Source organism: Streptomyces sp. NPDC054813 (assembly GCF_053611365.1).
Genome location: NZ_JBSHAF010000003.1, coordinates 1 through 48,838, shown reverse-complemented (window position 1 = coordinate 48,838; position 48,838 = coordinate 1). Strand labels below are relative to the sequence as shown.

49 protein-coding genes and 1 rRNA gene are annotated in these 48,838 nt (G+C 71.0%); 19 read left to right on the top strand and 31 right to left on the bottom strand.

What is annotated here, in order from left to right; genetic code table 11:
• Positions 1-59: 59 nt before the first annotated feature.
• From ACWGJB_RS06235 to ACWGJB_RS06220, 4 genes are all read left to right on the top strand, one after another.
• On the top strand, positions 60-974 hold the full coding sequence (locus tag ACWGJB_RS06235) for a sortase (protein WP_453379086.1): 915 nt from the start codon (positions 60-62) through the stop codon (positions 972-974).
• Between the two features lie 14 nt (positions 975-988).
• Positions 989-1,861, top strand: coding sequence for a phosphate ABC transporter ATP-binding protein PstB (pstB, locus tag ACWGJB_RS06230; RefSeq protein WP_453379085.1), 873 nt, complete (start codon positions 989-991; stop codon positions 1,859-1,861).
• 295 nt (positions 1,862-2,156) lie between these two features.
• Complete coding sequence (locus ACWGJB_RS06225) at positions 2,157-2,420, top strand: hypothetical protein (RefSeq protein WP_453379084.1); 264 nt, start codon at positions 2,157-2,159, stop codon at positions 2,418-2,420.
• 184 nt (positions 2,421-2,604) lie between these two features.
• Positions 2,605-4,404 (top strand): phosphatidylglycerol lysyltransferase domain-containing protein, encoded by a 1,800-nt coding sequence (locus ACWGJB_RS06220; RefSeq protein WP_453379083.1) that lies wholly within the window; start codon positions 2,605-2,607, stop codon positions 4,402-4,404.
• A gap of 139 nt (positions 4,405-4,543) precedes the next feature.
• Here ACWGJB_RS06220 and ACWGJB_RS06215 read toward each other — a convergent pair whose 3' ends face one another.
• The 7 genes from ACWGJB_RS06215 to ACWGJB_RS06185 form a co-directional block, all read right to left on the bottom strand.
• A complete protein-coding gene (locus ACWGJB_RS06215; RefSeq protein ID WP_453379082.1) occupies positions 4,544-5,995 on the bottom strand; it encodes a HAMP domain-containing sensor histidine kinase in 1,452 nt (483 codons plus the stop codon).
• The gene (locus ACWGJB_RS06210; RefSeq protein ID WP_453379081.1) at positions 5,996-6,730 is read right to left on the bottom strand and encodes a response regulator transcription factor; all 735 of its coding nucleotides are present in this window, start codon (positions 6,728-6,730) and stop codon (positions 5,996-5,998) included.
• A 270-nt stretch (positions 6,731-7,000) separates the two neighbouring features.
• A complete protein-coding gene (locus ACWGJB_RS06205) occupies positions 7,001-7,597 on the bottom strand; it encodes an FMN reductase (RefSeq protein ID WP_453379080.1) in 597 nt (198 codons plus the stop codon).
• Positions 7,594-8,715: an LLM class flavin-dependent oxidoreductase gene (locus ACWGJB_RS06200; protein ID WP_453379079.1), complete on the bottom strand. Its 1,122-nt coding sequence runs from the start codon at positions 8,713-8,715 to the stop codon at positions 7,594-7,596. Before ACWGJB_RS06200 ends, ACWGJB_RS06205 begins: the two co-directional genes overlap by 4 nt.
• A gap of 97 nt (positions 8,716-8,812) precedes the next feature.
• Positions 8,813-8,962 carry a hypothetical protein gene (locus ACWGJB_RS06195; RefSeq protein ID WP_453379078.1) on the bottom strand — a complete coding sequence of 50 codons (150 nt, stop codon included), beginning with the start codon at positions 8,960-8,962 and terminating at the stop codon, positions 8,813-8,815.
• A gap of 222 nt (positions 8,963-9,184) precedes the next feature.
• The gene (locus tag ACWGJB_RS06190; protein ID WP_453379077.1) at positions 9,185-10,717 is read right to left on the bottom strand and encodes a sigma-70 family RNA polymerase sigma factor; all 1,533 of its coding nucleotides are present in this window, start codon (positions 10,715-10,717) and stop codon (positions 9,185-9,187) included.
• A gap of 355 nt (positions 10,718-11,072) precedes the next feature.
• The gene (locus ACWGJB_RS06185) at positions 11,073-11,264 is read right to left on the bottom strand and encodes a hypothetical protein (RefSeq protein ID WP_453379076.1); all 192 of its coding nucleotides are present in this window, start codon (positions 11,262-11,264) and stop codon (positions 11,073-11,075) included.
• A 43-nt stretch (positions 11,265-11,307) separates the two neighbouring features.
• Between ACWGJB_RS06185 and ACWGJB_RS06180 the strand changes: the two genes are divergently transcribed.
• Complete coding sequence (locus tag ACWGJB_RS06180; protein ID WP_453379075.1) at positions 11,308-11,988, top strand: thaumatin family protein; 681 nt, start codon at positions 11,308-11,310, stop codon at positions 11,986-11,988.
• A gap of 34 nt (positions 11,989-12,022) precedes the next feature.
• On the opposite strand, the gene ACWGJB_RS06175 is transcribed toward ACWGJB_RS06180, so the two are convergent.
• A complete protein-coding gene (locus ACWGJB_RS06175) occupies positions 12,023-12,493 on the bottom strand; it encodes a hypothetical protein (protein ID WP_453379074.1) in 471 nt (156 codons plus the stop codon).
• A 126-nt stretch (positions 12,494-12,619) separates the two neighbouring features.
• Here ACWGJB_RS06175 and ACWGJB_RS06170 point away from each other — a divergent pair, with 126 nt between their 5' ends.
• Genes ACWGJB_RS06170 through ACWGJB_RS06160 form a run of 3 tightly spaced genes read left to right on the top strand, consistent with a single transcriptional unit; the run spans position 12,620 to position 13,961 of the window.
• Entirely contained in the window at positions 12,620-12,958 is a 339-nt protein-coding gene (locus tag ACWGJB_RS06170) for a YnfA family protein (RefSeq protein WP_403433500.1), read from the top strand.
• Between the two features lie 53 nt (positions 12,959-13,011).
• Positions 13,012-13,785, top strand: a complete 774-nt coding sequence (locus tag ACWGJB_RS06165; RefSeq protein WP_453379073.1) for an SDR family NAD(P)-dependent oxidoreductase — start codon at positions 13,012-13,014, stop codon at positions 13,783-13,785.
• Positions 13,785-13,961: a hypothetical protein gene (locus tag ACWGJB_RS06160; protein WP_453379072.1), complete on the top strand. Its 177-nt coding sequence runs from the start codon at positions 13,785-13,787 to the stop codon at positions 13,959-13,961. The genes ACWGJB_RS06165 and ACWGJB_RS06160 overlap by 1 nt, the downstream gene beginning before the upstream one ends.
• A gap of 147 nt (positions 13,962-14,108) precedes the next feature.
• Here the strand turns inward: ACWGJB_RS06160 and ACWGJB_RS06155 are convergent, their stop codons facing one another.
• Positions 14,109-15,302, bottom strand: a complete 1,194-nt coding sequence (locus tag ACWGJB_RS06155) for an RtcB family protein (RefSeq protein WP_453379071.1) — start codon at positions 15,300-15,302, stop codon at positions 14,109-14,111.
• 228 nt (positions 15,303-15,530) lie between these two features.
• On the opposite strand from ACWGJB_RS06155, the gene ACWGJB_RS06150 reads away from it, so the two are divergent.
• The 3 genes from ACWGJB_RS06150 (at position 15,531) to ACWGJB_RS06140 (ending at position 18,929) form a co-directional block, all read left to right on the top strand.
• Positions 15,531-16,397, top strand: a complete 867-nt coding sequence (locus ACWGJB_RS06150) for a DUF3558 domain-containing protein (protein ID WP_453379070.1) — start codon at positions 15,531-15,533, stop codon at positions 16,395-16,397.
• A 117-nt stretch (positions 16,398-16,514) separates the two neighbouring features.
• Complete coding sequence (locus ACWGJB_RS06145) at positions 16,515-17,429, top strand: DUF3558 domain-containing protein (protein WP_453379069.1); 915 nt, start codon at positions 16,515-16,517, stop codon at positions 17,427-17,429.
• A gap of 99 nt (positions 17,430-17,528) precedes the next feature.
• Complete coding sequence (locus tag ACWGJB_RS06140) at positions 17,529-18,929, top strand: DUF2637 domain-containing protein (protein ID WP_453379457.1); 1,401 nt, start codon at positions 17,529-17,531, stop codon at positions 18,927-18,929.
• A gap of 99 nt (positions 18,930-19,028) precedes the next feature.
• Here the strand turns inward: ACWGJB_RS06140 and lysS are convergent, their stop codons facing one another.
• A complete protein-coding gene (gene lysS, locus ACWGJB_RS06135) occupies positions 19,029-20,771 on the bottom strand; it encodes a lysine--tRNA ligase (protein WP_453379068.1) in 1,743 nt (580 codons plus the stop codon).
• Positions 20,772-21,048: 277 nt separating this feature from the next.
• On the opposite strand from lysS, the gene argS reads away from it, so the two are divergent.
• Complete coding sequence (gene argS, locus ACWGJB_RS06130) at positions 21,049-22,806, top strand: arginine--tRNA ligase (RefSeq protein WP_453379067.1); 1,758 nt, start codon at positions 21,049-21,051, stop codon at positions 22,804-22,806.
• A gap of 38 nt (positions 22,807-22,844) precedes the next feature.
• Here the strand turns inward: argS and ACWGJB_RS06125 are convergent, their stop codons facing one another.
• Complete coding sequence (locus tag ACWGJB_RS06125) at positions 22,845-23,294, bottom strand: peptidoglycan-binding domain-containing protein (RefSeq protein ID WP_453379066.1); 450 nt, start codon at positions 23,292-23,294, stop codon at positions 22,845-22,847.
• 221 nt (positions 23,295-23,515) lie between these two features.
• Between ACWGJB_RS06125 and ACWGJB_RS06120 the strand changes: the two genes are divergently transcribed.
• Together ACWGJB_RS06120 and ACWGJB_RS06115 are read left to right on the top strand one after the other, a co-directional pair.
• A complete protein-coding gene (locus tag ACWGJB_RS06120; RefSeq protein WP_453379065.1) occupies positions 23,516-24,016 on the top strand; it encodes a helix-turn-helix domain-containing protein in 501 nt (166 codons plus the stop codon).
• A 60-nt stretch (positions 24,017-24,076) separates the two neighbouring features.
• Positions 24,077-24,850: a DUF4253 domain-containing protein gene (locus tag ACWGJB_RS06115; RefSeq protein WP_453379064.1), complete on the top strand. Its 774-nt coding sequence runs from the start codon at positions 24,077-24,079 to the stop codon at positions 24,848-24,850.
• A 76-nt stretch (positions 24,851-24,926) separates the two neighbouring features.
• Here the strand turns inward: ACWGJB_RS06115 and ACWGJB_RS06110 are convergent, their stop codons facing one another.
• On the bottom strand, positions 24,927-26,120 hold the full coding sequence (locus ACWGJB_RS06110; protein WP_453379063.1) for an aminotransferase-like domain-containing protein: 1,194 nt from the start codon (positions 26,118-26,120) through the stop codon (positions 24,927-24,929).
• A gap of 178 nt (positions 26,121-26,298) precedes the next feature.
• Complete coding sequence (locus tag ACWGJB_RS06105; RefSeq protein ID WP_453379062.1) at positions 26,299-26,427, bottom strand: hypothetical protein; 129 nt, start codon at positions 26,425-26,427, stop codon at positions 26,299-26,301.
• 26 nt (positions 26,428-26,453) lie between these two features.
• Between ACWGJB_RS06105 and ACWGJB_RS06100 the strand changes: the two genes are divergently transcribed.
• The gene (locus ACWGJB_RS06100) at positions 26,454-26,657 is read left to right on the top strand and encodes a hypothetical protein (RefSeq protein ID WP_453379061.1); all 204 of its coding nucleotides are present in this window, start codon (positions 26,454-26,456) and stop codon (positions 26,655-26,657) included.
• Here ACWGJB_RS06100 and ACWGJB_RS06095 read toward each other — a convergent pair.
• Positions 26,603-27,994 carry a helix-turn-helix domain-containing protein gene (locus tag ACWGJB_RS06095; RefSeq protein WP_453379060.1) on the bottom strand — a complete coding sequence of 464 codons (1,392 nt, stop codon included), beginning with the start codon at positions 27,992-27,994 and terminating at the stop codon, positions 26,603-26,605. The two genes, ACWGJB_RS06100 and ACWGJB_RS06095, sit on opposite strands and share 55 nt — an antisense overlap.
• A 177-nt stretch (positions 27,995-28,171) precedes the next feature.
• On the opposite strand from ACWGJB_RS06095, the gene ACWGJB_RS06090 reads away from it, so the two are divergent.
• Positions 28,172-28,888: a DUF4232 domain-containing protein gene (locus tag ACWGJB_RS06090; RefSeq protein ID WP_453379059.1), complete on the top strand. Its 717-nt coding sequence runs from the start codon at positions 28,172-28,174 to the stop codon at positions 28,886-28,888.
• Positions 28,889-28,907: 19 nt separating this feature from the next.
• On the opposite strand, the gene ACWGJB_RS06085 is transcribed toward ACWGJB_RS06090, so the two are convergent.
• From ACWGJB_RS06085 to ACWGJB_RS06055, 7 genes are all read right to left on the bottom strand, one after another.
• Positions 28,908-29,810 carry an SAM-dependent methyltransferase gene (locus ACWGJB_RS06085; protein ID WP_453379058.1) on the bottom strand — a complete coding sequence of 301 codons (903 nt, stop codon included), beginning with the start codon at positions 29,808-29,810 and terminating at the stop codon, positions 28,908-28,910.
• Between the two features lie 114 nt (positions 29,811-29,924).
• On the bottom strand, positions 29,925-30,917 hold the full coding sequence (gene hemB, locus ACWGJB_RS06080; protein WP_453379057.1) for a porphobilinogen synthase: 993 nt from the start codon (positions 30,915-30,917) through the stop codon (positions 29,925-29,927).
• 227 nt (positions 30,918-31,144) lie between these two features.
• Complete coding sequence (locus tag ACWGJB_RS06075; RefSeq protein WP_453379056.1) at positions 31,145-32,851, bottom strand: uroporphyrinogen-III synthase; 1,707 nt, start codon at positions 32,849-32,851, stop codon at positions 31,145-31,147.
• Positions 32,848-33,807 (bottom strand): hydroxymethylbilane synthase, encoded by a 960-nt coding sequence (hemC, locus tag ACWGJB_RS06070; protein ID WP_453379055.1) that lies wholly within the window; start codon positions 33,805-33,807, stop codon positions 32,848-32,850. The genes ACWGJB_RS06075 and hemC overlap by 4 nt, the downstream gene beginning before the upstream one ends.
• Positions 33,804-35,570: a glutamyl-tRNA reductase gene (locus ACWGJB_RS06065; RefSeq protein WP_453379054.1), complete on the bottom strand. Its 1,767-nt coding sequence runs from the start codon at positions 35,568-35,570 to the stop codon at positions 33,804-33,806. Before ACWGJB_RS06065 ends, hemC begins: the two co-directional genes overlap by 4 nt.
• Complete coding sequence (locus tag ACWGJB_RS06060) at positions 35,567-36,325, bottom strand: redox-sensing transcriptional repressor Rex (RefSeq protein WP_453379053.1); 759 nt, start codon at positions 36,323-36,325, stop codon at positions 35,567-35,569. The genes ACWGJB_RS06065 and ACWGJB_RS06060 overlap by 4 nt, the downstream gene beginning before the upstream one ends.
• Positions 36,326-36,605: 280 nt before the next feature.
• Positions 36,606-36,890 carry a glutaredoxin family protein gene (locus tag ACWGJB_RS06055; protein ID WP_450753761.1) on the bottom strand — a complete coding sequence of 95 codons (285 nt, stop codon included), beginning with the start codon at positions 36,888-36,890 and terminating at the stop codon, positions 36,606-36,608.
• 118 nt (positions 36,891-37,008) lie between these two features.
• On the opposite strand from ACWGJB_RS06055, the gene ACWGJB_RS06050 reads away from it, so the two are divergent.
• From ACWGJB_RS06050 to ACWGJB_RS06040, 3 genes are all read left to right on the top strand, one after another.
• Positions 37,009-37,962, top strand: coding sequence for an HAD family hydrolase (locus ACWGJB_RS06050; protein ID WP_453379052.1), 954 nt, complete (start codon positions 37,009-37,011; stop codon positions 37,960-37,962).
• 516 nt (positions 37,963-38,478) lie between these two features.
• Positions 38,479-39,324 (top strand): ECF subfamily RNA polymerase sigma factor, BldN family, encoded by an 846-nt coding sequence (locus ACWGJB_RS06045; RefSeq protein ID WP_453379051.1) that lies wholly within the window; start codon positions 38,479-38,481, stop codon positions 39,322-39,324.
• Between the two features lie 234 nt (positions 39,325-39,558).
• Positions 39,559-40,812, top strand: a complete 1,254-nt coding sequence (locus ACWGJB_RS06040; RefSeq protein WP_453379050.1) for a DUF5667 domain-containing protein — start codon at positions 39,559-39,561, stop codon at positions 40,810-40,812.
• A gap of 141 nt (positions 40,813-40,953) precedes the next feature.
• On the opposite strand, the gene ACWGJB_RS06035 is transcribed toward ACWGJB_RS06040, so the two are convergent.
• The 10 genes from ACWGJB_RS06035 to rrf form a co-directional block, all read right to left on the bottom strand.
• The gene (locus ACWGJB_RS06035; RefSeq protein ID WP_453379049.1) at positions 40,954-42,033 is read right to left on the bottom strand and encodes a lysophospholipid acyltransferase family protein; all 1,080 of its coding nucleotides are present in this window, start codon (positions 42,031-42,033) and stop codon (positions 40,954-40,956) included.
• A 13-nt stretch (positions 42,034-42,046) separates the two neighbouring features.
• Positions 42,047-43,108 carry an NAD-dependent epimerase/dehydratase family protein gene (locus ACWGJB_RS06030; RefSeq protein ID WP_453379048.1) on the bottom strand — a complete coding sequence of 354 codons (1,062 nt, stop codon included), beginning with the start codon at positions 43,106-43,108 and terminating at the stop codon, positions 42,047-42,049.
• A gap of 171 nt (positions 43,109-43,279) precedes the next feature.
• Positions 43,280-43,378, bottom strand: a complete 99-nt coding sequence (locus tag ACWGJB_RS06025) for a 30S ribosomal protein bS22 (RefSeq protein ID WP_003948845.1) — start codon at positions 43,376-43,378, stop codon at positions 43,280-43,282.
• A 130-nt stretch (positions 43,379-43,508) separates the two neighbouring features.
• On the bottom strand, positions 43,509-43,718 hold the full coding sequence (locus tag ACWGJB_RS06020; RefSeq protein WP_067299677.1) for a helix-turn-helix domain-containing protein: 210 nt from the start codon (positions 43,716-43,718) through the stop codon (positions 43,509-43,511).
• A 130-nt stretch (positions 43,719-43,848) separates the two neighbouring features.
• Complete coding sequence (locus ACWGJB_RS06015) at positions 43,849-44,664, bottom strand: phosphatase (RefSeq protein WP_453379456.1); 816 nt, start codon at positions 44,662-44,664, stop codon at positions 43,849-43,851.
• An 84-nt stretch (positions 44,665-44,748) separates the two neighbouring features.
• Positions 44,749-45,921 carry an acetoin utilization protein AcuC gene (locus ACWGJB_RS06010; RefSeq protein WP_453379047.1) on the bottom strand — a complete coding sequence of 391 codons (1,173 nt, stop codon included), beginning with the start codon at positions 45,919-45,921 and terminating at the stop codon, positions 44,749-44,751.
• The gene (locus tag ACWGJB_RS06005) at positions 45,872-47,092 is read right to left on the bottom strand and encodes an MFS transporter (protein ID WP_453379046.1); all 1,221 of its coding nucleotides are present in this window, start codon (positions 47,090-47,092) and stop codon (positions 45,872-45,874) included. The genes ACWGJB_RS06010 and ACWGJB_RS06005 overlap by 50 nt, the downstream gene beginning before the upstream one ends.
• A gap of 81 nt (positions 47,093-47,173) precedes the next feature.
• Positions 47,174-47,932 (bottom strand): VC0807 family protein, encoded by a 759-nt coding sequence (locus ACWGJB_RS06000; protein ID WP_453379045.1) that lies wholly within the window; start codon positions 47,930-47,932, stop codon positions 47,174-47,176.
• A 93-nt stretch (positions 47,933-48,025) separates the two neighbouring features.
• Positions 48,026-48,670, bottom strand: coding sequence for an HAD family hydrolase (locus ACWGJB_RS05995; RefSeq protein WP_453379044.1), 645 nt, complete (start codon positions 48,668-48,670; stop codon positions 48,026-48,028).
• A 73-nt stretch (positions 48,671-48,743) separates the two neighbouring features.
• Positions 48,744-48,838 (bottom strand): 5S ribosomal RNA (gene rrf, locus ACWGJB_RS05990); the annotation flags it as partial.

Sequence of the window (48,838 nt, the reverse complement as noted above, 5' to 3'; positions counted from 1 at the left end):
GCCGGGAGCCGCAAGGCTCCCGGCGGCCCCGCACGCGTCTTCCGAAGGAGGCGGGCCCCGTGACCGTCGCCGTACCGACACCGAAAGCTCTGGCTGCGGCCGTGCCGCGCAGGCCCGTCCGCAGCGTCACCTTCGTCCGCCACCTCTCGCGCGGCGGACTGCTCAGCCTCGCCGCCCTGCTGCTCGGCATCACCGTGCAGCTGCTGGTGGTCAGCGGGGCCCAGCAGCACGCCGCGCAGCACGCCGACTTCGACCAGCTGCGCGAGCAACTCGCCCTCGGCACCGCCCCGGTGGCCCAGACCGGTCAGGACGGCAAGCTGCTGGCTCCGGGCACTCCGCTCGCGCTCGTCAAGATCCCGAAGCTGGGCCTGAGCCAGGTCGTCCTGGAGGGCACCGACTCCGCCGTGCTGACCGACGGCCCCGGGCACCGCCGGGACACCCCGATGCCCGGGCAGACCGGCACCAGCGTGCTGATGGGCCGGGCGGCGGCGTACGGCGGCCCGTTCGGCAGGCTCTCCGAGCTGACCAGCGGCGACACCTTCACCGTGATCACCGGCCAGGGCAAGGCGAACTACCAGGTCATCGACGTACGACGGGCCGGTGACCCGGCACCGACCGCGCTCGCCGCCGGCAAGAGCCGCCTCGTGCTGATCACGGCGACGGGCCCGAAGTTCGCCCCCTCGGGCATCCTGCGCGTCGACGCCGACCTGGTCTCCGAGGCGTTCCAGACCCCCTCGGCCGTGATCCGCGCCGGCACCCTGCCGGCCTCCGAAGAGCCCCTCGCCCGCCCCTCCGGGGTGCCGTGGCCGCTGGTGATGTGGCTGCAGGCGCTGCTGCTCACCGCCGTGGCCGCCGTCTGGGCCTGGCACCGCTGGGGCCGCCACCAGACATGGATCGTCTTCGCCCCGGTCGTCGCGGTACTCGGCCTCCAGGTCGCGACGCGGACCACCGAACTGCTGCCGAATCTGCTGTGAACCAGGTGAATGAGATGACCGAGACCGCGACGACCGACACTGCCGCGACCGACACCGCCGTGACCGACACCGCCGTACTGCCCGCCGCCGTCCCGGTGGTGGACGGCCCCGCCCCCGCCACCCTCGAAGCCCGTGCCGTCTCCGCCTGGTTCGGTTCCCACCAGGTGCTCAGCCGGGTGTCGCTGACCATGCCCGCGGGCGAGGTCACCGCGCTCATCGGCCCGTCCGGCTGCGGCAAGTCGACGTTCCTGCGCACCCTCAACCGGATGCACGAGATGATCCCCTCGGCGCAGTTCGGCGGCGAGGTGCTCTTCGAGGGCGAGGACATCTACAACCCGTCGTGGCGGCTGACCGACGCGCGCCGCAGGATCGGCATGGTCTTCCAGAAGCCGAACCCGTTCCCGGCGATGTCGATCTACGACAACGTGGTGGCCGGCCTCAAGCTGACCGGCACGAAGGTGAACCGCCGGGAGAAGGACGACCTGGTCGAGGAGTCCCTGACCCGGGCGGGCCTGTGGAAGGAGGTCCGCGACCGGCTCCGGCAGCCGGGCGGCGCCCTCTCCGGCGGCCAGCAGCAGCGCCTGTGCATCGCGCGGGCGCTGGCGGTCCGCCCCCGGGTGCTGCTGATGGACGAGCCGTGCTCGGCCCTGGACCCCACCTCCACCCGCCGCGTGGAGGAGACCATCCACGACCTGGCCGGCCAGGTCACGATCGTGATCGTCACCCACAACATGCAGCAGGCGGCGCGCGTCTCCCAGCAGTGCGCGTTCTTCCTGGCCGAGCAGGGCACCCCGGGCGGCATCGTCGAACACGGCGCCACGGACGCCGTCTTCAACTCCCCGCAGGACCAGCGCACGGCCGACTACGTGGCGGGCCGGTTCGGCTGAGCCCCGCCGGAAGCAGCACGATCCATCGCCGCCGGGTCCTCAGAGGACGGGACCCGGCGGCCCGCCGTACCGGTGCGGCGACCACCGGTTCGTCCGGCGCCGTCAGCCCCGCGTACGCCGTGCCGTCACCCGTGCGGACCACGACGGCAGGAAGCTGTGACCGAGAACACCGGCGGGGGCGTGCTCCCCCTGTGTCCAGGCTGATGTGAATGCGCTCGTCCTGAGGCCCTCCCGACCCTACGTATTGTAGGTTCCCCATCGGCCACGGCGGCTCGTCAGCTCATCGGGGGTACTCATGCAGGGCACGGACACACAGGAGACGCGGCGCAGCCTCGCCCCCACGGTGGCGGCGCTGGTGGCGAGCCTGCTGGTCGCGGCGGTGGGCGTGTACGAGCTGTCCGGCTTCGGCCTGCACAGCCTCGACCGGCGCCCGCACCTGTTCAGCGACGGGCTGGCGACGGGCGGGGTGATCGTGGCGGCGGTGGCGGCCGGGGCGGCGATCGGGAACCTCGCGTGGGTGCTGGCGGCCCGACGGCGGGCCGAGCGGGAGTGTCCGTAAGAGCGAAAGCGTCCGCACGAAGTGGCGTCCGTAAGGAGGGGGTCGCCCTCTTTCACACCGTTTTCCGCACCGCTTCCGCACCACGGCCGGCCTCTCCGCCGACTCCCGCCGTTACCCTACTGACTGTAGGGTCAGCTCCCTCCGTCATCGTCCCCGCTTCCGTCCCCCAAGGTGACCGGTCCCCATGCCCGCACAGCAGTCGACCCTGACCCCCGCGCGCGCGTCCGCCGACCGCCGCGCCCCCGCCGCCACCCCCGGCGGCGCACTCCGCAGGCGGGCCGCCGACGCCACCGTCTGGTACCTGCGGCTGATCGCCGTACTGAACATAGCGGCGGTCATGTCCCTGCCGTTCCGGCACGAGGTCGACGAGCACAACAACGGCCGCCTCACCCTGCACCTCCACCGGCAGCACGCCCACCACTCCGGCCAGTTCTTCACCCCGTACCTGGCCACGGCCGGCCTGGTCTCGGCCGCCCTCGCCATCTTCTTCGTGCTGGTGATGCGCCGCCGCAAGCGAGCGGCGTGGGTGGTCAACATCCTCCTGTCCACCCCCCTCTTCGCCCTCTACGTCCTCGCCCTGACCCAGCACGAGTACCGCGCCCACGTCTTCAACTGGGCCTCCGCCGCCCTCACCGGCCTCTTCGTGGCCGCGCTGCTGATCAGCCGCCGGGAGTTCGACGCGGTCGGCGACCCGTCGAACCCGAGACTGGCGCTGGCGGTGGGCGTGGGCGGCGTGGCCGTCACCGGCGTCCTGGGCACGCTCCTCGTCCACGCCACGAACAAGCTCCCCGGCGCCACCCTCCCCGACGAGATCGCCTACACGCTCCTGCGGGGCATCAGCGTCGGCCCGCTCGCCGACCACGTCACCGCGGTGCACGCCCCGCGCTGGACCGACGTCATCATCAACGCCCTCCTCGCCGCCGCCTTCTGCCTGGTCCTGTACGCCGGCTTCCGCTCCCCGCGCGGCCGCCGCCTGCTGAGCGCGGAGGACGAGTCGAAGCTGAGGTGTCTGCTGGACCGGCACGGCGCCCGCGACTCCCTCGGCTACTTCGCCCTGCGCCGCGACAAGATGGCGATCTTCTCGCCCACCGGCAAGGCGGCGGTCACCTATCGCGTCGTCGGCGGTGTCAGCCTGGCCTCGGGCGACCCGATCGGCGACCCGGAGGCATGGCCCGGCGCGATCGACGCGTGGCTGACGGAGGCCCGGCAGCACGCGTGGACCCCCGCGGTCATGGGCGCGAGCGAGGAGGCGGGCACGATCTACGCCCGGCACGGCTTGGACGCCCTGGAACTGGGCGACGAGGCGATCGTCGACATCGCCGACTTCACCCTGGAAGGACGCGCGATGCGCGTGGTCCGCCAGGCCCACAACCGCGTCCGGCGGGCGGGTTACACGGTCCGCGTCCGCCGCCACGAGGACATCCCGCCCGACGAGATGTCCCTGCTGATCGACCGGGCCGACCACTGGCGCGACGGCACCACGGAACGCGGCTTCTCGATGGCGCTCGGCCGCCTGGGCGACCCGGCGGACGGCCGCTGCGTCATGCTGGAGTGCCGGGACGCCGACGACGTCCCCCGCGCCCTCCTCAGCTTCGTCCCCTGGGGCGAACAGGGCCTCTCCCTGGACCTGATGCGCCGCGACCGCGACGCGGAGAACGGCCTGATGGAGTTCATGGTCGTGGAACTCCTCCTCAAGGCACCCGACCTGAAGGTGGACCGCGTCTCGCTGAACTTCGCGATGTTCCGCTCGGTCTTCGAACGCGGCTCCCGCCTCGGCGCCGGCCCGGTCCTGCGCCTCTGGCACGCGACCCTGACGTTCTTTTCCCGCTGGTGGCAGATCGAGTCCCTGTACCGGGCGAACGCGAAATACCGCCCGATATGGGAACCGCGCTACCTGCTGTTCGCGCGAAGCAGCGACATCCCGCGGATCGGCTTGGCCAGCGCCCGGGCGGAGGGCTTCCTCACGGTTCCCTGGGGGTCGTGACGAGACGGTTCGGGACCGTGACGAGACGGTTCGGGACCGTGACGAGACGGTTCGGGGTCGTGACGAGACGGTTCGGGGTCGTGACGAGGCAGTTCGGGACCGGTGCCCGACCGTAGCCGGGGGGACGGAAAGCGGCGGTTCACCCGCGCGGCGTTCCGCCCCCCGCGAACCCCCCGCCCACCGTGAAGCCGATCACCGCGCCGCCGCCCGCTCGGCGGAAGGCGAACGGGGCGCCGCCGTGGGCCATCGCGACCTCGCGGACGATGGAGAGGCCGAGGCCGGAGCCGGGGAGGGAGCGGGCGTCCGCGGCGCGGTAGAAGCGGTCGAAGATGCGGATCAGGTCGCCCTCGGCGATACCGGGGCCGCGGTCGAGGATCTCGACGCGGACCGTGCCCGGCCGGGCGGGGCCGGTGACGTTGATCTCGATGGGCGCCTTGCCGTCCCGGTCGAACTTCGCCGCGTTCTCGACGAGGTTGGAGACGGCCCGCTGGAGCAGGCCGGGGCGGCCGTCGGTGGTCGTGTCACCGGCGGCGCGCAGCAGGATCTCGCGGCCGGTACGGCGGCGGGCCAGCCCGGCGACGTCCTCCGCGATGTCGGCCAGGTCGACGCGCTGCGGCGGCTCCATGTCGGACTGCCCGGCCGCGAGGTCGACCAGCTCGTTGACCAGGTCGGTCAGCTCACGCGCCTCCTGGCCGAGGTCCGCGACGAGTTCCTCGCGGGTGGCGGGCGGCAGCTCGTCGATACGGCGGAGCAGGGAGATGTTGGTGCGCAGCGAGGTCAGGGGGGTGCGGAGTTCGTGGCCGGCGTCCTGGACCAGGCGCCGCTGGTCCTCCTCCGACTGGGCCAGCCGCCCCAGCATCCGGTCGAAGGCCCTGCCCAGCCGGCCCACCTCGTCCAGTCCCGTCACCGGGACCTGGATGCCGAGCCGCCGGGTCCGGGCCACGTCCTCCGCGGCGGAGGTGAGGATCACCAGCCGGCGGGTGATCCGGCGGGCCAGCCACCAGCCGAACAGCCCCGCGGCCACGACCACCGCCGCCATCAGCGCCAGCGTCCGCTGCTGGAGCGCCTGCAGCAGGTCCTCCGTGTCGCTGAACTCCTGCGCCACCTGCACCGCGCCCCGGCCGTCGCCGAGCGCCACCGTGGCGATCCGGTACAGGTCGTCGCCGACCCGGACGTCCTTGTGCTGGGCCGTCGTCCCGGCCGCCGCGGCCATGGCGGCCGTCCGGTCCGCGCCGGTGACGGGCAGCGCCGGGCTGCCGTGGTCGACGATCTCGCCCCGCGCGCCGAGCACCTGGACGTCGGTGCGGACCGACCGGACCAGGTCGTGTCCCGGCCGGGAGGAGGAGAAGAAGTCCTCCGGGACCATCCGGTCCTGCTTGACCTCGTCCTGGACGTCGGAGACGACCTGGGTGAACACCGACTGCTCGTCGACGCGGACCAGCCGGGCGGCGGCGTTGTACGACAGGATGCCGACGACGATGGTGACGGCGGCGGTGACCGCCGCGAAGGAGACGACGAAGGTGGTGCGCAGGGAGACGAGCCTGGGCCGACGCCTGACCAGCACCCGCCGGAGCCGCTGGAGGCGGCCCACTCAGTCCTCCCGCAGCACGTAACCCACGCCCCGGACGGTGTGGATCAGCTGCGGGGCGCCGGGCTCGTCGAGCTTGCGGCGCAGGTAGCCGACGTAGACGGCGAGGTTCTTGGAGCCGGGGCCGAAGTCGTAGCCCCAGATACGGTCGTAGATCGTGGAGTGGTCCAGGACGATCCCGGCGTTGCGGGCGAGCAGTTCCAGGAGCTCGAACTCGGTGCGGGTCAGCTCCAGCTCGCGCTGGCCGCGCCAGGCCCGGCGGGCCTGGAGGTCCATCCGCAGGCCGGCCGCCTCGACCTGCCGGTCGGAGATCTGCGGTTCCCGGCCGGGTTCGGGGGCGGCGGCGCCCGAGCCGCCGCCGGTGGTGACCGGGGAGGTGCGCCGCAGCAGGGCCCGCAGCCGCGCGAAGACCTCTTCGACGTCGAAGGGCTTGACGACGTAGTCGTCGGCGCCGGCGTCCAGTCCCGCGATCCGGTCGGCGGTCTCGACCAGTGCGGTCAGCATCAGGATGGGGGTGCGGTCGCCGCCGGCGCGCAGGACGCGGCAGACCTGGAGGCCGTCGATGCCGGGCATCATCACGTCGAGGACGAGGACGTCGGGCCGGACACGGTGGGCGTGCGCCAGGGCTTCCACACCGTCCGCGACCGCCGTCACCTCATAACCCTCCAGGGTGAGGGCCCGCTCCAGGGCGTGGCGGATGGCGCGGTCGTCTTCGGCGAGCAGCACAGTCTGGGACACGCACCCAGTCTGCCAAGGCCTCCGGCGGTTCGGCCGGGGTGAGCGGGCCTACGATCACCCTTTTTACCTGGCTCTCACCGTCACGGAGGCAACGGACGTCGAGTTTTGGCTGTCGCCGGTGGGGGCTGGTCGCGCCCACGCGGCGGAGCCGCAAATCGACACAGCCCCGTCAGCCACACAGCTGCGGGCAGTCGTGCCGCAGGGCGGCACGGGTGGGCGCAGCGGCACCCTGCCGGCGCCGCTGAGCGACACCCCCCGCCCCGGCCGACCTCAGCTCGCCGCCAGCCTCGCCAGCTGCTCCTCGAACGGCACCACCACCGGCAGAGCCTCCGGCTTCGCCGGACGCGCACCGGTCAGGCCCGTCATCAGCGCCGCCAGTTCCCCCGCCGCCCGCTCGATCCGGTCCTCCAGGCCCTCCGCGCCCCAGTCCTCCGACGCCGCGTAGACGCCCGTCGGTGCGACCACCGCCCGCAGGTACGCGAACATCGGCCGCAGCGCGTGCTCCAGCACCAGCGAGTGCCGGGCCGTACCCCCGGTCGCCGCGATCAGCACCGGCTTGCCCACCAGCGCTTCCTTGTCCAGGACGTCGAAAAACGACTTGAACAGGCCGCTGTACGAGGCCGTGAACACCGGCGTGACCGCGATCACGCCGTCCGCCTCGGCCACCGCCTCCAGCGCGGCCGCCAGCCTGCGCCCGGGGAAGCCGTTGGTGAAGTTGTGCGCGATCTCGACCGCGAGGTCGCGCAGCTCCACCACCTCGATCTCGACACCGGCAGCCTGCCGGCCCACCGCGGCCGCCAGCCGGTCGGCCAGCAGCCGGGTGGACGACGGCACGCTCAGTCCCGCCGAGACGACGACGAGCTTCATGCCCCGACCTCCTTCTTCTCCGCGTCCGAAGCTCCCGAGGCCTCCGAAGCAGCCGCGGCGAGCAGCGACGCGTGCGTGGGCGCCTCCGGGACGTCTGCCGGACGGCCGTTCGCGAACTCCTTGCGCAGCACCGGCACGACCTCCTCACCCAGCATGTCGATCTGCTCCAGGACCGTCTTCAGTGGCAGCCCCGCGTGGTCGACCAGGAACAGCTGGCGCTGGTAGTCACCGGCGTACTCCCGGAAGGCCAGCGTCTTCTCGATGACCTGCTCGGGCGTGCCGACGGTCAGCGGGGTCTGGTCGGTGAAGTCCTCCAGGGAGGGCCCGTGGCCGTAGACCGGCGCGTTGTCGAAGTACGGCCGGAACTCGCGTACCGCGTCCTGCGAGTTGTGCCGCATGAACACCTGGCCGCCCAGACCGACGATCGCCTGCTCGGGCGTGCCGTGCCCGTAGTGGGCGTACCGGGCCCGGTACAGCTCGACCATCCGCTTGGTGTGGTCGGCGGGCCAGAAGATGTTGTTGTGGAAGAAGCCGTCACCGTAGTAGGCGGCCTGCTCGGCTATCTCCGGCGAGCGGATCGAGCCGTGCCAGACGAACGGGGCGATCCCGTCCAGGGGCCTCGGGGTGGAGGTGAAGCCCTGCAGCGGTGTGCGGAACTTGCCCTCCCAGTTGACGACGTCCTCGCGCCACAGCCGGTGCAGCAGGGCGTAGTTCTCGATGGCGAGGTTGATGCCCTGCCGGATGTCCTGGCCGAACCAGGGGTAGACCGGGCCGGTGTTGCCGCGCCCCATCATCAGGTCCACCCGGCCGTCGGCCAGGTGCTGGAGCATCGCGAAGTCCTCGGCGATCTTCACCGGGTCGTTGGTGGTGATCAGGGTGGTGGAGGTGGAGAGGATCAGCTTCTCCGTGCGCGCGGCGACGTAACCGAGCATGGTGGTCGGCGACGACGGCACGAACGGCGGGTTGTGGTGCTCACCGGTCGCGAAGACGTCCAGCCCGACCTCCTCGGCCTTCAGCGCGATCGCGACCATCGCCTTGATGCGCTCCCGCTCGCTCGGCGTCCGACCCGTCGTGGGGTCCGGCGTGACATCGCCGACCGTGAAGATCCCGAACTGCATGCTCGCTCACCCTCCAGGTTGTTTACGGTTCAACTATACCCAGAGAACGAGACCCCACCCGCCGGTATTCCCCGCGCCCCGTCCGTACGCCGCTGCCCTACGCCTTCCATGCCGGGTCCCGCCCGGTCACCCCCAGCAGCCGCTCGAACTCCGGAGCCGCCTCCGCCACCGCCACCGGCTCCCCGAACATCCCCATCGCCCGCGCGGCCGGCGCCGGCCCCGCGACCTGCCCCGCAAGCTCCGCCACCACCGCCGGGTCGGCCGACGGCTCCCGCTGCCCGGTGGCCCGCGCCCGATCCCCAGGCCGACCGGACCATGGCGACGTCAGCCTGGTCGAGGGCGACAACCCGCCGATGTGGATCAACAGTTACGGCGGCTCCTCCCGCGACCGCGTCACCTGGGGCGTGAGCCCATGACCCCGAGGGGGCCGGTGCCCACCGCGGCACGGCGGTCGCACCGGCCCCTCCGCTCAGCGCGCCGACTGGAAGGCCCGGCCCGCCGCCGTGGCCGCCGTACCGTTCGTGAACAGCCCGCTGCTCGGCTTCGACGGGTCGGCGCCGAGCCCGAACCACGCGTAACGCTGGAGGTACGGCAGCGCGTCCAGCGCCTTCGCGGACGCGGTGACGAAGTCCGCCTGCTGCTGCGCGGACGGGAAACGCGTCCCCTGCGAGAAGTCGATCAGCGCGTACTCGGTGAGCCAGATCGGCTTGTGGTATCGCTCGTACACCGAGGCCAGATACGAGGTCAGCTGCTGCACGGCCTGCGGGGTGCGGAAGTCGCCGCCGTACCAGTGCAGCGTGATGAAGTCGACCCGGTACCCCTTCGCCTTCGCCCCGGACATGAACCGGTCCAGCCAGCCGCCGGCCGTGTCCGCGCCGTACGCCACCGCCGGGCTGCCCAGCACCTTGCCGGCCCCCATCAGCCTGGGCCACAGCTGCAGCGCCTGCTCGACCGTCATGTTCGACTGCTGCGCCATGTCGGGCTCGTTGAACCCCAGCAGGTACGGCCCCTGCGCACGGGCCTGCGCGAGCGACGCGTCGGTGACGGAGGCGGCGCCCCAGATCATCGGCACGAAGGAGGCCGCGCCCGGGGTCGTCACGCCCTGGTGCTGGGTGTTCCAGGTGTAGTACCAGCTCGCCCCGCTCGCGGCCAGCGCCGAAGTACCGGACGTACCCGGAGTACCGGAGGCCGCCGTGACGTGGGCGAGCACCCGCGCCGGATCAAGACTGGCCGGCACCGCCAGCAACGGCAGACCGCTCAGCAGTCGGTCCATCGGCAACAGCCCCCGCTCCAGGCCCGCGCACTCGCTACAGCCACGTATGTGACGGCCGAACCGCTTACGCCACAGGGGGCTCGGCAGGCCGTCCCACGGCGCGGCGATCTCGTCCAGCCGGGCACAGCGCGGATCGGCGCCCAGCCCGCGCACCACGCACCGCGAGACCTCCATCTGCTTCTTCATGCGCTGCACCCGTACGGCGGCATGCCGGTCGGACAGCCCCAGCGCACCGGCGAGGTCGGCGCGCTCCAGCTCACCGGTCTCCTCCAGCCACCACAGGGACAGCAGCTCCTGGTCGTCCGGATCGAGCCAGCGCGTCGCCTCGGCGGTCTCCCGGCGCTGTTCGGTCAGGCCCAGCCGCAGGATGGTCAGGCCGGCGAAGTCCAGGTCGGGGTCGGCCAGCACCTCCGCGTCCTCCAGCTGCGCCCGGCGGTCGCGGTCGGTGGCCCGCAGGCTCTCCCGGTTCCGTACCTGCCGGATCGTGATCGCGACCAGCCAGGACCGGAACGCCGACGGATCCCGCAGCTTCGGCAGCCCCCGCACCATGCGCAACAGCGTCTCCTGTACGACGTCGTCGACGTCGGCGTGGCCGTTCAGGGCCCGGCCGACGATGTTGTAGACCAGCGGCAGGCAGTGGGCCACCAGCTGCTCCAGGGCCCGCCCGTCACCCGCGCGTGCGGCCGTCACCAGGCCGGGGTCGGGCCCCCTCCGATGGTTCTCGATCATGTGGGTCTGTTCCTCCGCGCAGGGATCCGGCTGTGAGGCCGACTCTTGGACCGGCTGTGGGACCGGCTGTGGGACCGGCTGTGGGACCGGCTCTTGGAACGGAGACCCCCCGAGACGCACGGGGACAACAGAAAACCGGCGGGCCGACGTCGAAACCTGTTCGGGTCCGCAATTTATGTTGTACGGCCGCCGTGCACGAGGTCTCCGAGAGGCAGGCAACACATCCGGCACCGCCCGAGGAAGGCCCGAGGATGGCACGAGGACGCAGAAGACACGGCGCGAGACCACCGCGACGCCGCTGGTGGTACGCCTCCGCGGCCGCCGCCCTCGCTACGGCGGCAACCGTACTGATCACCTACGGCGCGTGGACACAGTCACCCGGAACCGACACCGCGAGCACGGTGGACCGCCGGACGACCGCAGCCGACCCCTCCGCACCGACGGCCACCTCGCCCGCCCCTTCCGCCGGCCACAGCGCGTCCCCGTCGCCCTCCGCGTCCCCGTCGCCGTCCTCGTCCTCGTCCCGCTCGGCCAAGCCGTCGGCCACGACCGCCCGGAAGCCGGCCACCGCGCCGCAACAGCGGGCCCCGGTGTCGGCCCCGGCCGGCCGGCGTCTGATCACGGTCGTCAACCGGACCGCGCAACCGGTCTGGGCGGTCGTCACCAACACCTCCGTCTACCCGGCGGGCCGCAGGCTCGCCCCCGGACAGAGCCTCTCACTGACCGTGGCCAACAACTGGGGCGGCCGCATCTGGGGCCGTACCGGATGCACCGGCACCGCCGCCGGCCCCTGCGCCTCCGGCGACTGCACCAGCGTCTGCACCGGCGCCAACCCGCCCACCACCCTGGGCGAGTTCACCTTCGACGCGTACGCGGGCATGGACTTCTACGACGTCAGCATGGTCGACGGCGCCAACCTGCCCATGTACATCAACATCTCCCACTCCACGACCACCGATCCGGTCAGCGACTCCGGCTGCTACCGGGGCGTCTGCACCACGGAGATCGACTGCCCCAAGGCGATGCAGGCCCTCTCCGGCGGCCGGGAGATCGGCTGCAAGCCGCCGTGCGCGGCGTTCGGCGGCGACACGTACTGCTGCCGCGGCGCCTGGGCGGGCCGCGACCACTGCGTCCCCGCCAAATGGCCCGTCGACTACACCCAGGTCTTCAAACGGGCCGCGCCGTACGCCTACTCGTACGCCTTCGACGACGCGGCGACCATGCCCTGCAAGGGCGCCTGCTACTACCGGGTGACCTTCGGGACGACCTAGCGTTCCGGTCGCAACGCGTCCTTGGAAGGCGTCCTCAGAAGGCGTACGGGTCCCCGGTCGCCAGCACCAGCACCCGCTGCCGGTCGTTCGTACGGTCGTGGTCCACCGCGCCTCCGCCCCACGCCACGTCGACCTCCAGCGTCACCTCCGCCGGCTGCGCCCGCAGCCGTACCGGAACCACCAGCTGCTCGCCGGGCAGGCCGACGGCGAGCGGCCCGGTACCGCACACCACCTCCCGGTCGCCGGAGCGGGCACAGGCGGCCGGCAGCCTCTGCGCGTCCGCCAGCGCCGCCGACCAGCTCAACCGCACGGTCGCGTCGGAGACGTCCTCCGGCCCGAGGTTGCGCGGGGTCACCCGGACCTCCACCAGGTCCCCGGTCATCACGACCGACCCGTGCACCTCCAGATCGGCGTCCCCGGCCCACGCGGCACCGCCCGCCCCGACCACCAGCGCGCCCACCGCAACCGCCCCGACCACCGCAAGCCCGTAACGACGCATCGCCATGCCACCCGTCCCGTCCGTGCTGTCCGTCCCGTCCGTCTCCGGCGTTCGTACGGATGTATGCCACCCATACCCTGCCGCAGGCGCCCTCCAACAGGTGACAGCCGGACGGCATGGCAGGCTGCGGGCATGCTCATCCTCCGCTCCGCCGCCCTCTTCGTCGTCGCCGCGTTCTTCGAGATCGGCGGCGCCTGGCTGGTCTGGCAGGGCGTACGGGAGCACCGGGGCTGGCTCTGGATCGCCGGCGGCATCCTGTCCCTCGGCGCCTACGGCTTCGTGGCCACGTTCCAGCCGGACGCCCACTTCGGCCGCATCCTGGCGGCATACGGCGGAATCTTCGTCGCGGGCTCGATCCTGTGGGGCGTGGTGGCCGACGGCTACCGCCCGGACCGCTGGGACCTCACGGGCGCGGCGGTATGCCTGGCAGGCATGGCGCTGATCATGTGGGCACCGAGGAACGGCGGCTGACCCTCACCTACGCTGGAGGAAGCCGACCGCCCACCGAGCATCAGGAGCACCGCATGGCCACCGCACCGTCCGCCGCCTCCCGCATCGCCGTCGTCACCGGTGCGAGCAGCGGAATCGGCGCCGCCACCGCCCGAAAGCTCGCCGCCGCCGGTTACCGCGTGGTCCTCACCGCCCGCCGCGAGGACCGTATCGAGGCGCTGGCCAAGGAGATCAACGAGGCCGGCCACCAGGCGACCGCCTACCCGCTGGACGTGACGGACCGCGCGGCCGTGGACGAGTTCGCGACCGCCTTCAAGACGATCGCCGTCCTCGTGAACAACGCCGGCGGAGCCCTCGGCGCCGACCCGGTGGCCACCGGCGACCCGGCCGACTGGCGCACGATGTACGAGACGAACGTCATCGGCACCCTCAACCTCACCCAGGCGCTGCTGCCCGGGCTGGAGGCGAGCGGCGACGGCACGGTGGTCGTCGTCTCCTCCACCGCAGGCCACGGCACCTACGAGGGCGGCGGCGGCTATGTCGCCGCCAAGCACGGCGCCCATGTCCTCGCCGAGACGCTCCGCCTGGAGATCGTCGGCAAGCCGGTCCGGGTCATCGAGATCGCCCCCGGCATGGTGAAGACGGACGAGTTCGCGCTGACCCGCTTCGGCGGCGACGAGGAGAAGGCGGCCAAGGTCTACCAGGGCGTCGCCGAGCCCCTGACGGCCGAGGACGTGGCGGACACGATCACCTGGACGGTGACCCGTCCCAGCCACGTCAACATCGATCTCCTGGTGGTACGCCCCCGCGCCCAGGCCTCCAACTCCAAGGTCCACCGGGACCTGTGATGCAGGACCGTCCGGACGAGGACCCCGCGGCCGCCCTGGACAGGCAACTGGAGGAAAGCCGCCTGAAGCAGGAGACCAGGAACGAACGCCAGGTCTGGTACTTCCTGGCCTACTTCCTCTTCGGCATCCACTTCCTCGCCTTCGTGATGATCTACGCGGTCCATCACGCGAAGTGAGCGCCGGATAACCCACACGGGCGAACCTCAGCGATCACCCGATCGCCGCACGAACATCCACCCCAGGAATGACGACCACGGAGCCACACCGCGTGCAGCGCAGAGCCCCGGTCTCATCGACCGGGGCTCTGCGCTGCGGTCCGCAGGTCATCCCTTGACACAGACAACCTGCTTGAGCTTCGCCACTACCTCCACGAGGTCCCGCTGCTGGTCGATGACCTGGTCGATGGACTTGTACGCGCCCGGGATCTCGTCCACGACACCGGAGTCCTTGCGGCACTCCACGCCCCGCGTCTGCTCCTCCAGGTCCTTGGTCGAGAAGCGCCGCTTGGCCGCGTTCCGGCTCATGCGCCGGCCCGCGCCGTGTGAAGCGGAGTTGAAGGACTTCTCGTTGCCGAGGCCCTTCACGATGTACGACCCGGTGCCCATGGAGCCGGGAATGATGCCGTACTCCCCGGCCTGGGCACTGATCGCACCCTTGCGGGTCACGAGCAGGTCCATGCCTTCGTACCGCTCGCGACTCACGTAGTTGTGGTGGCAGCTGACTTCAGGTTCGAAGGTGACCTTGGCCTTCTTGAACTCCTTGCGGATCACGTCCTTGAGAAGCGCCATCATGAGCGAGCGGTTGTATTTCGCATATTCCTGAGCCCAGTAGAGATCGTGCTCGTAGGCCGCCATCTGCGGGGTGTCCGCGACAAAGACGGCGAGGTCACGGTCGACCAGGCCCTGGTTGTGCGGAAGGTTCTGGGCCACGCCGATGTGGTGCTCGGCGAGTTCCTTGCCGATGTTCCGGGAACCGGAGTGCAGCATCAACCAAACAGAACCGGTCGTATCCGTGCACACTTCGACAAAATGATTTCCGGATCCGAGCGTTCCCATCTGCTGATGCGCCCGCCCCTGGCGGAATTTGACCGCATCGGCAACCCCGTCGAACCGCCCCCAGAACTCCCCCCACCCGGCCGTCGCCAGCCCGTGGAAGTCCCCCGGCTCGACCGGATCGTCATGCATCCCGCGCCCCACCGGAATCGCCTGCTCGATCTTCGACCGCAGCCGGGACAGGTCCCCGGGCAGGTCGTTGGCGGTCAGTGACGTCTTCACCGCCGACATGCCGCAGCCGATGTCGACGCCGACCGCCGCCGGGCACACGGCCCCCTGCATGGCGATGACCGACCCGACCGTGGCGCCCTTCCCGTAGTGGACGTCCGGCATGACCGCCAGGCCCTTGATCCACGGCAGGGTCGCGACGTTGCGCAGCTGCTGGAGCGCCACCTCCTCGACGGCGGCCGGGTCCGTCCACATCCGGATCGGCACCTTCGCGCCCGGCATCTCCACGTACGACATAACTTCCTCATTCCCCCGCGGACAGTCAAACAAAAAGGACAAAAGACTTAATGAAGGCATAACGCAAATGCGGCGCCAAGGCCACCGAAATCAGACTTGGGACCGGCGTTCACGGCAGTGCGTGCGGTACACATTGTCTCCAGGGGGCGCCCCGCTGCGGCAAGCGATTAACCAGCGGGGACACTGGAGCAGGACCGAGCGACCCAGTGAACGGAAGGGAGCCTGACCGTGCAGCGGAAGGCGTACGTAACCGGCACCGCCGCCCTCCTCGCGGCTCTGCTGGCCGGCTGCACGAGCGGTTCCAGCGGTGGCGACGACATCAGCGACAAGAACGCGGACACCGGCACCTCCACCGTCGCCGCCCAGCCCGGCAAGTACCGCTCCCTCCCCGAGCCCTGCGGCGCGGTGAGCCAGAACACCCTCGACTCCCTGCTCCCGGGCATCGCCCAGATCACCGACGAGGAGCAGCGCGACAAGGCGTACGCGGGCGAGGCCACGCTCACCTACGACACGGACCGCAAGGTCGGCTGCCACTGGAAGGTCGAGTCCACCGACGCCACGGACCGGCTCTCCGTCGACTTCGAGCGCGTGGTCTCCTACGACAACGCGGTCAGCGACGACAGCGAGGCGCAGACGATCTACACGCAGCGGGAGTCGGCGGCCGACATCCCCGAGTCCGCACCCCCGAGCGCCACCGAGTCGGAGTCCTCCTCCGGGTCGCCGTCCGGATCACCGTCCGGATCACCTTCGGGGTCGGCGTCCGGGACACCGTCCCCGTCCGCGTCCTCCTCGGACTCCACCAGCCCCTCCACCTCGGCGTCCGCCTCGGCGTCCGCCTCGACCCCCCCGGCCGACCTCCAGCCCCGCACCCTCGCCGACCTCGGCGACGAGGCGTATCTCGACGACCAGCTCAGCGGCTCCGGTTCGACGGCCGAACAGCGCACGGTGACTGTGGTGTTCCGCACGTCCAACGTCGTGGTGACCATCGAGTACGAGGAGCAGCCGATGGCCACCGGGACCGTCCCGGACAGCAAGGAACTGCAGGACAGGGCCCAGAATCTGGCCGCGCAGCTGGCCGAGGCCCTCAACAGCTGAGCACCCGGGCACGCCCTCCGCGCCCCGCCCGCAAAGCCCGCGAACCGAATCCGCACAGCTCCCTCACCGCGTACCGTGGCCCCTCGGACCCGATCCGACCGCAGGAACCCCGAACGTATGAGTGAAGGAACCATGCAGCGAGTAGCAGTCCAGCCAGACGACCAGCGCGACCGGAACGAGCGGAACGCACAGCGACGGGCAGGGCGCCTGCGCCGCGGCCTCGTCTGTGCGGCCGTCGTCCCCGCCGTGGCGCTGTTCGCGGCGGCCTGTTCCTCGGGCTCCGACGACGCCGCGAAGGAGACGGGCGGCGGCTCCAACCCGGCCACCGCTCCCACCGACTCCGGCTCCGGCACCGGCACCGCCGCTTCGCCGACCGTCCAGGCAGCCAAGTACCGGAAGCTGCCGGAGCCGTGTGCGGTGCTGTCGAAGAAGACGCTCACCGCACTCGTGCCGAAGGGTGCGAAGTCGGGCAAGGAGGGCGCTTCCGACGATGTGGCCACGCGGGGCAGTTGCTCCTGGAGCAGCCTGGACAACAACGGCGTCAAGGGCTCGCAGTTCCGCTGGCTCAACATCTCCTTCCTCCGCTTCGACTCGGACACCAGCCGCGGCTCCGGCGAGAAGCAGGCCGAGGCCTACTACGCGAGCCAGTGGCAGGAGGCGCAGTCCGTGACCGGCGCCAAGAACACCAAGTCGGAGCCGGTGACCGGGACCGGTGACCAGGCGACCGTCGTGCACTACGACCTGAAGAAGAAGGAAGGCGCCTTCCGGCAGCAGACGGTCGTGGCCCGGGTCGCGAACGTGGTCGTCACCGTCGACTACAACGGCGCGGGTCTGGCCGGCGAGAAGACCCCCGACGCGGGCACTCTCGCGAAGTCCGCGGAGAAGGCCGCCAAGGAGGCGGTGGCCTCGGTCGCGACGGCCAACGGCTCGGCCACGGCTCCGAGTTCACCTGCGGCGACGCCCTCGAAGCAGGCCTCCAAGTCGCCCTCCGCCAGTGCGTCGCCCTCCAAGTCGTCAACCAAGAAGGGCTGACCGGCAACACGCGCGCCGCACTGATGTGCCACCCTGTTGCGCGCAACAACACGCAAGGGGAGGGGAGTACGGGTGGCCGAGCGAATACAGCTGACTCGGATGCACCGCGTTCTCATCGGTGTGGTCGTGACCGGCGCGATGATCATCGCCGGCATCGGCTTCGCCGGCTCGTACGCGGCCGTCCGAGAGCTGGCCATCAAGAAGGGCTTCGGGAACTTCGCCTATGTCTTCCCGATCGGCATCGACGCGGGCATCTGCGTCCTGCTCGCCCTGGACCTGCTGCTGACCTGGATCCGCATCCCCTTCCCGCTGCTGCGGCAGACGGCCTGGCTGCTGACCGTCGCGACGATCGCCTTCAACGGCGCGGCGGCCTGGCCGGACCCGCTGGGCGTCGGCATGCACGCGGTGATCCCGGTCCTGTTCGTGGTCGCCGTCGAGGCCGCCCGCCACGCGATCGGCCGGATCGCGGACATCACGGCGGACAAGCACATGGAGGGGGTCCGCCTCACCCGGTGGCTGCTCTCCCCGGTGCCCACGTTCCTCCTCTGGCGCCGGATGAAGCTGTGGGAGCTGCGCTCCTACGACCAGGTCATCAAGCTGGAGCAGGAACGTCTCGTCTACCAGGCGAGACTGCGCTCCCGCTTCGGCAGGGCATGGCGCCGCAAGGCCCCGGTGGAGTCCCTGATGCCCCTGAGGCTGGCCCGCTACGGCGTCCCCCTGGCCCAGACGGCTCCGGAGGGCCTGGCTGCGGCGGGCATAGACCTGCCGGCGCTCCTGCCGGCTCCGCCGCCCGCGGCTGTCCCCGACCCCGTTCCGGCAGCCGCCGCGCCCGCTCTCGCTCCCGACTCGGCCGCGGGCAGTCGTGCCGCTGCGGCGGCGCCCGTCCCGCAGCAGGCGGCACCTCCCGGCGAGCAGCGCCCCGAGCTGGTCCGCGCCCCCAACGCCGGGCAGCCCGCATATGCGCCCGACCCTCAGCTGAACCCCTGGCTGCACGCGAGGGACCCCCAGCAGATCGAGTACCACGGCGACTACGACCCGACGTTCGAGCCCCAGTACACCGAGGAGCAGTACGCGGCGGCCTGGCAGGCACAGCAGCAGTACCAGCAGGACCAGTACCAGCAGGAACTGCTCCGGCAGCAACAGCAGTTCCCGCCCGCGCAGTTCGCGGAGGAGCAGTTCGCGGAGGAGCAGTTCCCGCCAGAGCAGCAGGGCCTGCCCGAGGAGTCCCCGTCGGAGACGACCGGCAGCTTCCCCATCCCCTCCGGCCCGGGCCGCACCCGTGAACTCGGCGAGGGCGGTGGCTCTCCGGAGCCGACCGAGGAAGACTTCTACCTGGTCTTCAAGAAGTCGATAGACGGCGGCTACCCCAGTTCGAGCCAGTTCCGGGGCGACGTGGACGCGACCTACGGCATCACGCTCGCGCAACGTGACGCGGAACGCATGGTCAACCGCTTCACCAACCGCCACACGGCGGAGCTGCAGGAAGACCACATCGCGTAGGACGCACGACGGCATGGGGAATTGAAGGCGTGACGGCATGACGAAGGGGCCCTCCGGTCGGAGGGCCCCTTCGTCATGCCGTCACGCCTTCATGCCGGCCTACTCGCCGAGCAGCCGCCGCACCCGCTCCTGCCCCACGGCGAGCAGCAGCGTGGGCAGCCGGGGCCCGGTGTCGCGCCCCACCAGCAGGTGGTACAGCAGGGCGAAGAACGTCCGCTGGGCGGTCTTGATCTCGGCCGGCAGCTCCTTGGCCGTCGCGTCGGCGGGGAACCCGGCCTGCACCTTGGGCACGCCGTACACGAGGTGCGTCAGTCCGTCCAGCGACCAGTGCTCGGCGAGCCCGTCGAGCAGCAGCCGTACCGACTGCTGGGTCGCCTCGTCGAGGGACTTCAGCAGTTCGGCGTCCGGCTCGTCCCGCACGATGGTGCGCTGGTCGGCCGGTACCTGGGTGTTGATCCAGGCCTCGGCCTTGTCGTACCGCGGCCGTGCCTCGTCCAGCGATCCCAGCGGGTTGGCCGGGTCCAGTTCGCTGAGGATCCGCAGTGCCTGGTCCTCGTGCCCGGCGGTGATGTCGGCGACCGACGCCAGCGTCCGGTACGGCAGCGGCCGCGGGGTCCGCGGCAGCTCACCGGCGGCCGTACCCACCGCACGCGCGTGCGCGGCGACGTCGGCGGGCAGCGCGGCGCCCTCGCCCACCTTGGCGTCGAGCTTGTCCCACTCGTCGTAGAGCCGCTGGATCTCCTGGTCGAAGGCGATCTTGAAGGACTGGTTGGGCCGGCGGCGGGCGTAGAGCCAGCGCAGGAGCTGCGGCTCCATGATCTTCAGCGCGTCGGCGGGCGTGGGCACGCCACCGCGCGAGGACGACATCTTCGCCATCCCGCTGATGCCCACGAACGCGTACATCGGCCCGATGGGCTGCTGCCCGCCGAAGATCCCGACGATCTGCCCGCCCACCTGGAAGCTCGACCCCGGCGACGAGTGGTCGACACCGCTCGGCTCGAAGACGACGCCCTCGTACGCCCAGCGCATCGGCCAGTCGACCTTCCAGACCAGCTTGCCCCGGTTGAACTCGCTCAGCCGGACGGTCTCGGTGAAGGCGCACTCGGTGCAGACGTACGTCAGCTCGGTGGTGTCGTCGTCGTACGCGGTGACCGTCGTCAGGTCCTTGCCGCAGCCGCCGCAGTACGGCTTGTACGGGAAGTACCCGGCGGAGCCCGCGGAACCGTCGTCCTCGTTCGCCGCGCCCGAGCCCTCCTCGGCCTCCAGCTCGGCCTCGTCGACGGCCTTCTGCTGCTGCTTCTTCGCGGGGGCCTTCCTGGTCCGGTACTGGTCGAGGATCGCGTCGATGTCACCGCGGTGCTTCATGGCGTGCAGGATCTGCTCCCGGTACACCCCGGAGGTGTACTGGGCGGTCTGGCTGATCCCGTCGAACTCCACGCCCAGCTCGGCCAGCGACTCGACCATCGCGGCCTTGAAGTGCTCGGCCCAGTTCGGGTACGCGGACCCCTGCGGGGCGGGCACCGAGGTGAGCGGCTTGCCGATGTGCTCGGCCCAGGACCCGTCGACGCCCGCGATGCCGGCCGGCACCTTGCGGTACCGGTCGTAGTCGTCCCAGGAGATCAGGTGCCGGACCTGGTGCCCGCGCCGCCGGACCTCGTCCGCGACCAGGTGCGGGGTCATGACCTCGCGCAGGTTCCCCAGGTGGATGGGGCCGGACGGGGAGAGCCCGGACGCGACGACGACCGGTTTGCCCGGGGCCCGACGCTCCGACTCCTCGATGACCTCATCCGCGAAACGGGAGACCCAGTCGGTGGTCTCGGTGCTCTGAGCCACGATCGGCACGTCCTTCTTTCTGGCATGGGACAGCCGGTACGGTCGCACGGCTGACCGCTCCATTGTCCCAGGCACTACGGCATCCACGAAAACGCCTTTACACAAGCGCACCCCAAGGCGGCGCAGCCGCCTATGGGGGCGCGGGGAACTGCGCGACCGACCCCCGCGGCGCCGCACCCGGCCACCCACCACACACCCCCGAGCTCGTAGCCGCAAAAACCCCTTTACCCCCCGTGAAATACTGGTCCCGTCCATCCGCACCCACGAGGAGAACGGCTCCCACCCCATGGCCTCGGTCACGTCGCTCACCGATCTCGTCAATCAGCGTCTCGCGGACGCCCTCTCGGCAACCCTGCCGGAGGCCGCCGTCGACCCGCTGCTGCGACGCAGTGACCGGGCCGACTTCCAGGCGAACGGCATCCTCGCCCTCGCCAAGAAGGCCAAGGCCAACCCCCGGGAGCTGGCGACCCAGGTCGTCTCCCACGTCGTCACCGGCGCGGACCTGATCAAGGACGTCGAGGTCTCCGGCCCCGGCTTCCTCAACGTCACCCTCTCCGACAAGGCGATCACCGAGAACCTGGCCGCGCGGTACGCGGACGGCGACCGGCTCGGCGTGGCGGCCAAGGAGAACCCCGGCATCACGGTCGTCGACTACGCCCAGCCGAACGTCGCCAAGGAGATGCACGTCGGCCACCTGCGGTCCGCGGTGATCGGCGACGCCCTGCGCGGCATGCTCGACTTCACCGGCGAGCGGACGATCGGCCGGCACCACATCGGCGACTGGGGCACCCAGTTCGGCATGCTCATCCAGTACCTGATCGAGAACCCGGACGAGCTGTCCGCGGAGACCGACACGGACGGCGAGCAGGCCATGTCGAACCTGAACCGGGTCTACAAGGCCTCCCGGGCGGTCTTCGACGCGGACGAGAGCTTCAAGGAGCGGGCCCGCAAGCGGGTGGTCGCCCTCCAGTCCGGCGACAAGGAGACGCTGGACCTGTGGCAGCGGTTCGTGGACGAGTCGAAGGTCTACTTCTACTCGGTCTTCGAGAAGCTCGACATGGAGATCCGGGACGACGAGATCGTCGGCGAGTCGGCGTACAACGACGGCATGCCCGAGACCGCCCGGCTCCTGGAGGAGATGGGTGTCGCGGTCCGTTCCGAGGGCGCGCTCGTGGTCTTCTTCGACGAGATCCGGGGCAAGGACGACCAGCCGGTCCCGCTGATCGTGCAGAAGGCGGACGGCGGCTTCGGCTACGCGGCCTCGGACCTGACGGCGATCCGCAACCGGGTCACCGACCTGCACGCCACCTCGCTGCTCTACGTCGTGGACGTGCGTCAGTCGCTGCACTTCAAGATGGTCTTCGAGGCGGCACGGCGGGCCGGCTGGCTCACCGACGACGTCACCGCGCACAACATGGGCTACGGCACGGTGCTGGGCGCGGACGGCAAGCCGTTCAAGACGCGTGAGGGCGAGACCGTACGGCTGGAGGACCTGCTGGACGAGGCGGTGCAGCGGGCCGCCGGCGTGGTCCGGGAGAAGGCGCAGGACCTCACCGAGGCGGAGATCCAGGAGCGGGCCCAGCAGGTCGGCATCGGCGCCGTGAAGTACGCGGACCTGTCGACGTCGCCCAGCCGGGACTACAAGTTCGACCTGGACCAGATGGTCTCCCTGAACGGCGACACGAGCGTCTACCTCCAGTACGCGTACGCCCGTATCCAGTCGATCCTCCGCAAGGCGGGGGACGTCCGGCCCGCCGCGCACCCGGAGCTGGAACTGCACACGGCGGAGCGGGCGCTGGGCCTGCACCTGGACGCGTTCGGCGACACGGTCTTCGAGGCCGCGGCGGAGTACGCCCCGCACAAGCTGGCCGCTTACCTGTACCAGCTGGCGTCGCTGTACACGTCGTTCTACGACAAGTGCCCGGTCCTGAAGGCCGACACCCCGGCCCAGGTGGAGAACCGCCTCCTCATGTGCGACATGACGGCCCGCACCCTCCACCAGGGCATGGCCCTGCTGGGGATCCGGACGCCCGAGCGGCTCTGAAGCCTGAAGCCTGAAACCGCCCGGGCCGTCCGGGCGGCTCAGCAGTAGGCGTTGAAGTCCCAGAACGCGGCCTTGGTCGCCGGTCCCGCGACGCCGTCGACGTCGAGGTTGTAGCCGTACTGGTTCAGGTAGCGCTGCAGCGCCCTGATCGTGTTCGGTCCGACGACCCCGTCGACGGTACCGGCGCCGAGGCCCTGGTCGTTGAACATCTGCTGGGCCGCCTTCCAGCTGTTGGTGCCCAACTGCCCGTCGATCGTGCCGGGGCTGTAGCCCCACCTCGCCATCCAGCACTGCCAGTTCGCGGCGTGGGCGGTGTCCAGGCCGAGGTTGTTCACCGCCTGGATGCCGGCGGTCCGGGAACTCGCCGCCGCCTTGGCGGCCGGCTGCGAGGCCGCGAAACTCGTGCCCGCGGCCGCCAGGCTTCCGGCGGCGAGCCCCGCCACGGCGGCGACACTGACGAGGGTCCTGGCCACAACGTTCGATCGCATGCGTTCCTCTTTCCGGTCGCGAGAACAGATCGACACGAGCGTGCGGGCCCGACGACGGCGGAAGCCACACCTCCCCCACAAGTGACGGCCGGGCGGGACGCCGTACCCGTTGACCTGCGCGGAAGCCGTCCGCCGCGGCGGTACGACAGGACGGCCACCGCGGACTCATACGGGCACCGGCCCCGATCCGTCAGCCGGACAGGGGCGACGATCGGGGGGTCATGTCGCGGCACGGGAAAGCGCTGCCTGTCGAACTGGAGCCGTGCTTACGGCAGTTGATCTTCCGGTTGCGCCGGCTGAAGGAGCGCAGCGGGCTGAGTCTGCACCGGCTGGCGTCGCACACCGGGTACAGCCCGAAGTCCTGGGAGCGCTATCTGGCGGGCCGTTCGCTGCCGCCCCCGGAGGCAGTGGCAGCACTGGCCCGGCTCGGCGGCGGCGATCCGGTGGGGCTGCTCGCGCTGCACGAGGTCGCGGCCCGGGGCGGCGGCGCGGAGGCGGTGCCCGCCGCCCTGCGCGCGTTACGGGACCGCACCGGGCTGAGCCTGGCGGGGCTGGCGGCGAAGACGACGTTCAGCAAGTCGTCCTGGCAGCGCTATCTGGGCGGCCGTGCCCTGCCGCCGCGCGCGGCCGTGGAGCAGCTGTGCGCCCTGGCCGGTGAACCGGCGGGGCGCTGTCTGGCGCTGCGGGAGGTGGTCGCGGCGCAGGGGTACGGCGGGGGGTGACGGGACCGCTTCCCATGGTCGCCAACGTCGTTGTCAGTGGCCGCCCTTACAGTCTGTGGCATGGCGACTCTTCCCAACCCGCTGCCCAAGCTGGCGACCGACCCGAGCGGTCGGTCCCTGGGGCTCCAACTCCCGCCCGGGACACTGCTGGACGAGACCCTGGACGGCCCGTGGCACCAGCCGTTGCTGTGGTACGCGGGGCAGCCCGCCGGTCCCGGGACCTGGACGGCGCTGGGTGCGCCGGCCGCCCGCGCGGGGCTGCTGCCGGTGCTGATCGACGTCTCCGAGGTCGACGACTGGGACTTCGCGCCCGAGGAGACGTCGTACCCCGGGGACCACGACGCCGACGAGGTGCTGGAGGACTACTGGGAGGAAGACCCGCCGGACGGCGCGGAGTGGCCGGGGCTGGCCCTCGCCCCGACGCTGGTCGCCCACCCGGACGCGCGGGCCGCCGACGTCGCCGACGCGCTGAGCCAGGGGCGGCCCTGGCTGAAGGAGCCGCATCTGGCGCTGGTGTCGGCCCGGCGCAGCGCGGACATACCGGCGGCGATCGGCTGGAGCGGGCCGGTCAACTACGAGGAGGACGTGGCCCGGCTGTGCGCGGTGCTGCGCTCCTGGGAGGACCGCTTCGGGATACGGGTGGTGGCCCTCGGCCTGGACCATCTCGCCGTCTCCGTGGCCGCCCCGCCCGCCGACCTCGACGAGGCGGAGGCGGTGGCCGCCGAGCACTTCGCGTTCTGCCCGTACAGCGTGCTGCCCGGCGCCGACGACACCCTGTCCTCGTACGCCGAGCAACTGGTCGGCGAGCGGCTGTGGCACTTCTGGTGGGACTGACCCGGTGCGACTGACCCGGTGGGGCTGACCCGGTGGGGCACATCCGGTGGGGCACATCCGGTGGGGCTGACCCGCCTCAGCCGCTGAGCCCAGCGGCCAGCCTCCGCAGGCCCTCCGCGATCTCCTCGGGTGTCTGGGTCACGAAGCACAGGCGCAGGGTGGAGCGGTCGGGGTCGGCGGCGTAGAAGGGCTCACCGGGGACGTAGGCCACGTCGTGCTCCACCGCCCGGCGGAGCAGGGCGGTGGTGTCGTACGGCTCCGGGAGCCGGGCCCAGAGGAACATGCCGCCCTCGGGGCGGTTCCAGGTGGAGCCGGCCGGCAGGGCGTCGGCGAGGCCGGCCAGCATGGCGTCCCGGCGTGCGCCGTACACGGCGCGCACCGTGGCGACATGGCCGTCCAGGACGTCCAGGTAGCGGGCGGCGGCGAGCTGGTTGAGGGTCGGGGTGTGCAGGTCGGCCGCCTGCTTGGCCACCGCGCAGGCGCGGCGCAGCGCACCCGGGGCGCGGAGCCAGCCGAGGCGCAGGCCGGGGGCCATCACCTTGGAGAAGGAGCCGAGCAGGACCACCCGGTCCGCGGCGCCGGGGGAGGACGCGATCCAGGGGACGCGGTCGCCGTCGTAGCGGAGTTCGCCGTAGGGGTCGTCCTCGACGATCCACAGGCCGTGCCGGGCGGCGGTGGTGGCGAGGGCGGCGCGGCGGGCGGCGGGCATGGTGCGGCCGGTGGGGTTCTGGAAGGTGGGGACGAGGTAGAGGAGCTTGGGCCGCTCGGCACGGATGAGTTCCTCCAGGGCGGCCGGGTCGACGCCGTCCGCATCGCCCGGGACGGGCAGGATCCGGGCGCCGGCCAGGCCGAACACCTGAAGTGCCGCCAGATAGCAGGGGCTTTCGACGAGGACCGTGTCACCGGGATCTATCAGCGCGCTCGCCAGGAGGGAGAGGGCCTGCTGGGAGCCGGTGGTGATCAGGAGGTCGTCGGGGTCGGTGGGCAGGCCCTGTGCGGTGACGCGTGCGGCCAGTCCGGATCTCAGGGCCGGCTCGCCCTCCGTCGTCGAGTACTGCAACGCCCGCTCCGGCGACTCCTCCAGCACCGCCCGGAAGGCGGCCGCGATGCCCTCCCGGTCGAAGAGTTCGGGGGCCGGCAGCCCGCCCGCGAAGTTGATCACCTCGGGGCGTGCGGTCACCGCGAGGATCTCCCGTACCGGCGAACCGCCGACGGCACGGGCACGGGCCGCGAGCGGCGGCAGGGCGGCTGGGGCACTGGTTGCGGTCATGGACGGCTCCTCGGGCTGATCCTCGTCTTGGCCGGAGCCTAGAGAGACAGATGCCGTCTACACCCGTGATTCCGCGATACGGACGAACGGCGCCCCGCTCCCCGATCCGGGCACCCGGGCGTCCCGTACCGGCGTCCCACGGGATGGGATCCGTGCAGGTCACAGGCGTGGACCGGGCTCACTCGTCCCGAATCGTCCGGGCGGTCTGGCGGTTCGGGCGCCCCGGCCCACAGGCTGAGGGCACACCGAGATCGCCGACCATGCTGATCATGTCGATCACGCCGAGCACGCCGAGCACGCCGAGCACGCCGACGACGTCAAGGGAGCCCTCGCATGTCCGCCGCCAAGCACCCCGCCCCGGCCGCCGGCCGCCGCCGTCTCCTGGCGGCGGCAGCCCTGGCGCTGGTCACCGCGACCGCCCTCAGCGGCTGCCGGGACGGCGAGGGCGTACGCGACGAGGGCCCCTCGGCCGCGTCCCTGTCTCACCCCGCCGACGACGCGGTCCGCCAGGCCTCGCCGCCCAGCGGGAACTCGTAGGCGGGCCGCCCGTTGTTGCCGCTCGTGCGGAACGGCCGCCCCTTGTCGTCGATCCGCAGCGTCCCGTGCCGCGACCCGCTGGACCAGGACAGCTCCAGGTACCAGCCCACGGAGTACGCCGAGGCGTCGGCCCTGACGTAGAACACCTCGGGGTCCGACTCGCTCACCTTGAAGGGGAAGTCCCGGTGCCCGGCCTCCGGCACGACCGCCGGCCGCATCGCGTCCAGGGCGACGGTGAAGGAGCGGGTGGGCACGTTCCCGCCGCAGCCGACGCCCGGGTATCCCATCGCGTAGTCGTTCCAGGCGAGCGGCGAACTCCGCTCCGCCGTACGGACCGTGAGCCCCTCCAGCACCACGGACTCGCTGCCGGTGCCCTGCACGGTCAGCGTGACGTACTGCTCCCCCGAGGAGACCGCCTGGTGCGCGGTCACCCACGCGGTCGCGTCGGACTCCAGAGGTGGCGGCGCCACATCGGCCGGGGCCCGGTCGATCAGGTAATGCTGGGAGCAGGGGCTTTCCCAGCTGTAGGGCTGGGTGTTGACGGTGAGCGGGGGTGCGGCGGTGCTGTCGTCCGCGGTGGGCGAGGAGCCGGCCGAGGCGGTGTCCTCGGCCGGACCGGCAGCCGGCGCCGAGGACGAGGCGGAGGGGGTCCGCGAGGCAGCGGACGAGCCGGCCGTCGGCGCCGTCGAGGAGCGGTGCGTGCGGTGCGGAGCGGCGCCGGCCGCGGTGGTGACGCCCGCCGGACCCGTGCCCTTCTCGTCCGTCCCGCCGGAGGGCAGCTGTACGGCGGCGAGGGCGGCGCCGAACAGGGCGACGACCGCGATCCCGGCGAGGAGCGCGGGCCGCGGAACCCGGCGGCCACGCACGGCGGCGCCCGGCCCGACCACCACCTCCGGCACCGGCATAGGGTCCGCCTCCGGCACCGACATGGGATCCGACTCCGGCTCCGGCACCCGCTCCGGTTCCGGCACCCGCTCCGGCTCTGCTGTTACGACTGCCTCGGCCGGCTTTTCCACCCTCTCCGGCTTCTCAGGACTCTCCGGCTTCTCGGGCTTCTCGGGCTTCTCCGGGGCGTCCGCCTTCCGTCCCCGTCCCGCATCCGCCAGCACCCACCGCCGATGCAGTTCGACGAGTTCCTCGGGGCCGGCCTTGCAGAGCCGGGCGAGACGTTCCACGGGGGCGTAGTCCGCCGGTATGGCGTCCCCGTTGCAGTAGCGGTGCAGGGTCGAGGTGCTCATGTGCAGCCGCTTGGCGAGCGTGCCGTAACTCAGTCCCGAGCGGTCCTTCAGCTCCCGCAACAGCTCCGCGAAGCCGCTTCCCGCAGCACTGTCCGACACGGTTCCTCCATCCCCCCGCATCCCGTTCCCGCGTTCCAGGGAAGGGATGTTCTCCCAGGTCAAAGCCGATATGGCCGTTCCAGCGTCCCTGATCGTCCGGCAACTGTGGCGGACGGGACGGGGCGGCCCACAGGCTGTGGCCATCCAAGCACGCCGCCACTCGAAAGAGGATTCGCCATGCGTACCGCCCGCCGTGTCCGCCTGCTCGCCGCCACCGGCGCCGCCGTCGCCGCCCTCGCCCTCACGGCCTGTGAGAACGGAACGGGCGCACGGGACGAGGGAGCGTCCCGGCCGACGACGACCACGTCGACGCCGACGGCAGCGACGCCGAAGCCCTCACAGACCGCCGACGGCGGCACCGGGACGGGCACCGGCACCGGCACCGGCACCGAAAAGTCCACGCCCGCACCCGTGAGCGACACGGCCACGAAGACGCCGAGCGGCGGGAGCGGCGGCGGCAAGTCGACCCCCGTGCTGTGCAACGGCTCCGACACCGCCGTCACCGTCCAGCCGCTCTCCCGTCCGCTGAACCACATGCTGATCACGGTGCGGAACACCGGCAGCAGGACCTGCTACCTCACCTACTACCCCGTGCTCCGCTTCGACGAGATGCAGTGGGTTCCGCAGCCCGCCGAGGAGACCCACCCGCAGGCGGTCACCACCCTCGCCCCGGGCGAGTCCGGGTACGCGGGTGTGCTGCTGTCCGCGGCCGACGGCAGTGGCGACGGCGGTACGACCGGCCGCAAGCTGGTCGTCGCCTTCCAGGGCAGGTCCCCGAACAGCAGCGGCGGTGCCTCGGCGACACCGTCGCTGCCGGCGAAGGGCGTGTACTACGACAGCTCGCTGCGGGTGACGTACTGGCAGCAGGACCGCGACGACGCCCTCAACTGGTGAGCCGGTGGCCCGAGGTGTCTCAGGCCTTCGCGCCGAGCGCCGCGTAGACGTTGATGTCGGCGTCCGTGACGTCGTTGATGTCGGCGTAACGGACCCGCTCGATGTGGTCTAGGGACTCCAGGAACGCGGCGTCCGGCTGTTCGGGGACGGGCGCCGAGTTGTCGGGGCGCCAGCGGTGCACGGGGACCACGCCCGGCTCGGCCAGGGCGAGGGAGTTCTCGGTGAAGAAGCGCTCGACCTCGGCCCGGGAGCGCAGCACGAAGCTGAAGCCGCGCGAGGTGTACTCCCGCTGGACCGCCCGGATGTTCTCCGGGTTGAGGTCCTCGGTGAGGTGGCTGAGCACCACCCGGCTGCCGGCGGGCAGCGCCTCGACGAACTCGCGGACGATCGGGTAGGCCTCCTCGTCCTCCACGAAGTGCAGGATCGCCACCAGGCACAGGGCGATCGGCTGGTCGAAGTCCAGCGTCTTCGCGGCCTGTTCGAGGATCTGCGCCGGGTTCTTGAAGTCGGCGTCGAGGTAGTCGGTACGGCCCTCGGGTCCGCTGGTGAGCAGGGCGCGGGCGTGGGTGAGGACGATCGGGTCGTTGTCGACGTACACGACCCGGGAGTCGGGGGTGATCCGCTGGGCTATCTGGTGGACGTTCTCCGCGGTGGGCAGGCCGGTGCCGATGTCGAGGAACTGGCGGATGCCGTCCTCGTCGGCCAGCGTGTTCACGGCGCGGCGCAGGAAGTCGCGGTTGTGCCGGACGTCGAGGTAGCCGCGCGGGTTGGCGGAGAGCGCGGCGGAGGCCGCGGCCAGGTCGGCGGGGTAGTGGTCCTTGCCACCGAGGAAGACGTCGTAGACGCGGGCCGGGTGTGCCCTGGTGGTGTCGATCCTCCTGCTCAGCTCGCCGGGGTCTTGGCCGAGGGCGTCGCCGGACATGGGCGTCTCCAATGATCCAACACGGAATCAGGTGGCAACAACCTAACTCCGCGCGGGACTTGAAAGTGCCCGCCGCGAGATCTCACAGCGGGCACCGACCTCTGCCTGCGAGGCTCAGCCGAGCATCCGGGCGGCCTCGACCGCCCAGTACGTGAGGATGTTCTGTGCGCCGGCCCGTTTGATGCCGGTGAGGGTCTCCAGGATGGCCCGGTCCCGGTCGATCCAGCCCTTCTCGGCGGCGGCCTCGACCATCGAGTACTCGCCGGAGATCTGGTAGGCGGCGACCGGCACGTCCACGGCGTCGGCGACCCGGGCGAGGATGTCGAGGTAGGGCCCGGCCGGCTTGACCATCACCATGTCGGCCCCCTCCTCCAGGTCCAGGGCCAGCTCCCGCATCGACTCCCGCGCGTTCGGGGGGTCCTGCTGGTAGGTCTTGCGGTCCCCCTTGAGGGACGAGCCGACGGCCTCCCGGAAGGGCCCGTAGAAGGCGGAGGCGTACTTCGCGGTGTAGGCGAGGATCGCGACGTCCTCCCGCCCGATCTGGTCGAGGGCGTCGCGGATGACGCCGATCTGCCCGTCCATCATCCCGCTGGGCCCCACGACATGGGCGCCCGCGTCGGCCTGCACCTGGGCCATCTCGGCGTACCGCTCCAGGGTGGCGTCGTTGTCCACGCGGCCCTCGGCGTCCAGCACCCCGCAGTGCCCGTGGTCGATGGTCTCGTCGAGACAGAGGTCGGACATCACGAGCAGCTCGTCGCCGACCTCGGCCCGCACGTCCCGCAGGGCGACCTGGAGGATCCCGTCGGGGTCGGTGCCGGGCGTGCCGAGGGCGTCCTTCTTGCCCTCCTCCGGCACCCCGAACAGCATGATCCCGGAGATGCCCGCCTCGACGGCCTCCAGGGCCGCCTTCTTCAGGGTGTCCCGGGTGTGCTGCACGACGCCGGGCATGGCGGCGATCGGCACCGGTTCGGTGACACCCTCGCGCACGAACGCCGGGAGGATGAAGTCCGCGGGGTGCAGCCGGGTCTCGGCGACCATGCGCCGCATGACGGGGGTGGTCCGCAGCCGCCGCGGCCGCGTGCCGGGGAAGGAGCCGTACTTCGTCATGCCCCTACGCTACGCCCGTCACCTGCACGCACTTGCCGACGTGACGTCGGTGCTCCGGCCGGGCGGGCCGGAGCGTCAGGTCAGGGAAGAAGACCCTCGACAACGACGCGCCCCAATAGGGGCGCGGGGAACTGCGCGACAAGCCCCCACCGGGCCCGCGGATCCCCACCCACCTGAAAAACGGGGAGTCTGAGGGGCGCAGCCCCCAGACCCCCCCGCGGCCCAACTCACGTAGTGCTACGCCGCCGCCGAGCCCCCGGCCGCCGCTCACTCGGCCGCGTCACCGGATCCCCGGCCTCCAGCGCGCTCGCGCGCCTCCGCAGCCCGAACTCCGCCAGCGCCTCCGCCAGCTTGCCCACCGACGGCTCCGGAGCCATCACGTCCACCCGCAGCCCGTGCTCCTCGGCCGTCTTGGCCGTGGCCGGTCCGATGCACGCGATGACCGTCACGTTGTGCGGCTTCCCGGCGATGCCCACCAGGTTCCGCACGGTGGACGACGAGGTGAAGAGCACCGCGTCGAAGCCGCCGCCCTTGATGGCCTCCCGGGTGTCGGCCGGCGGCGGCGACGCCCGCACGGTCCGGTAGGCCGTGACGTCGTCCACCTCCCAGCCCAGCTCGATCAGCCCGGCGACCAGCGTCTCCGTGGCGATGTCGGCGCGCGGCAGGAACACCCGGTCGATCGGGTCGAAGACCGGGTCGTAGGGCGGCCAGTCCTCAAGGAGTCCGGCGGCGGACTGCTCGCCCGACGGCACCAGGTCCGGCTTCACGCCGAAGGCGACCAGCGCCTTCGCGGTCTGCTCGCCGACCGCCGCGACCTTGATGCCCGCGAAGGCACGCGCGTCGAGTCCGTACTCCTCGAACTTCTCCCGTACGGCCTTGACCGCGTTCACCGAGGTGAAGGCGATCCACTCGTACCGCCCGGTGACCAGGCCCTTGACCGCGCGCTCCATCTGCTGGGGCGTGCGCGGCGGTTCGACGGCGATCGTCGGCACCTCGTGCGGCACGGCTCCGTAGGAACGCAGCTGGTCGGAGAGGGTCGCCGCCTGCTCCTTCGTCCGCGGCACGAGGACCTTCCAGCCGAACAGCGGCTTGGACTCGAACCATGACAACTGGTCGCGCTGGGCGGCGGCGGACCGCTCACCGACCACGGCTATCACGGGCCGGCCGCCCTCCGGGGAGGGCAGCGCCTTCGCCTGCTTCAGGGTCTGGGCGACCGTGCCGAGGGTGGCGGTCCAGGTCCGCTGGCGGGTGGTGGTACCGGCGACCGTGACCGTCATCGGGGTGTCCGGCTTGCGGCCGGCGGCGACCAGTTCCCCGGCGGCCGCGGCCACCGAGTCGAGGGTCGTCGACACCACGACCGTGCCGTCCGAGGCGCCGACCTCGGTCCAGCACCGGTCGGAGGCGGTACGGGCGTCCACGAAACGCACGTCCGCGCCATGGGCGTCCCGCAGCGGCACACCGGCGTAGGCGGGTACGCCCACCGCCGTCGCGACACCGGGCACGACCTCGAAGGGCACACCGGCGGCGGCGCAGGCGAGCATTTCCTCGGTCGCGTACGTATCAAGTCCCGGGTCCCCGGACACCGCACGGACGACCCGCCTGCCGCCCCGCGCGGCCTCCATGACAAGATGAGCGGCATCCCGCGCGGGCGGGAGCGCAGCGGTTGTTGACGCTCCGTCAACAACCTTTAGTTGAGGCGTGCCTGTGCCCTGATACGGGTCCGACGAGGAACCCGGATTCATGGGTACGACGGAGACGCCCTGCCTGGCGTGGGCCCTGATCACGTCGAGCACCTCGTGCTCGGCGACCAGGACGTCCGCGCTGGACAGTGCCTCCACGGCACGCAAGGTCAGCAGCCCCGGATCCCCGGGTCCGGCACCCAGGAAGGTGACGTGCCCGTGTTCAAGGCCGGCGGGAAGGTTGGTGGGGCTCACTGTGCTCGCTCCCCCATCAGACCGGCCGCGCCCTGGGCAAGCATCTCGGTAGCGAGTTCGCGACCGAGCGCCGTCGCCTGGTCGTTTGTCTCGGGCACGGGACCGGTGGTGGACAACTGCACCATCCGTGTGCCGTCGGTCGTGCCGACGACGCCACGCAGGCGCATTTCCTTGACAATCTGCCCGTCGGCCAGCAGGTCGGCAAGCGCGCCCACAGGGGCGGAGCAGCCGGCCTCCAGGGCGGCGAGCAGTGATCGCTCGGCGGTCACGGCGGCCCGCGTGAACGGGTCGTCGAGTTCCCCGAGCGCGGCGATCAGCGACGCGTTGTCCGCGGCGCATTCGATCGCCAGTGCCCCCTGGCCGGGGGCGGGCAGAACCGTGTCGACCGACAGGAAGTCGGTCACCTCGTCGAGGCGGCCGATGCGGCTGAGTCCGGCCGCGGCCAGCACCACCGCATCCAGCTCGCCGTCGTGTATGTATCCGATCCGCGTGTCGACGTTCCCGCGGACCGGGACGGTCTCGATGTCCAGCCCGTGGGTGCGTGCGTACGCGTTCAGCTGCGCCGCCCGGCGCGGCGAACCGGTGCCGATGCGGGCCCCGCGCGGCAGGTCGGTGAACTTCAGCGCGTCCCGGGCGACGATCACGTCACGCGGGTCCTCGCGTACCGGTACGGCGGCCAGGACCAGGTCCTCGGGCTGCGTGGTCGGTAGGTCCTTGAGCGAGTGAACCGCGAAGTCGACCTCGCCGCGCAGCAGCGCGTCCCGCAGGGCGGTCACGAAGACCCCCGTGCCGCCGATCTGTGCGAGGTGCTCGCGGGAGGTGTCGCCGTAGGTGGTGATCTCGACGAGCTCGACGGGCCGTCCGGTCACCCGGCTCACGGCTTCCGCCACTTGCCCGGACTGGGCCATGGCGAGTCTGGATCGCCTGGTCCCCAGTCGCAGGGGGTTGTCACTCATGCCGGTCGATCCTTCTTGTCTGTGCTGTCCACGGCCCGGGAGACGGCGGCCACCGTCTCGGGGTCGAGGTCGAACAGGGTCCGCAGCGCGTCCGCGTACCCGGCGCCGCCGGGCTCGGCCGCGAGCTGCTTGACCCGTACGGTCGGCGCGTGCAGGAGCTTGTCGACGACCCGGTGCACGGCCTGCCGGATCTCTCCGCGCTGCCGTTCGTCCAGGTCGGGCAGGCGTCCGTCGAGCCGCGCGATCTCACCGGCCATCACGTCGGCGGCCATGGTGCGCAGTGCGACCACGGTCGGCGTGATGTGCGCGGCCCGCTGTGCCGCCCCGAAGGCGGCCACCTCGTCGGCGACGATCCCCCGCACCTGGTCCACGTCGGCCGCCATGGGGGCGTCCGCGGACGCCTCCGCCAGCGACTCGATGTCCACCAGCCGCACCCCGGCCAGCCGGTGCGCGGCAGCGTCGATGTCGCGGGGCATGGCGAGGTCGAGGAGGAAGAGCTCGGGGGCGGGCCGGACGAAGCCGGCGACCGGCTCGGGCTTGCGCAGCTCGGGGATGCGCCCCACCCGGGCGGCGGTCGCGGCGAGCGCGCCGATCAGCTCCGCGTCGGCCTCGGGCGTACGGCGCCCGGCGTCCCGGATGTCGACGGTGGCGTTGTCCACCCAGGCCGCGTGCTGCTCCAGCTCGGCGGCGGCCATCCCGGCGACGGCGGCCTCGCCCATCACGGAGAAACCGCTCTGCTCGGCCGCGAGGTCGAGCGGGCAGTTCTCGTCGGAGTCCGTCAAGCCGCGGGTATGCGTGCCGCCCGGGGCGACGGGGGTCCCCCCGGTCGGGCGAAGCCGGGACTGGGGAAGCGTGGAGCCGGCCGGCAACCCGTCGGCGCCGGGTCCGGTGACCGGCCCCCGGCCCGCGGCGGCATCCGGTACCCGTCCGCCGAGCGCCTCGGCAACGGCCTCCGCTGTCAGCACCAGCCCCGTCGCACCCGTGCAGGAGACGGCGACGTCGGCACGTGTCAGCTCGACCGGCACCGAGTCCATCGGTACCGCGCGGGCCACCACGTCCGTGTCGTCGCTGTCGTTGAGGATCTGGGCCAGGCGCTCGGCACGGTCGTACGTCCGGTTCGCCACGACGATCTCCGCGACGCCCGCCCGCGCCAGCGTGGCGGCGGCCAGCGAGGACATCGATCCGGCGCCGATGACCAGCGCCTTCCTGCCCTTGGCCCAGGCCTCGACGTCGGTACCGGCGGCGAGCTGTGCCAGGCCGAAGGTGACCAGGGACTGTCCGGCCCGGTCGATCCCGGTCTCGGAGTGGGCCCGTTTGCCGACTCGCAGGCCCTGCTGGAAGAGGTCGTTCATCAGCCGGCCGGCGCTGTGCATCTCCTGCGCCAGGGCGAGCGAGTCCTTGATCTGGCCGAGGATCTGTCCTTCGCCCACGACCATCGAGTCCAGCCCGCAGGCCACCGAGAACAGATGGTGGACGGCCCGGTCCTCGTAGTGCACATAGAGATAGGGGGTGAGCTCGTCGAGGCCGACCCCGCAGTGCTGGGCGAGCAGGGTGGACAGCTCGGCGACTCCGGCGTGGAACTTGTCCACGTCGGCGTAGAGCTCGATGCGGTTGCAGGTGGCGAGGATCGCGGCCTCGCCGGCCGGTTCGGCGGCGACCGTGTCCTGGACCAGCTTGACCTGGGCGTCCGTGGTGAGCGCGGCCCGTTCCAGGACGCTGACCGGGGCGCTGCGGTGGCTCAGCCCGACGACGAGGAGACTCATGCCGGCATCACGGCGGGTACGTCCCCGTCGGGTCCCTGCTCGGTGGAGTCCTGGCGGGCGGCGGCGACGGGCGGAACCGTTCCCTCGTGGTCCTCGCCGGCCTTGCGCTGCTCGTGGAAGGCGAGGATCTGCAGCTCGATGGAGAGGTCGACCTTGCGCACGTCGACACCGTCCGGGACGGTCAGCACGGTCGGCGCGAAGTTCAGGATGGAGGTGACCCCGGCGGCCACGAGCCGGTCACAGACCTGCTGGGCGGCACCGGCGGGCGTGGCGATGACCCCGATCGACACACCGTTGTCGGTGATGATCTTCTCGAGCTCGTCGGTGTGCTGCACCGGGATGCCCGCGACCGGCTTTCCGGCCATCGCCGGGTCGGCGTCGATGAGGGCCGCGACCCGGAAGCCGCGGGACGCGAAGCCGCCGTAGTTGGCCAGGGCGGCGCCGAGGTTACCGATACCGACGATCACAACCGGCCAGTCCTGGGTCAGGCCCAGCTCACGGGAGATCTGGTAGACGAGATACTCGACGTCGTAGCCGACACCGCGCGTTCCGTACGAGCCCAGGTAGGAGAAGTCCTTGCGCAGCTTCGCGGAGTTGACCCCCGCGGCGGCCGCCAGCTCCTCGGAGGAGACCGTGGGGACCGAGCGCTCCGACAGTGCGGTCAGCGCCCGGAGGTACAGCGGAAGCCTGGCGACGGTGGCCTCGGGGATCCCTCGGCTGCGGGTCGCCGGTCGGTGAGTTCGGCCAGTTGCCACGGTGCTCCTGCGGGTAGAGCGGGGCTGCGGACGGTCACACGTTCCCAGACCGCCCCGTCGACAGCAGGCTATGTCTTTGTGAACGCGTGCACAAAGATTGTGTCCGATTTGCCCGGCCAACGTGACCGGGGTCACGCGCCCCCGGCGCAGTCGCGGGGAACCGGCGCAGAGGCGCTCGCGCTCCATTTCAGATGGGGGCAAAACAGTACACACTCCTCACGAATCCCGCCCCCGAGACCAAGCCGCCGTCGATCCTAGGCGACTTTCCGGCCCGTTTGGACTAGTCGGTCAGTGCCTTGCGGAGGCGCTCTTCGTTCACACGCCAGAAGGTGTGCTGTTCACCGTCGACGAGTACGACCGGAATCTGCTCCCAGTACAGATCGTGCAGTTGCGAATCCTGGGTGATGTCCCTCTCTTCCCAGTCCACCCCCAGCTCGCCGCACACCTTCTCGACCACGACCTGTGCGTCATCGCACAAATGACAACCCGGCTTACGGATCAGAGTGACCAAACGCGCACGAGACGCAGGTGCCTTGCGGCCGAAGAGAGGACTCATGCGGTCCATTCTCCCGCCTTGCCACGCCCTGTTCGAGGCCTTGTTTAACGGACCGGTCGCGGAGAGTTCACACCCACCCAACTCCCGCGACTCCGGGACCACCGAACAGACTGGCTATGCTCACGACATGGCCGCTCTCGGATGGCTCACTCCCCGTAGGCGCTCCGCCACGGCGCGGAGCGTGTTGGCAGGCGAGGCCTCGGCAGAGGCCGCGCGCAAGAGCCAGGAAGCCCTGGCCGAGGACGCGTCGGCCCCGGCCGACGGCGCCTTGTCCAAGGACGCCGCGGAACCGGACTTCCCGGTGCTCGGCGACACCAAGGCCGCCGCGTTCTTCGACCTCGACAACACGGTCATGCAGGGCGCCGCGATCTTCCACTTCGGCCGGGGCCTGTACAAGCGGAAGTTCTTCGAGACCCGCGACCTGGCCAAGTTCGCCTGGCAGCAGGCCTGGTTCCGGCTGGCCGGCGTCGAGGACCCGCAGCACATCCAGGACGCGCGGGACTCCGCCCTGTCCATCGTCAAGGGCCACCGGGTCGCCGAGCTGCAGACCATCGGCGAGGAGATCTACGACGAGTACATGGCCGAGCGCATCTGGCCCGGCACCCGCGCCCTCGCCCAGGCCCACCTGGACGCGGGACAGAAGGTGTGGCTCGTCACAGCGGCACCGGTGGAGATCGCCGGCGTGATCGCCCGCCGGCTGGGCCTGACGGGCGCGCTCGGCACGGTCGCCGAGTCGGTCAACGGCATCTACACGGGCAAGCTGGTCGGCGAGCCCCTGCACGGCCCGGCGAAGGCCGAGGCGGTACGCGCCCTCGCCGCCGCCGAGGGCCTGGACCTGTCCCGCTGCGCGGCCTACAGCGACTCCCACAACGACATCCCGATGCTGTCCCTGGTCGGCCACCCGTACGCGATCAACCCGGACACGAAGCTGCGCAGGCACGCCCGCGAGATGGACTGGCGCCTGCGCGACTACCGCACGGGCCGCAAGGCGGCGAAGGTGGGCATCCCGGCGGCGGCCGGGGTGGGAGCGGTTGCCGGTGGCACGGCGGCGGCGATCGCCCTGAGCCGGCGGCGCCGGTAGCCGGGGCGTGCCGGCGGGACGTCGCCGTAGGACTGCGGGCCGCATCCCGGCCGCGGGTGGCCTGTGGCCGCTCGCGCAGTTCCCCGCGCCCCTGACGGGCCGCTCTCCAGCCGCGTCTCCATAGCCACGGGCCCATCAGCCCCCTCCCCCCAGGCGGCACGGGTGGGCGCGGGCGGCACCCCGCAAGCGCCGGTAAGCGTCCCCCACGCCCGCCCCCGCACCCGCACACCCCGGCGCCCCAAACCTCGCGCGCCCGAATTATCGCGCCGCCATCCCAACACGCCCTCTACTCCGCCTCAACACGCATCTTTCTGATCAACAACCGATCACCCTGCGGCACTTGAACCGCCCCAAATCGGTTACAGAAGCGACGCAATCGGTGATTTGAGCAACTCGGTGTAGCAGTGCCTGCACGAAGCGTTATTCTCCTCAGACGCAAACCGGTACCCCTCCGTCGCTACGACGGGTGAAAGGTTCCGTACTGCACGTGATGGAAGCTCTGCCTCTGGGAGTCCCGTGTACCCACACGTCGGGGTTGACGCCTCGGGCCTGGCTACGCTGCGCGCAACTGTCGCAACGGTCAAAGAGACGCTGCGCGGCCTTGTCCCGACCGCGTATGCCGTCCCCGCCTTCGCCACCGCCGCACCGATCGGCCCGTGCTACGCACTGGCCGACGGCATGGAACAGGTGCCGGCGCGCAGCGCCGTCGTCGAGGGGCGGCGGTCGGGCGACGGGCGCGCCGTCGGCAGACGCGGCCGTGCCACCGGCACCGGCACCGCCGCGCCCACCGCCCGCCGCCCGGCCGCGGACAGCGACAGCGCCCGGATGATGGATCTCGTGGAGCGCGCCCAGGCCGGCGAGTCCGACGCCTTCGGACGCCTCTACGACCAGTACAGCGACACCGTGTACCGCTACATCTACTACCGCGTCGGCGGCAAGGCGACCGCCGAGGACCTCACCAGTGAGACGTTCCTGCGCGCTCTCCGGAGGATCGGCACCTTCACCTGGCAGGGCCGCGACTTCGGCGCCTGGCTGGTCACCATCGCCCGCAACCTGGTCGCCGACCACTTCAAGTCGAGCCGCTTCCGGCTGGAGGTCACCACCGGCGAGATGCTCGACGCCAACGAGGTCGAGCGCTCCCCGGAGGACTCCGTCCTGGAGTCCCTCTCGAACGCGGCGCTCCTGGACGCCGTACGACGACTCAACCCCCAGCAGCAGGAGTGCGTGACGCTCCGCTTCCTCCAGGGCCTCTCGGTCGCCGAGACCGCCCGCGTGATGGGCAAGAACGAGGGCGCCATCAAGACCCTCCAGTACCGGGCCGTGCGCACTCTCGCCCGGCTCCTCCCGGATGACGCACGCTGAGCCGGGCACGCTCGGCAACACCCAACTCACGCTCGGTGAAAGCCCGTTGTCTTTCTCAGCCGATCGTCGGTCGTCCGTAACCCAAGTGCCGAGCCACTCGTTGTGCGGGATACAGGCTCCCTGTGGTCACGTCCAGCAAGACCCTGATCACACGTTCGTGTGGATCGGTCGAGGGCGTGCAACCCTCAGGACCCCCTGGGGAGTCGACCGTCATGACGAGAGGAGGTGCCGCCAGTGATCGCGAACGTATCGGCGCACCGGCGGGCGAACGCCTTCGCCCAGGCCCTGGAGGAGCAGCCCGACCGGGACCCGGCGGCCGAGCGGTCCGAGGTACCGGCGGGCGATCCGCCGGCCACCGCGGACCGGGCCGAACGGACCGATCAGGGCGAGCTGTTGGCCCTGGCGACAGGGCTCGCCGCGCTGCCCAAGCCGGTGCTCGACCCGCAGGTCAAGGTCGTCCACCGGGCCCAGCTGGTGGCCGCTATGGAGGCCATGCTGGCGGAGGGCACCCTGGGCGGGGCGGTGGAAGCGTCGCTTCCCGAGCAGCGCTCCCACCGGGCCAAGGGCGCACACCGGGCCAGCCCACTGGGCAAACTGCGACCGCGTTCCCGGCTCACCAAAGGGCTCGCCGCGGGCGGCCTGAGCGTCGGCGTGGCCGCCGGAGCCTTCGGCGGGGTCGCCGCCGCCAGCTCCGACGCCCTGCCCGGCGACTCGCTGTACGGCCTCAAACGCGGCATCGAGGACTTCAGGCTGAACTATCTGGCCGACGGTGACGACCAACGCGGCCAGACCTACCTCGACCAGGCCTCGACCCGGCTGATGGAGGCCCGCCGGCTGATGGAACGGGACCGCGGCGGCCAGCTCGACCACGAGTCCATCGGCGAGATCCGCCGCACCCTGTCCGGTATGCAGCACGACGTCACCGAGGGCCACCGGCTCCTGCACGAGGCCTACGAGCGCGATCCGAACTCGCTGGGCCCCATCCAGGTGCTGTCCGCCTTCGCCCAGTCCCACCGCCAGGCCTGGGGCGCGCTGCGTGACAGGCTCCCGGTCCAGCTCGGGGACGTCAGCCAGCAGGTGTCGTCGGTCTTCGACGCCATAGACGAAGAGGTCGCCCCGCTGCAGTCCCTGCTCCCCCAGCCCTCCCAGAGCACCGGGAGCGGCACCGGCGGGCAGGGCACCGGCACGGCGTCCACCGGCACCTCCGGCAGCCACCGGTCGACGGCCCCGTCGTCCTCGGGCAGCTCCGCCTCGGGCCACGAGTCCGGCACCGGCAGCCCCAGCGGCTCGGCCTCCGGCAGCGCCGACGACGGCCTGATCGGCGGCACCGCAGGCGGCCTCCTGGATCCCCCGAAGACCGGGAGTTCGGGCGGCAGCAGCGCGGCCCCGTCGAAGAGCCCGACCAGCGAACCGGACGTCACCCTGCCCCCGCTCCTCCCCGGCCTGCTACCGGGCCTGGGCATCGACAGCGAGGACGCGTCGAACTAGCGGGTTCCGAGGGCGCCTCTCCACACGAGGGGCGCCCTCAGCGCGCCTTCAGGGGCGCGGGGCTGTATCTGATATGCGGCTCCGCCGCGTGGGCGCGACCAGCCCCCACCGGACCCGCAGGCGACACTCAACGCATCGCACTCAGAAAAAAACCGACCTCCGCTGCACAAGCAACTTGTACAGCGTGTGCTGGATCTGCTCCCGCACCTGGTCCGTCAGGTTGAACATCAGCATCGGATCCTCGGCCGCCTCCGGCGGATAGCCGTCCGTACGGATCGGCTCCCCGAACTGAATCGTCCACTTCGTCGGCAGCGGCACCGCCCCGAGCGGCCCGAGCCAGGGAAACGTCGGCGTCAGCGGGAAGTACGGAATGCCCAGCACCCGGGCCAACGTCTTCGCGTTGCCGAGCATCGGGTAGATCTCCTCGGCCCCCACGATCGAGCAGGGAATGATCGGCGCCCCCTGCCGCAGCGCGGTCGAGACGAACCCGCCCCGCCCGAACCGCTGGAGCTTGTACCGCTCGCTGAACGGCTTCCCGATGCCCTTGAACCCCTCCGGCATCACCCCGACCAGCTCACCCTGCCCCAGCAGCCGCTCCGCGTCCTCCGCGCACGCGAGCGTGTGCCCGAGCTTGCGCGCCAGTTCGTTCACCACCGGCAGCACGAAGACCAGATCGGCCGCCAGCAGCCTGAGGTGACGATTCGCCGGATGATGGTCGTGCACCGCGACCTGCATCATCAGCCCGTCCATCGGCAGCGTCCCGGAGTGGTTGGCGACGATCAGCGCACCGCCCTCGGCCGGGATGTTCTCCATGCCCTTCACCTCGACACGGAAGTACTTCTCGTACACCGGCCGCAGCATGGACATCAGGACCTGGTCGGTCAGCTCCTCGTCGTACCCGAAGTCGTCGACCTCGTAGTCCCCGGTCAGCCGTCGGCGCAGGAACGCGAGACCGCGTGCGACGCGCTGCTCCAGGCCGGCGTCGTCGTGCGGCTCCGGCACGTCCGTCTCTGCGCTCTCCCGGGTCACATGAACATCTTCCTGCGCGGGGATCCGCCCGGCGAGAGGCTGGACCTCACGCACCACCCCGGACTCGCGCACCGCCGCCTGCTCGCCGCCGCCCTTGCGCCGGTTGCCCGGCCCCCGGCGCCGGGCCGGCCGCTGCACGGCAGCCCCGCGGGACCGGTCGTCGTCGAACGGAATGACCTTGGCGTCCGCCATCGTGTTGCGCTCCTCAGTTGGCGCTCTGCGTCGGTGTCTTCCCGCCGCTCAGGACGGGCAGGGCGGCGATCCGGTCGACGGCGGCCGCCACCGCCTGCGGCGGCAGCAGCCCCGTGGCCTGGGCGCGCACGAAGTCCGCGAACGTCTCCGCCGTCGTGTACTTCGGCTGGAATCCCAGCGTCTCGCGCATCTGGCCGGTGGCGACCACCCGGCCGTGTGTCAGCAGCCGGATCTGCTCGGGTGAGAAGTCGCTCATACCGAGCGTCCGTACCAGGGACCCGGCCCAGGTGACCGCCGGCAGCAGCAGCGGCACGGTGGGCCGCCCCAGCCGCCTCGAGCACTGGGAGAGCAACAGCACGCCGTCGCCCGCGATGTTGAACGTGCCGCTGTTCAGGGTCCCCCGCGCCGGCTCGCGCGAGGCGATCCGCAGGACGTCGATCACATCGTCCTCGTGCACGAACTGCAGCCGGGGGTCGTACCCGAAGACGGTGGGCAGCACAGGGAGGGAGAAATAGGAGGCGAGCGGGGTGTCGGCGGTCGGCCCGAGGATATTGGCGAACCGCAGCACGCACACCGCCACGTCGGGCCGCCTCCTGGCGAACCCCCGCACATACCCCTCCACCTCCACCGTGTCCTTCGCGAACCCCCCGCTCGGCAGGGACTTCGGCGGGGTCGTCTCGGTGAAGACGGCGGGATCCCTCGGCGCGGAGCCGTACACGTTCGTACTGGACTTGATCACCAGGCGCTTGACGTTCGGTGACTTCTGGCAGGCACCGAGCAGCTGCATGGTCCCGATGACGTTGGTCTCTTTCACGGTGGCCCGGCTCCCGCTGCCGAGCGGCGTACCGGTCACGTCCATGTGGACGACCGTGTCGGCGCCGGTCTCGGCGAGGATGCGGGCGATGGTCGGCTGGCGGATGTCGGTCTGGATGAAGTCGGCCCCGCCCAGATGATGCTCCGGCGCCACCGCGTCCACGGCGACGACCCGGTCGACGTCGGGGTCACGCTGGATCCGTCGTACGAACCGGCCCCCAAGTTGACGGGCCACTCCGGTCACGAGCACGACCTTCCCCAAGATCAGCGCCTTTCTTCCGTGTTCCCGTATGCGGGCCAACTTAGCGGGTTGATGTTGCGCTGGCATGACCCTCAGCGGGCCAGGGTGAGCCGTCGCGGCCGGAAAATGCGTATGGCCCCCCACCGTACTGGTGGGGGGCCATACACAAGCTCTCGCGGCTCGGCGCCGTAATTACTTCTTGTTACGGCGCTGAACGCGCGTGCGCTTGAGCAGCTTGCGGTGCTTCTTCTTGGCCATCCGCTTGCGCCGCTTCTTGATAACAGAGCCCACGACTACCCTCGCTCACTTCTCATCACTCGGTGTTGGGCGCCATGGGCCCATACGACCTACGAGGGGCTAGCCTACCCGCCCGAGCGCTGAGGTCGTAATCGAGGTGCTCCGGGGTATCCCGAAACCGTCGTCAGGCGGTCTCCACCCCCACATAGCTCTCGCGAAGGTACTCGTGTACCGCTTGCTCGGGGACGCGGAAGGACCGCCCCACCCGGATCGCGGGCAGATGACCGCTGTGCACCAGCCGGTACACGGTCATCTTCGACACTCGCATCACCGCGGCGACCTCCGCCACGGTAAGGAACACAACCTCGTTGAGAGGCCTCTCGCCAGCTGCCATGACACACCTGAACCTTCCGCACTCGACGGGCCACCGGCTTCCCCTTCCGGTGACTCTTCGTCGTTGCGTGCTCACTCCCCAATGTAGGGGCGGGTGATGCGAGTGGGGAAGAGGTGCACCCATCGGCGGCCTACTGTGACAGACACGCTCGATTGAGTACGTAGCGGGTAAGCGGCGTGTAGTAATCGGACCGCACGCCGTCATCAACCGGAACGGCGACGGACACGACCCCCTCGGCCTCGCCCACAAAGAGCGCGGGGTCATCCGTATCCGCCAGCCCAATGGCCTCAAACCCGAGCTGACCAGCACCGCAGACCCACCCGTGGTCCCCCACCACCAGCTCGGGCAACGGCCCGCCACCGCCCGCCGCCGCATCCAGCGCCACCCGAACCGGCAGCGGTGAGTGCGTGTGCGCACCCGGCGCACAACCGGGGCGTTCACCTCCCGATTCCCGCACCAACCCGACACCTTGTACGTAATCGAGGTTGCACGTACGTAGACCGAACCGGGTCGTTATGTCGACACAGCGACCCTGCGCGGGGGTGAGAACCTCACATCCCGCCGCCGACAACGCGTCCGCGAGACCGGCGTAGAAGCCGATCAGCCGGTGCGGGTGCCCGGTCCCGAACAACACGGGAGCCCGCCGCCGGGCGACATCCCCCACCCGCTCCGCGAAGGCATCGAGCGCGGCGACGGTCAACTCAGGATCGATCACATCATGCCCTGAAACGCACCGGGGATCGTCCGAAACCCCACACTTGCCCGCCATCAACCGAACCAAATCCCGCTCGCTCCACGCCCCTTGCGGATCAATACCGATCAACACCCGAGGATCCCGAGCCGCGAACAGCCGATAACGCCGAAGACTCCGCTCCCGAGCGGAAGCCACCACCCCCGCCAGCCCCACGGCCACCAGATAATCCCGAAGCCCGCCACCACTCGACACGCCAGAAATAGTGATGGACCCGGCCGCCCGAAAACCCCGTAAGCAGAGCAACACCCCACGGTTGGCGTAACGATCAGCCAACCTCTAAGCCAACAGCCCCCGCAACGGAAACACGGCCCGCCGAGTAGCCAGCACCGCCTGGTCCAGGCGGTCAGCGGGGTCGTATCCCGCCTCCCACTCCGCCCATCCCACCGGCCACCGCCCGTCCGTCATCCGCCCCGGCCCCAACTGCCGAGTCCGAGCGAACACCTCCTGCCGCCACGTCTCAGGAACCAGCGCCTCCGGCGCGATCTCCCGCCCCGCGGCAATCGCCACCAGATGCGTCCACGACCGGGGCACGACATCCACCACCTCGTACCCCCCACCACCCAACGCGACCCACTTCCCCCCGGCGTACTCGTGCGCCAGCTCATGGCAGGCCACCTGCACAGCCCGCTGCGCGTCCAGCGAAACGGCGAGATGCGCCAGCGGGTCCTCGAAGTGCGTGTCGGCGCCGTGCTGAGTCACCAGCACCTGCGGCCGGAAGTCGGCGACCAGCTCCGGCACGACCGCATGGAACGCCCGCAACCACCCCGCGTCCCCGGTCCCCGCCGGCAGCGCCACATTCACCGCGGAGCCCTCCCCCGCCCCGGCCCCGACCTCCTGCGGCCACCCGGTCTGCGGGAACAACGTACGGGGATGCTCGTGCAGCGAGATGGTCAGAACCCGCGGATCCTCCCAGAACGCGGCCTGCACCCCGTCCCCGTGATGCACGTCCACATCCACATAGGCGACCCGCTCTGCACCCAGCTCCAGCAACCGCGCAATCGCCAGCGAGGCGTCGTTGTAGATACAGAACCCGGAGGCCGCCCCCGGCATCGCATGATGCAACCCACCCGCGAAGTTCACGGCGTGGTCGACGTCCCCCCGCCACACCGCCTCGGCGGCTCCCACCGACTGCCCGGCGATCAACGCGGACACCTCGTGCATCCCGGCGAACGCGGGATCGTCCATCGTCCCCAGCCCGTACGACTGATCGGCCGCCGCGGGATCGGCCGAAGCCGCCTTCACCGCCTCGACGTAGTCCTCCCGGTGCACCAGCCGCAGCGTCGACTCCCCGGCCGGCTTCGCCGCGACGACATCCACCGCCCGGTCGAGCCCGAACGCATCGACCAGTCTCCGGGTCAACGCCAGCCGGACCGGATCCATCGGATGGCCCGGACCGAAGTCATAGCCCGTTACTGCCTCGTCCCACATCAGCTGTGCGCGGCCGCTCATGCCCGCCACCGTATCGGTCCGGTTGAGTCGCGAACGAACGGGCGTACACCAACGTCACCAGCACCAACACCATCGGCACCAGCATCGCACCGCGATAGCTCCACGCGTCGCCCAGCGCCCCCACCAACGGCGAACCGATCAGGAACCCGACGTAGTTGAAGATGTTCAGCCGGGCGATGGCCGCATCCGAACCCCCCGGGAACAACCGCCCGGCCGCCGCGAAGGTCTGCGGCACCAGGACGCACAACCCCAGCCCCAACAGGGTGAACCCGACCATCCCGACCCAGGCTCCGGACGCCCCCGCCACCACCGCGAACCCGACCGCCGCCACCAGCGCCCCCAGCCGTACGACCGCCACGGCCCCGAACCGCCGTACCCCGAAGTCCCCGATGGCCCGCCCGACCAGCGTGGTCACCATGTACACGTTGTACGGCACGGTGGCCAGCTGCTCACTGCTCCCCAGCACGTCCTTCAGATACTTCGCACTCCAGTTGGAGACGGTCGAGTCCCCGATGTAGGCGAACGTCATCACCAGGCACAGCGGCAGCAGCAGCTTGAAGACGACACCACCGCCCGCACCGGCGCCCGCCCCGACCTCGGCGTCCTCCGTCGGCTGGCCGTCCACGTACCACCGGCTGGCCACCAGCGCGGCCGGCAACAGCACCGCGACGACCGGCAGGTACGACACCCACAGCGCGAGATGCCAGTGCGCCCCCACCCAGGCCAGCGAGGCCCCCAGAATCCCGCCCAGGCTGTAGACGGCGTGGAAGCTGAGCATGATGCTGCGCCCGTACGTCCGCTGCAGGCTCACCCCCAGCATGTTCATCGAGGCGTCCAACGCCCCGACCGCCAGCCCGAACGCGGCCAGCGCGACTGCCAGCTCGGCCACCTGGCCGCCGGCCCCGACCCCGAGCAGCGCCAGCATCACCACGGGCTGGGACCAGCGCAGCAGCCGGCTGGGCCGTATTCGCTTCACCAGCTGCTCGGTGGTCACACTGCCGACCCCGGCCAGGATCGGCACGGCGGCGAGAAAGACCGGCAGCAGCGCGTCGGAGACGCCGTACCGGTCCTGGATGGCGGGGATGCGCGTCACGAGCAGCGCGAAAGTGGCGCCCTGCGTGAAGAAGCTGAACGCCAACGAGGCCCTACCGCGCCGCAGCACATCTGTCATGGCGGCGAGCGTAGGGCCCCGGCGTACTCGTGGGTAGATCCAGCCAAAGATGAATTTCCTTCACCTTTACCTTCGGCGGTGTCAGGCGGCGACAGCCACCTCACGCTTCCCGCTGCCCGCAGTCTCCGCCGCCCTCTCCTCCGACGTCCCCTCCATGGCCTTCACCTCGGCGGAGATCATCCGGGCCATCGGCTCGGCGGCGAGCCCGCCGCTGACCACCATCCCGATCCCGATCGCGCCGACCAGGATGACCGTGCCGAGCCACACCATGGTGTCCACGGGCAGGGTGTACGCCCCCACGATCCGCACCGCGCACTCGGCGAGCAGCAGCACACCCCACACGAGAGAGTAGACCCGCTCCGACCGCCGGAACGCGGCCGACCCGGACCGCAGCCGTTCGAAGGCCGCCGCCCTGGCCGCGTCGCCCTTCAGCACGAACGGCTTCAGCCCCTCGGTCATCATCGGCCGGCCCGCCGCCACCGACACCAGGATCGCGATCCCGATCGCGCTGCTGACCCCGCTGTCCTTCGCGAGCATCAGCCGCGGGTCTCCGGAGACGAAGCTCAGCGCCAGCGACACCAGGTTCACCAGCAGGATGAGCCCCGCGAACGCGTTGCCCCGACGCTCCTTGGCCACGCTCCACACCGTCCGCAGCGCCGGCACCACACTGCTCCAGGCGAGCGCCGCGAAGGTGCTCATCCCGAAGGCGCCCTTGAAGAGGTAGTACGACCCGAGGGGAACCGCCACGTCCACGATCAGCGGCTTGAAGTTCTCCAGCACGCTGGGCTGCTGCTTGTCCTGGTTGCTGTTCGGGGACCCGGCGTTCGTCGTCTTCGTCATGTTCTTAGCTTCGCGTCCGGGCCGGGTCCCCCAGTAGAAACGATCGTCCGTAGCTCGGCATGACAATTGTCAGCCCCACCATGATGCGATCGGTCATTCGAGCAGGTCAGCCAACCGCCCCAGGTCGGAGAAGAGTTGGGTGGCTCCGTGCAGCCGGTCGGCCGGCGTCATCGCCGTGTACCCGTACACGTCCATACCGGCCGCGACAGCCGCCTGCACGCCCAGCGGACTGTCCTCCACGACGGCGCAGCGCTCCGGCGCGACCCCCATCCGCTCGGCCGCGTACAGGAAGAGATCCGGCGCCGGCTTGCCCCTCCCCACGTCCTGCGAACTGAACACCCGCGACTCGTCGAACCACCGGTCGAGCCCGGTCGTACGGTGCCCCACGCGAATCCGCTCATGGCTTCCGGACGACGCCACGCAGTACGGCACCTTGTCCGCCGCCAGCTGTTCAAGCACCTCCGCCGCCCCGGCGACGGGCTTCAACTCCGCCTCGAAGGCGGTGAACACGCGCGCGTGGAAGACGTCGTCGAAGTCGTCGGGCAGCCGCTGTCCGGTGCGCTCCTGGACGAGCTCGTGGACCCGGTGCATCGCGGATCCCATGTAGTCCCGTATGGAGTCCTCGTAGGAGGTGGGATGCCCGAGCTCGGTGAGATAGGCGGCCAGGAGCCGGTTGGAGATGGGCTCACTGTCGACGAGGACGCCGTCGTTGTCGAAGATAACCAGGTCGTAGCGCATACCATCGAGCTTAAACGCACCTGTAAACGCAGAAAGGCCCACGCCATAACGGCGTGGGCCTTTCTCAAAATTTGTTCGGCGGTGTCCTACTCTCCCACAGGGTCCCCCCTGCAGTACCATCGGCGCTGTAAGGCTTAGCTTCCGGGTTCGGAATGTAACCGGGCGTTT

Bases quoted from the DNA above. Each gene is read 5' to 3' on its own strand.
- pstB (WP_453379085.1), top strand. From the start codon at position 989: ATGACCGAGACCGCGACGACCGACACTGCCGCGACCGACACCGCCGTG.
- ACWGJB_RS06225 (WP_453379084.1), top strand. From the start codon at position 2,157: ATGCAGGGCACGGACACACAGGAGACGCGGCGCAGCCTCGCCCCCACG.
- ACWGJB_RS06220 (WP_453379083.1), top strand. From the start codon at position 2,605: ATGCCCGCACAGCAGTCGACCCTGACCCCCGCGCGCGCGTCCGCCGAC.
- ACWGJB_RS06205 (WP_453379080.1), bottom strand. From the start codon at position 7,597: ATGAAGCTCGTCGTCGTCTCGGCGGGACTGAGCGTGCCGTCGTCCACC.
- ACWGJB_RS06200 (WP_453379079.1), bottom strand. From the start codon at position 8,715: ATGCAGTTCGGGATCTTCACGGTCGGCGATGTCACGCCGGACCCCACG.
- ACWGJB_RS06190 (WP_453379077.1), bottom strand. From the start codon at position 10,717: ATGATCGAGAACCATCGGAGGGGGCCCGACCCCGGCCTGGTGACGGCC.
- ACWGJB_RS06175 (WP_453379074.1), bottom strand. From the start codon at position 12,493: ATGGCGATGCGTCGTTACGGGCTTGCGGTGGTCGGGGCGGTTGCGGTG.
- ACWGJB_RS06170 (WP_403433500.1), top strand. From the start codon at position 12,620: ATGCTCATCCTCCGCTCCGCCGCCCTCTTCGTCGTCGCCGCGTTCTTC.
- ACWGJB_RS06165 (WP_453379073.1), top strand. From the start codon at position 13,012: ATGGCCACCGCACCGTCCGCCGCCTCCCGCATCGCCGTCGTCACCGGT.
- ACWGJB_RS06160 (WP_453379072.1), top strand. From the start codon at position 13,785: ATGCAGGACCGTCCGGACGAGGACCCCGCGGCCGCCCTGGACAGGCAA.
- ACWGJB_RS06155 (WP_453379071.1), bottom strand. From the start codon at position 15,302: ATGTCGTACGTGGAGATGCCGGGCGCGAAGGTGCCGATCCGGATGTGG.
- ACWGJB_RS06145 (WP_453379069.1), top strand. From the start codon at position 16,515: ATGAGTGAAGGAACCATGCAGCGAGTAGCAGTCCAGCCAGACGACCAG.
- ACWGJB_RS06140 (WP_453379457.1), top strand. From the start codon at position 17,529: ATGCACCGCGTTCTCATCGGTGTGGTCGTGACCGGCGCGATGATCATC.
- argS (WP_453379067.1), top strand. From the start codon at position 21,049: ATGGCCTCGGTCACGTCGCTCACCGATCTCGTCAATCAGCGTCTCGCG.
- ACWGJB_RS06125 (WP_453379066.1), bottom strand. From the start codon at position 23,294: ATGCGATCGAACGTTGTGGCCAGGACCCTCGTCAGTGTCGCCGCCGTG.
- ACWGJB_RS06120 (WP_453379065.1), top strand. From the start codon at position 23,516: ATGTCGCGGCACGGGAAAGCGCTGCCTGTCGAACTGGAGCCGTGCTTA.
- ACWGJB_RS06115 (WP_453379064.1), top strand. From the start codon at position 24,077: ATGGCGACTCTTCCCAACCCGCTGCCCAAGCTGGCGACCGACCCGAGC.
- ACWGJB_RS06110 (WP_453379063.1), bottom strand. From the start codon at position 26,120: ATGACCGCAACCAGTGCCCCAGCCGCCCTGCCGCCGCTCGCGGCCCGT.
- ACWGJB_RS06100 (WP_453379061.1), top strand. From the start codon at position 26,454: ATGTCCGCCGCCAAGCACCCCGCCCCGGCCGCCGGCCGCCGCCGTCTC.
- ACWGJB_RS06090 (WP_453379059.1), top strand. From the start codon at position 28,172: ATGCGTACCGCCCGCCGTGTCCGCCTGCTCGCCGCCACCGGCGCCGCC.
- ACWGJB_RS06085 (WP_453379058.1), bottom strand. From the start codon at position 29,810: ATGTCCGGCGACGCCCTCGGCCAAGACCCCGGCGAGCTGAGCAGGAGG.
- hemB (WP_453379057.1), bottom strand. From the start codon at position 30,917: ATGACGAAGTACGGCTCCTTCCCCGGCACGCGGCCGCGGCGGCTGCGG.
- hemC (WP_453379055.1), bottom strand. From the start codon at position 33,807: ATGAGTGACAACCCCCTGCGACTGGGGACCAGGCGATCCAGACTCGCC.
- ACWGJB_RS06065 (WP_453379054.1), bottom strand. From the start codon at position 35,570: ATGAGTCTCCTCGTCGTCGGGCTGAGCCACCGCAGCGCCCCGGTCAGC.
- ACWGJB_RS06055 (WP_450753761.1), bottom strand. From the start codon at position 36,890: ATGGACCGCATGAGTCCTCTCTTCGGCCGCAAGGCACCTGCGTCTCGT.
- ACWGJB_RS06050 (WP_453379052.1), top strand. From the start codon at position 37,009: ATGGCCGCTCTCGGATGGCTCACTCCCCGTAGGCGCTCCGCCACGGCG.
- ACWGJB_RS06035 (WP_453379049.1), bottom strand. From the start codon at position 42,033: ATGGCGGACGCCAAGGTCATTCCGTTCGACGACGACCGGTCCCGCGGG.
- ACWGJB_RS06020 (WP_067299677.1), bottom strand. From the start codon at position 43,718: ATGGCAGCTGGCGAGAGGCCTCTCAACGAGGTTGTGTTCCTTACCGTG.
- ACWGJB_RS06010 (WP_453379047.1), bottom strand. From the start codon at position 45,921: ATGAGCGGCCGCGCACAGCTGATGTGGGACGAGGCAGTAACGGGCTAT.
- ACWGJB_RS06005 (WP_453379046.1), bottom strand. From the start codon at position 47,092: ATGACAGATGTGCTGCGGCGCGGTAGGGCCTCGTTGGCGTTCAGCTTC.
- ACWGJB_RS06000 (WP_453379045.1), bottom strand. From the start codon at position 47,932: ATGACGAAGACGACGAACGCCGGGTCCCCGAACAGCAACCAGGACAAG.
- ACWGJB_RS05995 (WP_453379044.1), bottom strand. From the start codon at position 48,670: ATGCGCTACGACCTGGTTATCTTCGACAACGACGGCGTCCTCGTCGAC.